This window comes from Tissierella praeacuta DSM 18095 (genome assembly GCF_900128955.1).
GTDB classification, from domain to species: domain Bacteria; phylum Bacillota; class Clostridia; order Tissierellales; family Tissierellaceae; genus Tissierella; species Tissierella praeacuta.
Genome location: NZ_FQTY01000004.1, coordinates 173,014 through 224,001 on the forward strand (window position 1 = coordinate 173,014; position 50,988 = coordinate 224,001).

A 50,988-nucleotide genomic window follows, 5' to 3' on the forward strand; every position below is an offset into this window, starting at 1 on the left:
CTAAGTACCTCTACAGATTCTCTAAGTGCTTTTAAATTTTCCTTTGCTGTTTTAGGGTCAACGACACAACCAGGTCCTAAAATAAATCCTTTTCCATCTATTTCTTCAATAGCTTCTTTAGCATGCTCTAATATTTGTTCTTTAGTGCTTCTTGCCATTATACTATCATAATTTAATACTCCATCAACAAAGTATGGAACTTCTTGTATTCCACCTAAGAAACATTTGTCTGTTTTCTTTCTTGCTTCTGATAGGCTTGGGAATGTATGTCTGTCATGCCAGTTAATGCAATTTACTGGATAATTTTCAGCTATTGTATCGAACATTATATTATCACCATGGATATGTATAATATTAAAATATGTCTGATCTGCATAAGACTTTATTAATTCTAAGTCATATTTCATTCCAAATTCTTTAAATTCTTCATCATTCATTAAATCGTAATTAGCATTTTGAGTAGCTAAAAAGAATCCACTTACTCCAGCATTTATATTCTCTTTAACAAAATTAATTGTTGTTGCAGTTATAACCTCTAATGCTTTGTGTACTTCTGCTGGATTTTCCTTAATATCTTTAAATAGTCTATCTCCTGCTAATTTTTTCAATGTAGAAATTGGGCTAAATATTGTTTGTACATAAGGTGTGTGTTTTGGAATAATTTTAGATATTTGTTGAGATAATTGTAGCTGTTTTCCCCAAGTACCGTAATAAGCAGGTAATACTTCTAATTTTGAATAATCACTTACTTCCTTTATTCCAGGTGCTATTATAATAGGTTCATGATATTTATGACAATATATCTTTAATTGTGCACCCCAATCTTGAATTGAATATGTTCCAAAAGGCATTAGCTTTATAAAATCAAAGTCATACTCCTCATTAAAGGCAACTTGTGTTTGAGCTAATGATATTGGGTCTTGATCTACTTCTGAAAAATGCATCCATGCACTAACAGGTACTCTGTCTACTTCTTGATTACGTAATGCTGCCATAATCCTCTGTTCTCTGTTCATATAACCTTCCTCCTAACCCTTAAATTTAATCTTGATACATTTGACATAATAATTGCATAAAAGTATAATAATTAATATAATTGTTTTGTTATTATACTTTTACACTGGTTTATAAATGAATTACTGAATAATAAATTCATCTAAAATGATATCATATTTAATTAATTTCATTATGGGTTAGATTAATCTCATGTACAGTTTATTTTAAGGTGGTATGAATTATGGAAAATAATATTAAATGTAGCAATGGTTGTAATATTTTGTATAATAACTTTTCAATATCTGAAAAAGCATATTTAGATGAACTTTTTGATAATTTCAAAAATAGTTCTGAAACATATTGTGCTTTTATATTAACAAACATTTCACTTGACCTAGGAGATAACTTTCCTTACACTAAAGTTATTTATGTAACAAATGGCAGCCTAAATGTTCATGTTAATGATTTGTCAGCAATATTGTCTAAGGATCATTTTCTTTTTGTGAATGCACACTCTAGACTAAAAATCAGTCCAAATACAGAGGATACTGTATTTTTTAATTTCTATTTTAAAAGAACATTTTTTCATCCTAGTTTTATGAAAAAACTCTCAGAATATGAAATTTTTTATAATTTCATCAATTTTTGCCTAATGGGAAGGGAAAACAACAAAGCTCATACTTTGTTTAAATGCAATAATTTTACAGTAAGACAGCTATTATATATTATGCTGTCTTTAGTTAAAAACAAAAACACGGATTTATTGGAGGCAGCTTTACTATTTCTTTTTGAATATCTATATAAATCTGAAGATAGTGAAGTCCTCACTTCTCTATCAACATTTATAAATGCCTCCATAGTGAATTCAATGATTAAGTATATATCCATTAACTATAATGATGTAACTTTGCATAGCTTATCCAAACATTTTAATTACCATCCAAATTATATATCTAATTTAATTAAAAAAGAAACAAATATGACATTCCAGCAACATGTTCAAAATGCAAAGTTAAAAAAGGCAGCATATTTATTAATAAATACTGATTTATATATTAAAGATATCGCTCTGGACTTAGGTTATGTGGATACTTCTTATTTCAATAAAATATTCAAAGAAACTTACAACTGTACTCCAACAGACTACAGAGTAAAAAACAAATCTATATAGCACATATTATACTGCTATAATCAGAAAGAGAGATAAAGTTATTCTTTATCTCTCTTTCTCTATTCTCAAATATAGCCTATTTTCCCCTTAACCATGGTATTGGGTCTACATAAGCCCCATTTTTTCTTACTTCAAAGTGACAATGAGGACCAGTAGATATTCCAGTACTACCAGCTTTTGCAATTGTATCTCCACGTTTTACCTCTTGACCTACTGATACAACTAAGGATGAATTATGCCCATAAAGTGTAACTATTCCTCCACCATGGTCAATCATTACTGCCTTACCATAACCACCTAATGTTCCCGAATATATTACAGTCCCCGCTGAAGCAGCCTTAATGCTTGTCCCAGTAGGTGCTGGTATATCTATTCCTGTATGCAATTTCTTAGTCTTAAAAACAGGATGAACTCTATATCCAAATGGCGAACTAATTCTTGAGTAACCAGGTACAGGCCATGACATAGTACCTCCCGAATAAGGTCCAGTAACTCGCTGTAATTTAACTATTTGTGACTCTATTTCCTTAGCAAAATTATTTAATTTATCATATTCCTTTTCGTATGCTTGTTTATCCTTTGCAAGTCTTCCCATTAAGTCTTCTTTTTCTCTAGTAGCTTTTGCTAAATCTCTTCTCCTTGCTTCTAATTTATTCCTTGATATTTCCATAGATTTTTTTTGTGTTTGTAGTTGGGTTTTCTTTGTATCAATTATATCTCTTTGTTCCTTCATATACTCTATTAACTCTGTATCATGTTTTGCTATTGCCTTTACCATATCTTGCCTAGATAAAAAGTCTTTAATATCTGCAGAAGATAAAAGAACCTCTAAGTACCCTACATTGCCATTTTTATACATTACTCTCAATCTCTTTCCAAATACTTCCTTTTTATCACTTATGTTTTCCTCGGCTTCTTTTAATTCTGCAGTGGTTTTTTCAATACTTAAAGTTAAATCTTGTAATTCTTTCTCCACTTTATTTAAATCATTACTGGCACTTGACATCTTTGCATCCAAAGTTTCAATTTCCTTTGATACATCTTTTGTCCTTTTTTCAATTGCCTTTATTTCCTTTTTAGTATCTCTTATTTTCTTATCAATTGTTGTTTGTTTTTTCTTTAAATCTTCCACTGTATCCGCAGCATATACTTGGATAAAATTAAATGTAAATATTAAAGCCAATACTAGATATATAATTTTTTTCTTTTTCATATTGTCCCCCCTATACATTAAGAAAACGTTTTAAAGATAATATACTGCCTAATGCTCCTATACCAACACCTATTGCAGTAAACATTATTGTTATGTCCTTCACCAATAAAGCCGGTGATACTAAATATACTGTTAAAAGCACATAAAGCTTATCACTTACTGATTTAAAGAAATATTCATAACCATAGTTTATAACTACTATAGATAATGCTGCACCTATAAGACCAAATAAAACCCCTTCTATAATGAAAGGCCCTCTTATATATCCATTGGTTGCACCTACATATTTCATTATATTTATCTCTCGCCTTCTTGAGGCTACTGTAATTTTTACAGTATTGGAAATAATAAATACAGAAACTAATACCAAAACTCCTATTACAACAATACCACCAACTCTAATATAATTAGCAATTATCATAAGCTTGTCTATTATATCCTTATAATATTTTACATCCTCTATGCCTTTTATAGTTTTAAGCTCTTTAACTACTGAATCTGCATACTTTATATCCTGTAATTGAATTATATAAGAGTTCTGAAGCGGGTTTTCTTCCAACCCATCCAATAAATAAGAATCTCCCTCCCATTCTTCTTTCATAATTTCTAGCCCTTGTTCTTTAGAACGAAATACTACTGATAATACGCCTTCCTTTGATTTTATAGCTTCCTCTATAATCCCTATATCTTTATCTTCTAAATCTAATTCTAAAAACACTTGTATCTCATCAAACTTAGTTTTTACCTCTAGGACTAAATTATTTATACTTAAAATCAAAATTAAAACTATACCTAATATAATAAGTACAGCTGATATAGAACCAACAGAAGCTAATCCCATACCTCGATTTCTCCACATACCCTGAAATCCCTGCTTTACTATATTCTTAAACACCCGAAATCGCATCACCGTATCCACCCTTCTGTTCGTCCCTAATTAACTTGCCATCATGGATTTCTATTACTCTTTTCTTCATCTTATTTACTATATCCTTTGCATGAGTTGCCATAAGTATAGTAGTGCCTCTGCCATTAATTTCAGATAAAACCTTCATTATTTCCCATGCAGTTTCTGGATCTAAATTTCCAGTAGGTTCGTCTGCGATTAAAACTGGCGGACTATTAACAATGGCTCTGGCAATAGATACCCTTTGACGCTCACCACCAGATAATTGGTCTGGAAAACTAGAAGCTTTCCTACTTAAATCTACCATACTTAATACCATTGGTACACTTCTTCTTATTTCCTTAGGGTGAGCCCCTATTATCTCCATGGCAAAAGCTACATTCTCATATACTGTCTTATTAGGCAATAATCTAAAATCTTGAAAAACCACACCTATATTTCTTCTAATATATGGTACTCTTCTATTTCTAACCTTTGTTATATCCATATCCTTCAACATTATTTTACCATCTGTAGGCTCCTCTTCCTTCAATAAGAGTTTAATCAGTGTAGATTTCCCAGCACCTGATGATCCTACCAAAAAAACAAACTCACCCTTATGTATTTCTAAATCTATATTTGAAAGTGCTTTAACATTATTATCGTATTCTTTGCTTACATTCACAAGTTTTATCAATCTTACCACCCCGTTTTTCTATAATATAATATATTAAAACTTGAGTAAAGTCCCATTAATTTCCAAACCCCTTTTTACTTTCCCTTAATTGTATATTATAATATAAAATGTAAGATAAATAAACCATAAGAGGTGATTATTTTGGATAAAAAAATTTTAAGAAAGAAAATTTTGCAAAAAAGAGCTGAATTATCTACAGAAAATATTGTAAACTATAGTAATATTATCGAAAATAAACTATATAAAATGGATTATTATAAAAATGCTAAAACTATTATGTCTTTTATTAGCTTTGGAGATGAAATAATTACACATGAAATAATTAAAAACTCTATAAAAAATGGTAAATCAGTCGTTGTTCCTATTACTATACCAGAAACTAAAGAATTAAAGGTTTCTAAGATTTTAGATTTTTCTGAGCTTGAAATAGGATATTACAATATCCTTACTCCTAAAAAGGATTTTTTAAGATTTATTGATTTTAATACTATAGATTTAGTTTTAGTTCCTGGTGTTGTTTTCGCTAGGGATGGCTATAGGGTCGGATACGGTGGAGGTTACTACGATAGATTCTTGTCTAAGTTTAAAGAAAAAGTAAATACAATAGGATTAGCATTTGACTTGCAAATCGTAGAGGAAGTTCCCAAAGACTCCTTTGATATCCCTGTTGACTTTATAATAACAGAAAAGGAGACAATAAATTGCTTAGAAAAATAAACTTTATACTAAGCTTTTAATTTCCATTATTAGTGGTATAATATATGAGGTATTTAATTTGTTATTTAGGAGGAATTATAATGGTAAGAAGAATAGGCACTACAGCAAGGGGGATTAGAACTCCCATTGTTAAAGAAGGTGATGATTTAGCTAATATTGTAGTTGATTCTTTACTCCTAGCAGCTAGCTCTGAAGACTTCTCTATTAGAGATAGGGATGTTTTAGGTATTACAGAATCACTATTAGCTAGGGCTCAAGGAAATTATGCTACTTCAGATGCCATAGCTAAGGATATCAAGGTTAAATTCCCTTCAACTGTAGGATTAGTCTTCCCTATTTTAAGTAGAAATAGATTTTCAATTATATTAAAAGGAATAATATCAAGTGGAAGAAAGGTAGTATTGCTACTTTCTTATCCTTCTGATGAAGTAGGAAATCATTTAATGGATATAGATAAAATGGATGAATTGAAAATTAATCCATATACAGATATATTAACAGAATCCGATTATAGAAAGCTTTTTGGTGAAAAAGTTGTACATCCCTTTACAGGTGTAGATTATGTAAGTATGTATAAAGAAATAGGTAAAGATAATATTGAAATAATTTTCTCTAATAATCCAAGAACAATATTAGATTATACTAAAGATATATTGGTGGCAAATATCCATGATAGACACAGAACCAAAAGAATTCTTAAAGAATCCGGTGCTAACATTGTTTATGGTTTAGATGATATTTTAAACTCATCTATAGATAGTTCTGGCTATAATCCAGAATATGGCGTACTTGGCTCAAATCTTGCTTCTGAAAATGAGTTAAAGTTATTTCCTAGAGATTGTCAAAGTTTTGTTGAATCTGTACAAGAAAAAGTAAGAGAAAAAACCGGAAAAAATATTGAAGTTATGATTTATGGAGATGGCGCTTTTAAAGATCCAGTGGGAAAAATTTGGGAACTTGCAGACCCTGTAGTTTCTCCAGGATACACTAAAGGATTAGAAGGCACTCCAAATGAATTGAAGCTGAAATATATTGTAGATACAGAATTAGATGATTTACACGGTGATGAAGTTATGGAAGCTGTTAAACAAAAAATAAATAATAAAGATAGCAGTTTATCTAAAAAAGAAGAATCTTTAGGGACAACCCCTAGAAGATTAACAGATTTATTAGGCAGCCTTTGTGATTTAACCAGTGGTAGCGGAGATAAGGGTACTCCTATAGTATATATTCAAGGATATTTTGATAATTATGCAACAGAATAATTTTATAATTTATAAAACAAGTAATGCGACAGGAGAACCGTCCCCTGTCGCATATTACTCTTCAAACTCTTTATCTAACATAGCATAATATATTAATTTTTCTTGAACATAATAATTAATGGTGTTTTCCTCATATTCCCCATTCTCATTTAATTCTCCTGCTTTTATCCCCGTTAATATTTCCATTCCTTCATCTATTGTATTTATAGCATAAATCGTAAATATCCCTTTCCTTACTGCGTCTATTACTTCTTCATTTAACATTAAATTGTCTATGTTTTTACTTGGAATTATAACTCCCTCTCCACCTCTTAATCCTTTGAGCTTACATACATTATAAAAACCCTCTATTTTCTCATTTACTCCACCTATAGGTTGAATTATTCCTTTTTGATTTACAGAGCCTGTAACTGCAATTCCTTGTTTTATTGGTATATCTCCTAAACTTGACAATATGGCATATAGCTCTGTACTAGAAGCACTATCACCATCTATACCATCATAGGATTGCTCGAAAGTAATACTAGCTGTCATAGATAGTTGAATATTTTGAGCATATTTTTCCCCTAAATACCCACTCATGATTAAAACTCCTTTATCATGAATATTTCCACTTTGGTCTGTTTCCTTCTCAATATTTATTATTCCATCTTTACCAAAATAAGTATTTGCAGTTATCTTAGTAGGTCTTCCAAAGGAATATTGCCCCAAATCAATGACAGAAAGTCCATTTATTTCTCCAATCTTTTCTCCCTCAGTATCTATTAAAATAGTTCCATTGTCTATCAATTCTAAAAGTCTTTCCTCATATGAATTATTTCTATATTGTCTCTTAGATATGGTTATTTCCACATCTTCCTTCGTAACTATATTCTTCCCTTTACTAAATGCCCATCCATCAGCTTCATATATTACTTCTACTAAGTTATTGAAACTTGCAGTAAGTTTATCCTTTTCATCTGCTATTCTGCTGCTTAAATCTATTATTGCCCCTAAGGCATCTCTATTAAATGGTAATAGATTTTCCTTTTTACATTGATAAGCTACAAATGAACCAATTTTTAATATATTTTCCTTGTTTCTCTCCATTTCAGTATCAAAATCAGCTCTTATTCTAAAAAGTTTTTTAAACTCTTCATCATAAGTATATAAAAGATGATATGTCATATAATCTCCTATGATTATTATTTTAATATCTAATGGTATTGCTTCAGGATTTAAGGTTTCAGATGTTAAATTAGAACTATAAATATTTTCAATTTTTAACTCTTCAGTAGCTATTGCCCTTTTTAGTCCATCCCAAGAAAATTTGTCTTGCAGAACATCTTTTGCCTGAATTAATATATATCCTCCATTAGCCTCATGCATAGATCCTGGTTTAATCCTAGTATGATCAGTTTTTGCCACACCCATTTCATTAGCATATTCTATTTTACCAAATAAGTTATAATAATTTGGATTCATCTCTTTTATTACTGGTGCTCCTTCTTTATAACTATTATCTATAAAAAGATTGACAAAATATCTTTTTAAAAATTCTTCTTTCTTATTTCCTTGAAGAAATATTTTTTCCATATAGTTTTCTTCTTCATCATCTAAAAACATTTCATAGTTTTTGACAATATCTTCTTTCATATCTAAAAGAAAATTGGTTATTCCCTCATTTTTTCTATATTTTACTTGAATTGGTCCTATAAATGTAGTTGCCACTAATGCAACTTGTTCTTCCTTTAGCTTCTTTATTTCATTTTTTAATTTAATTTCTATATTCTTTATTCGCTTAATGTAATCATAAGATTTCTGAGTTAATTCTATTGATATATCCCCAAGTCTATCCATATCTTCATCTGACAGTCTATCAAGTTCTTCATCTGTCATAGGTCTATTATCAACTAAGGGAATACTCAATATGCCCCTTTCTGTTTGCTTAAATACAAAATTATATTCTTTAGCAAAATTATTTAATTCTATTAATATATTTTCAGCCATTTTTTTATTTTCATTAAATATGGAGTTTTTATTGTCTTCATAGCTCTTTGAACTTAATGCCTTAGGTATTTCAATATCTATATTTTTTATAGCAGTTTCTATTTCCTTCTTAAAACTCATGCCTTTGCCAGCCTCTAAATTTATTGCCTTTGGACAATTTGGTCTTTTAAAATTATATACATAACACCAATCATATGGTGTGGATCTTTTCTTAGCAAATTCCTCTGCAACTAAATATGAATAAGAGCTTCTTCCTGTACCTGCAAAACCTGATACATATATATTGTATCCTTTTCTCCTCATAGAAAGCCCATACTTTAAAGCTTCCATAGCTCTATCCTGCCCTATTAGCTCTCTATCTATCACCCAATCTTTAGTAGTAGCATGGGGAAATATATTTGGATCACATTGATTTCTTAGTTTTTCAACTAAAACTTTATATTTTTCTAACATTGGAATCACCTCCATAAATAACTCCTTTAATTATACACTATTTCATAGTTCAATGTATTCTAAATTTTATATTTGTTTACAAAAAGATTAAATTATAAAAAACTTATGTCTAAGCATTAGTGATATATTAAAATAGGGTTTCCCTATTATTTATAAAATAAATGCAATGGGGAAACCCCATTGCATTTATTTTATTCCTGCTGCTATTTTTATCATTTTTTGATGTTCATTATCTTGTTTTCCATCCATATGTCTTGTACTGCCTGCAAAATGTATATCAAAATGTCCGTCTATTCCATTACCCTTTATATAATCAAAGTTAATCCCTCTACCATATCCACCTGACCTATTATTCGTCACTACTCCTCCTGCTACGCTATCTAATCCTGCATGGGGCATAAAAGTTACACTGGCTGCTATCTTTCTCCCATTATATTCTACAATAGCAGGTCTTCTTGTCCAACTAAAATCTCCCCATATAGATTTCATAATATCAGTATCTTCTTTAGTTAATGTCTCACAGTCTGCATGATTTGAACCCACTGATCTTTGAACCATATAAGATTTACCAGTGTAAAAATCTATTACTTTAAACTCTGCTCCCCTTGGAACTATTTTATCCACTTCATTAAACCAATTAAGATACTCTCCATATGTAGTTTCCTTAACTGATGTTTCTTGTATTATTTCCTCTTTTTGTACTTCAATAATATTATTTATTGTTCTTGTATCTACAGTTCCTCTATTTACAGAATTCTTTTTTATTTGCCTTCCTGGAATCTTTATAACTTGTCCAGGATAAATTATTGTTTTTTTATTAGCTTTATTTTCTTTTAATATACTTTCTATTGAAACTCCATATTTTTGAGAAATTTTCCAAAACGTATCTCCTTTTTTTACTATATGATTTGCTGCAAAACTAGTGGTACTAATACAAAGAGTTAATGCAACAGTTCCTATTGCTGTTTTTGTGATTTTCTTCATATAATTTCTCCCTTCAATTTACATTTTCTTTTGTAACCTTTTTGTTACCTATTACATTATTTCGACATAAATCATTAAAACCCTTTATGTAATATTTTCCAGCACAATAGATTAAAGCAGTAAAACCTCTTTAACCTACTAATTTATATATTCGACATTTACAGGTCAAAACCCTTTTTAAAAACAAAAAAACTGCTGATAAATTTTACTTTATCAACAGTCTGACAATAAGGATTAGTTCTCTATTCATAGATATTTATTATAAGTATTTAATTTTATTCATTATACTCAATATCTAAATGTACTTCCTCTGGCATACTTTTTAAATTAGTCTTTACTACAATATATGGATAGTCATATTCTTGTTCAACTATTTCATTGGGATCTGGATCTGTAAATTTTGCATAGACTATTAAATCATATACATCTTTATTATATTTTTCTTTTGCAATTTGGACTATTTCTACTAAATATCCCTTTGAATTTTTTTCCCCTCTTGTAACTACAACATAAATATCATCTTCGTATTTACATGTTAAAGCTCTTTCTTCTGTTAAATATTTAGGCAGCATTTCAGAAATCTTTTCTGGTATTTCATCTTCTTGTACCACTTTAAATTTAACTTGACTGTCACTACCTTTTAATAATCTAGGTATAAATAGAATTCCCATAACTAAAATAATTGCCAAGGCAATAATTTGATTTCTTTTCAATCTTATCCCCCCAATATTAATCTTATATAATTAATATTCTTTACGGGACTATATTATGTATATTTTATAAAAAAGGCTTTTTTGAAACTAATTGACGAAAAATCCTTATTTCTTATAAAAAACCTCTGATTTATACATAATCAGAGGTTTACATACTATAATAATTCTTTTGCTTTATTTACAATATTATCTATATTAAGTCCATATTTATCCAGTAATTCAAATCCATCTCCTGATTCTCCAAAGGTATCCATAGTCCCAATCCTAATAACACGAGTTGGTTGCTTTTCAGATACTACCTCTGCTACTGCACTACCTAACCCTCCTATTATACTATGTTCCTCAACAGTAACTATTCCTTTTGTTTCTTTAGCTGCTTTTATTATAATATCTTCATCTATAGGTTTAATACTAGCCATATTTATAACCCTTGCTGATATACCTTCTTCGGCCAATTTTTCTGATGCAGATAATGCCTTTGCAACCATAACTCCTGTGGCTATAAGAGTTATATCTTTTCCTTCTTTTAACTCCACAGCTTTACCTATTTCAAATTTATAATCTTCATCAAATATTACAGGAACTTTTGCCCTTCCAAGTCTTATATATACTGGTCCATTATGTTCTGCGGCTTTAAATATACATTGCTTTGTTTCTATAGCATCTGCAGGACTTAATACTACCATGTTAGGTAAAGATCTCATTAGACTAATATCCTCTAATGCTTGGTGAGTTGCTCCATCTTCTCCTACAGTTAAACCTGCATGAGTTGCTGCAATTTTTACATTTAATTTTGGATAGCATACTGAGTTTCTTATAATTTCAAAAGCACGACCTGTAGCAAACATTGCAAAACTACTTGCAAAAGGAATCTTGCCTGCAGTAGCTAATCCTGCTGCTGTACCTACTAAATTTTGTTCTGCTATACCTACATTAAAAAATCTTTCTGGATAAGCTTTAGCAAAAACAGATGTCTTAGTAGAACCTGAAAGGTCTGCATCTAATACCACTATATTTTCATTATTCCCGCCTAATTCTTTTAATGCCTCTCCATAAGCATCCCTTGTTGCAATCATATTAGCCATTTAATCCACCTCCCAATTCTTCTAAAGCCTTAGAAGCTTCTTCAGCTGACGGAGCCTTCCCATGCCAACCTACCTTATCTTCCATAAATGATATACCTTTACCCTTGTGAGTATGAGCAATTATCATAGTAGGTTTGTTTTTAATATTTTTTGCTTCATCTATTGCATTTAATATTTCATCAAAGGAATGTCCATTAATAGTTAATACATGCCAACCAAATGCTCTAAATTTATCATCAATTGGATCGATATTCATTATTTCATTATTTGGTCCATCGATTTGAAGTCCATTATAGTCTAAAAATACAGTTAGATTATCTAATTTATAATGTGCAGCTAACATGGCTGCTTCCCAAATTAATCCTTCTTGAGACTCTCCATCTCCTATTAATGCATATACCCTATAATCTTTATTATCTAATTTGCCTGCTAATGCCATGCCATTTGCAGCTGCCAATCCTTGTCCTAAAGAACCTGTTGTCATATCAACACCAGGAATATCCTTCATATCTGGATGTCCTTGTAATATTGAGCCTAACTTTCTAAAATTATTCAATTCTTCTTTAGAAAAAAATCCTTTTTCAGCTAAAGTAGAATATAAAACTGGAGAAGCATGCCCTTTTGATAATACAAATCTATCCCTGCCTTCCCATCTAGGGTTTTTAATATCTACTTTCATCTCTTTAAAATATAGAGTTGTTAATATTTCCACTGCTGATAAAGAGCCCCCAGGGTGTCCTGATTGAGATTTTTCTAACATATTGATTATATCTACTCTAATATTTCGAGCTATTTCTTTTAAATCCATTATATCCCTCCTAATGTTTTTTATCATAGGTAAATCCCTCACCTAATACTTCATACATTTCAGATACCATAACAAAAGCATAGGGGTCAGTTTCCTTTACTATATCTTTTACATTAGCAAATTGTGACCTAGATACTACACATAAAAGAACATCTTTATCTTCCTTTGAATACATACCTTTACCTTTTAATAAAGTCACCCCTCTACCTATTTCCATCATAAGTTTTTCACTTATTTTATCGGGATTATCAGAAATAATAAAAAATCCCTTTTGATATCCTATTCCTTCTAAAATCATATCTATTACCTTCATTATAACAAACATAGCAATAATTGAGTATAGAGAAATCTCAATGTTTCTTCCTACTACGCCTGCAAAGACAACTACAAATAAATCAATCATTGTCATAAATGTAGTTACACTTAGACTTGGTATTTTATTATTCAGTATAGCACCTGCTAAGTCAGTTCCTCCAGTAGTTCCACCGAATTTAAAGACCAATCCTAACCCTATACCACATAATACCCCTCCAAATATGGCAGATAATAATAAATCATGTGTTAAAACTATTGGTGGTAAAACTTTTAAAAAGAAAGATAATAATATAGTTGCATATAAAGTCTTTATAGCTGTTCCTCTTCCTAAAATTTTTGCACCAAAAATAAATAACGGAATATTTATTGCTAAGTTTGTAATATATATAGGAACTTTGACTATTTTTTCTATAACTACAGCAAATCCTGTAACTCCACCAGGAGCTATGGTATTTGGTGCTAAAAAATAATCCAAGGCTATAGACATCAAGAATACACCAATACTTATTAGAACATAGCTATATACAGTCTTATACCATCTTTCATTATTTGCCATAAAATTCCCCTTCCTTACTTTACTACATCCTTAGAAAATAATACTTTAAACATAAATTTAGGCAATACTACTTGTCTTTTAATTCTAGAAGGCTCTTTGATTAATCTATAGAACCATTCTAACCCCAGTTTTTCAAATATCTTAGGTGCACTCTTAGTATTTCCTGATAAAATGTCCATCACACCACCATTGCCTATTATAACCTTTGATTTTATATTCTCTTTATTTGCATCTATCCAAGTTTCTTGTTTAGGAAAACCTAATCCAACAAATATTATATCTGGATTTGAAGAATTTATATCTTTAATAATTTGAACCTCTTCTTCATGATTTTTATGGCCATTGTGACTGCCTTTAAAATATCCATGATGGTAACCTGCTATTTTAATATTAGGATAAGTCTTTTCTATATTTTCTGCCGCTAATTTAGCAACTCCATCCTTTCCTCCTAATAAGTATAAACTATAATTGTTTTCATTGGCTATATCAAGGAGCTTAAGGGATATATAATATCCTGTGACTCTTTCCTTTAAAGGTTTTTTCTTAATTCTAGAAGCATATATAAGCCCTATGCCATCGGCTGTTATTAAATCCCCCTTATTTATCAGTTCCTTGAATTTTTTATCATCTTTAGCCCCCATAACTATCTCAGTATTTGGAGTATAAATAGCTTTTAATTCATTACCCTTTAGATAATTTTCTACTTGTTTAGCAACCTCATCAAATGTTAAGTTATGTATTTTTACCCCAAATATTTCTACGGTATCCATTTAACAATCTACTCCTTTAATAAATCTAATGCCATAGTTACATTAGATAAAGCCTTATTTTTTAACTCCTTATCTTGCTTTCGCAACTGCTCTTTAATCTCCACCCTATTATTCCATACATTATTTATTTTTTCCAATAAATCCTTATATACTAAGTAATTTACATTGCAAATATAATCCATTCCAATAGAACGTAATATTCCATCTACTTTAGGATCATAGGATAAACCTACCATAGGAACTTCTTGAGTAGCTGCATAAATTAAGGAATGAAGTCTCATTGCTACAATAATTTCCATTTCTTTTATTATACCCATTATTTCTTCAACATTATATTTCCCTGATATTACATAGCAGCCTTCTTCTCTTACCATTTGACTAATCTCAAGACTTATTTCTAAATCTTCTGGATAGTGCATTGGTATCATAACTACATTTACATTATACTCTTTTATTATATGTCTTACAGTATCAGATATAATTTTATTTAAATTATCTGCATTTTTCCATCGCCTAATTGAAATACCTATAAACTTTTTATTTGTAGGTATTTTTTCACTGTTAAATATTTCTACTACCCTAGTTTTTGATGATGGCTCTAAAGTAAATACAGGATCTGCTGTTACTATTATATTTTTATTTTTAACTCCTAAATCATATATAAACTCTTTTGAGTCTTCATCCCTAAGGGTAATTAAATCTACTTTATTTAATATCTTTCTTGTCAAAAATCTATTTAATTTCTTTTTAATAGGACCAATGCCATTAGCATATATCATTACAGGTTTCTTATATAGTTTTGCTATTTTCATTAAAGCTAGATAGTATAATAAGGAACGAGTGCTTGTTACATCTTGCAGCAAGGATCCACCACCAGAAATAAATAAAGATGAATTTTTCATAGCTATAAACACTTCTCTAAATTTAAATCTATTTATAGCATTTACAGAATACATTTTCTCAGTCTTTAAAGGGTTTTTGGAAAGCACAGTTATATTTATTTCTTTATTATATTCTTTAATATCTTTTACTATGGCCTTTAAAATAGCATCATCTCCGCTATTATCAAATCCATAATATCCTGATATAAGAATTGATTTTTTAAATCCCATAGAAATTCTCCTTTTCCCAAAAACTATCTTTTCCAAATAAAAGCATTATATGATTCATTTTATCCTACCTATTATTTCTTGATAAATTTCTACATGCTTTCTAGCCATTGCATTAGATGAGTAATTTTCTTCAACCTTTTTATATAATTTTTCACCCATGTTTTCAATTTTAGACTTATCTGATGCCAAGATATCTATTTTATTCGATAAAGTTTTACTATCTCCTACTTCAATCAAATATCCGTTTTCCCCATCTTCAATTAATTTATTCAATCCACCTACATTGGTAGATATAATAGGTTTTTTCATTATAGCCCCCTCTAATATGGCATAGGGAAAACTTTCACTTATGGAAGTTAAAGTGTTTATATCTATTGCATTAAAAAATGAATATGGATCATTCACATATCCTAAAAAATGAATATATTCTTTTAATTTTAATTCTTCAACTAAAGCCTCCAATTTCTTCATTTCATTTCCCTCTCCCGCTATGAGGAATATTACATCCTTTCGTTGGTTTAATATAATCTCTGCTGCTCTTATAAATGTTTCATGATTTTTTACTTGATCTAGTCTGGCAATAATTCCAACTATAACTTTCCCTTCATAGTCAATTCCATATCTCTTGAAAAACTCATCTTTAGATACATACTTTAATTCCTGTTCCATATCAATTCCATTATATACAGTAAATATTTTATCTCTTCTAAATCCCCTATCTACTAACATTTCCTTAAAGGTATCTGAAATAGCTATATAATATTCAAACTGTTTTAATGCAAGTATATTCAATGTTGTAAATACCAATCTCTTATAAAAATTATCTTTAAAGTCTAATTTATAATCACTATGAACAGTGGTAATAAAAGGCTTATTTACTTTATTCTTTAAAAACATAGCAATAAAATTAGCCCTAGCACCATGACAATGGACTAAATCATATTCTCCCTTTTCAATTTCATCTGTAAGTCTGCGGACTACTGACATATCAGATCTATTTTTTTGCTTAAACACTTCAATATCTATGCCCGAAGCTTTGGCATCATAATAAAATGTATCTTCAATAAAACATATGATTTTAGCATCTATTAATTTGTTGATACCCCTTATAAGTGAAATTATATGGGTTTTAGCTCCACCTGTATCTCCACCACTTATTAGATGAAGTACCTTCATTTGAGAGCCCCCTTTCCATTAATTATATGCTGTGGTGCGAAAGTATTTATCAATGCAACAGCAATCCAAAAGTATATAATCATAGCTGGTACTTCAAATATATTTTCAACAAAATTTTGTGCTAATACCCCCGTAGCTCCTGAAAATAATCCGATGGCAACTATTCTATTTTTAGTATCATTTTGATATTTTATTATTTTTATAGAAGAAATAATAAAACATATAATAACAAATGCCAATCCAACTATACCATATACACCCATTTCCGTTAATGTTTTTAAATAGTAATTATCTAAGTAAAAAGGTGCCAATTGATTATTAATTGCCACAGCCCCACCAAATCTTCCTAACCCAACACCAAACAATCTATTCCTATGCCACATTTTAATCCCTATATCCCATCTATATAATCTACCTCCAGCAGCAGATTTTACTAGATATACAGGTGAAAGCATAAACAATAATCTTTGACTTAATGAGCCGCCAAATAAAATAAATATACCTACAAATGCCATAAATGGAACTATCAATCTGGGATTTAATGCAATAATAAAAATAAACATAGCCAGAGCAAAGGCTAACCATGCACCTCTTGAAAGTGTAAGAAGTAATCCTAATGTCATAAACCCAGTTGTACAAAAGTAAAATATTTTCATATATTTATTTTTATGAGTTAAAAACATTGAGATTGCAATAGGTATAAATAAAACAAAAATAACACCCAATATATTTGGACTACCAACTATAGAAAAAGCCCTAGTTCTAATATTTTCAGTGGTATCTACCCAGTTCCCTGGCATAGGAACTCTAGCAATATACTGATAAACAGCATGAATTCCCATAAATAATCCTATGGAAAGCATTAAATTAATAACTCTTTCTGAATCTTCAATACTTCGAATAAATTGTGTAGCAATGAAATACCAAAGAATATGTTGAAAGACTGCTCTAAAACCTTCTATTGCTATGCCCAAATTAGGAGCAATTATAAGTACGTGGCAAATTCCCATAACTATATAGATAATTGCTGGTAGATCCATTGGAGTAAAATTATGTTTGATTTTTCCACCAGATAATAATCTCTTTGCAATTATATATAAAGTTAAAACAATCAATGCTAATTCGTCCCATACAGAACCTAAAACTGCTAACCCTCTAGTTCTTCTAATTACAAAGTCTATCACAAAATAAGAAGCAGGAATAAATATTAATAAATCTAGCCAAGAACCTTTCCCCTTTATCTTCCTAATTATTTTATATAAATAACTATTATCCCTAATGGGAGTTTGTACATCTATTCTTTCTCTTTTAAACTTCATAAATGGACTTAAAATTCTGCTAGTCATTAAAGATTCAAATATAAACTCTTCCATCCTCATGAGTCTATTATCTAGATTCATAAAAAACATATATATAAAACTAATATCCATCCAAGTCTTGTACTCTTCTGGTTTATGCTTTCTTTTATTATCAGTTTTACTTTGCAACCTAAATAAAAAACTATTATCTGATAGTTTTTTAAGCCCAATTATAAGATTGAAAAGAAAACTTCCTTTAATAGCTTTTCTTATATCCATATTAATCAACTACCTTTAAACTTACTATTTGAGCCTTTAATCTATACAAGTCAGATTCTATAAAAATTGTTTTTCCCTGTCTTAACTCCTGCTTACCAAATTTGTAACTATAATTCTTATATGGAGTAGTTGCTTTAAATTTAATTCTAGCTTTTTCCATCATTGGATCAATTGACATAACCACATTACCATCTTTATCTAAATTTGTTACCTCTACTGGTAATATCTCAACATCTTCCACATAAGCATCTAAATAATGCTTCATTTCCCCTAATTGATCTCCAACTTTTATTACATCAAGATAACCCTTATCTATTACAATAGTAGCCTCTACTTCTACATTAACTATTTCATCTTTTACTGATAAATCTGTAAGATCTTTATTTAATACCTTTAGACCAGATAAAAATATTAAAAATACTGCTAAAACCATAGCTATAAAATCTAAAATGTTTATTTTACCAAAAATTCTACCTTTTTCATCTATTAATTTCATTATTTCACCTCTATATACTTTATAGTCCCAGGAAATTCAACTGTAGTTGTTTTTAATATTATAGGAAGCCCTACCTTTATCTCTTGACCACCTAAATCCATATAAGGCCCAGATGAAGCAACTTCAGCTTTAATTTTTACTGTTACTGTTATTTCTTCTGCATCTTCATAGGTAACAATCTTCCCATCTTCTCCTACAACTGATTGTATCTTAGGATTAATATCTATCTCTTCTACAAACCCTTTTTGAAGGTTATTTTGGGAAAACATTTGATCTCCCACCTTTAAATCCGTTATCATTTCCTTAGTCAATTCACTAGCTTCTGCAGTTATAATTATATTTTTACCACCTGCAGTTACCACTTCTTTAGATTTGTTTATTATCTTTCCCCTATTTAAGAATGCTACAACGGCTAATATTATTATAATCGTTATAGTTGTATCTATCCAATTCCATCTTTTTTTCACAAATTTCACCTTCCTAAAATTATTACTAAATATTATTTGCTAATTTTAATATCTCAGATAATTGTTTGGCTTGAGATTCTCTACTATAAATCTTAATTTTATCCCATTTTGGTTCGTGAGTTAATTTTCCTTCTATCCAACTATTATAATATTTTTCTAAAGCAATACTAACACCATTTATATCTTCTGGATCTACTACAGTTCCTGTGTTTGTTTCATTTATTACTTGTGCAGCCGCCCCATCCTCGGGAACAATTGCTAAAATAGGTCTATTTACTTTAATGTATTCAAATATCTTTCCAGTATAAAAATTCTTAGAACCTTTTCCTTTGCCAATTACCAATAGCAAGATATCTGAATTGTATAGCATTTGTATGCTTTCTCTATGTGGTAAATATCCAAATGATTTCATATTTTCTACTAAATCATATTTTTTAGCATATTCCTCTAAAACTTCTTGATATATATTGCCAACAATCCTTATTTCAAGTTTATTTTTATCAATTTTATTATTGTCTATTGCTATTTTTAAGCCCTCTAAAAATTCAATTAAATTTCGTCTACCATAAAGAGAGCCAGTATAAGTTATTACAAACTTATCTTTACCATCTCTTGAATCACTAAGCCCAACAAAATCTTCTTCGTCATACCCATTAGGTATATAAGTAGAACGTCCTATTAAAGCTGGATTATCTTTAACAAAATTCTCTAACATAAAAGGAGTATTAGTAATTAGAAAATCACATTCATTAGTAACCTCCAATTCCTTTTTCTTTTCAAACTTTAATTTTACTCTTTTATGCCAACTATCTAGGTGATAAGGGTTATTTGTCCATTCATCTCTAAAATCAGTTACCCATCTGACACTTGGAAATAATCTTTTTATATATAACCCCATTAAATGAGAACTATAGGGAAATGAAGTAGTATATATTATATTTATATTTTCTTTTTTAATTATTTCAGCTACCTTGTCCTTGTTAAAATAATACCAAAAATATTCTGAATCTGGTGATAATAATCTAGTGCCTATAAACTTAAAAGGCAATCTAAGAAATCCTTTTCTATTTACAGTATCATAAGGTTTAAGTCTATATATTTTCAATTCCTTAGGTAAATCTTCCAAAAGAGTACTATCTGTTAAATCTGAAACATGTTCTTTTGTTATAACTATTGGCTCATATCCAAACTTAGGTAAATATTTAACAAATTTTGTAGTCCTCTGAACACCAGCCCCACCCATTGGTGGAAATTCATTGGCAACAATCAAAACTTTTTCCATCTTTAATCCCTACCTAGCAATGTAATTTTAAAACCTAGACCTTTAAGAAAGCCTTCATCTAAGAAATTTCTAGTATCATAGATATGCTTGTCTTTCATCAATGTAGAAACTTTCTCAAAATCTATATCTTTATATTCATTATGATTTACTGCAAGAATCATTAAATCCGAATCTTTAACTGCATCATATAGTGAATCTACCATAAGATTACCTATTTCAAGACTATCCTTACAAGCATGAGGATCATGTAATGATAAAGTAAATCTAGTATTCTCTCTTAATAAACTTACTAAATTTACAATTGGACTTTCTCTCATATCATCTATATTTGGCTTATATGTAAGACCTAATATAGCTATTTTTGCATTTTCATCTGGAAAAATTTCCTTTAACTTATTTAATATATGTTTTGGCATACCATCATTAGTTTCTCTTGCAAGTCTAATAATATTTCCTTTACTCTGCCTTTCTACAATAAACCAAGGATCTACTGCCAAACAATGTCCCCCTACGCCTGGCCCTGGTTGGTGAAGATTAACTCTTGGATGTCTATTGGCTAATTCTATAACATCCCATGCATTTATTCCCATTTCTTCACAGGTTATAGCAAGCTCATTTGCTAATGCAATATTAACATCTCTATAAGTATTCTCCATAAGTTTACACATTTCTGCTGTTTTAGAATCTGTTGTAAATATTTGTCCCTTAACAAAAACACTGTATAACTCTTTAACTAACTTAGCAGATTTTTCATTTATTCCACCAATAATTCTATCACTTTCAATCAACTCTTGAATTATTTTACCTGGTAACACTCTTTCTGGTGAATGGGCTACAAAAACTTCTTCACCTATATTAAGTCCCGATTTTTTAAGTATAGGAACTATTATTTTCTCCGTAGATTCTGGTGGAGAAGTTGATTCTAATACCACAATATTTCCTTTACTAAGTATTGGTACTATGGACTCAACTGCCTTTTTAACATAATCCATATTAGCAGTTTTATCCTTGTTAATTGGCGTTGGAACAGAAATAATAAAGGCATCGGACTTCTCTAATTTAGTAATGCCTTTTAAACTTCCTTTATCTACAACTTCTTTAACTAAATCCTCAAGTCCTGGTTCTTCAATTATAATCTTTCCTTGGTTTAAAGCATTTATTACTCTTTCATTAATATCATAGCCTAATACTTCCATACCTGATTTAGCAAATATAGCAGCAGTAGGCAACCCGATATATCCTAATCCTATTATAGTTATTTTCTTTGCATTCATTAGTTCCATAAAATTTCCTCCATTTCGACTTATATTCCATTTTAGCCTTTATATCTTATTTTATCAACTGCTATATTTATCTATCGTATTTCATAGTCTCCTTTTACAAGAAAAAAGCTATTTGTCAAAGCTCTAGCACCTCTGCCGTCATCTCTTGGTACTATAATTAAGTGGTTTGCCTTTATATTTTCTTCCATCACTAGATCCTTACCAGCAGTAACATCAGTTAATCCATTCATTATTCCATTAGTTACTACTGCTATAGCTCTAGCATTTCCTGATCTTAATATTATTTCTGTACCATCTTTACAAATTAAAGACTTTCCACTTGGAAGTTCAACCACTGCCCATGAGCCTATATCATTATTTCCATTACCCTTTGTCCCTAATTTTTCATCAACATAATACTTTAACTGCTCTATTTTTTTCTCCACATAACTAAGGGTAACCAATGGATCTGACTCAGAACCTGGCTCTGAAAATACTGTTGTTGCTCCTAATAATATAACCAATGCACCTAATCCAATTCCTATTCTTTTAACTTTATTCTTCATATGTATTAACCTCCTTTTTTATCAATGGACAATGTAGAATTGACAATGGACTATAATCTTTATATATTTCTTAGCCTTCTTGTTATATTGTTTTTATGGTTTTCATTGTCAATTGATATAATTATACTACAAAATCAATAAAAAAATAAGCATTAAACAATGCTTATTTTTTAATATGTATGTATTTATTATAATTCTATTAACCCTAGACTTATTCTTAAACATTCATCTACATTGACCATCATTTCATCACTAAATCTCCCTATTCGTTCACGAAGTCTTTTTTTATCTATGGTTCTTATTTGCTCCAGAAGGACTACTGAATCCTTAGGTAGTCCGTATTCTGGAGCATTTATCTCCACATGTGTAGGCAACTTCGCCTTATTTATCTGGGAAGTGATTGCAGCAATAATAATGGTAGGACTATATTTGTTCCCAATGTCATTCTGAATAACAAGTACAGGTCTTACTCCCCCCTGTTCAGATCCTATAACAGGACTTAAATCAGCATAATATATATCTCCTCGTTTAACTATCATAACATCGCCTGCCTCTTAAGACTTGCCTCATATATTGCTAGATCAACAATGTCTTGTTCTAACCCCATTTCAGCAAGAACTAAATTAATTTGACTCATTTCTTTGTATCCTTCCCTTAATTGCTCAATAATATCTAATTTCTTTTTTTCATTAATAAAGAGTTTCATGGCCTCTGCTATAAAATCAGAACGGTTTTTATACTCCATTGGTACCATTACATCTACTTCTTCAAGGAGGCTATTAGGTAAACTAACAGTTATCCTTCTAGTCTCAGCCATAAAGACACCTCCCATACAAACGTCTTAGATAAAATATATAAAAATAGTCTGAGTTAATTATATATGTTTTCTATTGTCCATGTCAACCTATCTAAAAATTTATTCCCTTTAATTTTATTCTAATAAATAATCCTTTATTTTAACAATCTTTTCACCTGACATATATACCCTAGGAACTCTTCTCCCTACCATACATACAATTTCATAGTTTATTGTACCAAGCTTTGATGCTAACTCATCTGCTGAAGGGCAATCTAATCCATAACCGAATATTACTACCTCATCCCCTAATTTTACATCATCTATATTTGTAACATCTATCATACATTGATCCATACATATTTTCCCAACTATTTTTGCCCTTTTCCCCCTTACAGCTACTTCTGCCTTCCCAGTTAACATTCTAGTAAATCCATCTGCATACCCTATTGGAATAGTAGCTATTTTAGATTCTTTTTCTGTAACAAAAATTTGTCCATAACTAATCCCCGTTCCTTTAGGTACTACCTTTAAATGAGATATCTTAGCCTTTAAAGCCATTGCTGGCTTCAATTTCATATTTTTTTCAACTTCTTCAGATGGATAGAAACCATAAATCATTATACCTGCCCTTACCATATTTAAATTAAACTTTGGTATATCTATAATTCCAGCACTATTTGAAACATGCTTTAGGGGTATACTTAATCCATGTTTTTCTAAATTATTAACAACTTTCATATATTTTTCAAATTGTTCCATTGCATGAGATTTATCTATTTCATCTGCCTTTGCAAGATGAGTGAATATTCCTTCTACATATATATTAGGAAGTTTAGATATATTTATTATATCCTTTATAGAATCTTCTATAGGAAGAAATCCGATTCTGCCCATTCCACTATCAATCTTAATATGAATAGTGGCTTTTTTACCTAATTCTACTGCTTTATTAGATAATATTTTAGCATCCTCATAATTATATATAGTCTGAATAATATTATATTCTAATAGTTTCTCATACTGGGTTGGAGGAGTATAGCCTAATATTAAAATAGGTTCAGTTATATTTCCTTTTCTTAACTCTATGGCTTCTGTTAAAAGAGCTACGGCTAATCTATCAGCACCGTTATCTAAAAATGTCCTTGAAATCTCCACAGAACCATGTCCATAGCCATTTGCCTTAACCACAGCAGTAACTAATGCATCCTTATCTGTATGTTTTCTTACCTCCCTAATATTATGAGCCAAATTATCTAAATTAATTTCTGCCCATACTGGTCTTATTTCTTCTAAAGTATACATTTTTAAACCCCCTTATAGTTTTTTCTTTAGCCTTTTAGTAAATTTAAAGTTTTCATAAGTAATCTCCACATGCAATCCTCCACTTTCATCAAAAATGCTTAGCCTATATGGAGTGAAACCTTTCTTTTTTATCAAAACTTTTGCAGAGTCCCTATATTTATTTCTTTCTTCAAGCTTGAATTCAAAGGTAAGATATTCTTCTCCATTTATTTTCTCAGTATTTATTTTATTAGCATTAGATAACTTTTCATAAAACCCTCCCATTAACATCTGTTTATTTAATGATTTTATAGTTATTAATGATATAGACTGCTTGATGGAGGGATGCTCAACAAAAATCTTATCATCTGTATTTAAAATTATTATACCTTTACTTTCCTTTGGTTTTAAAATCTCCAATCTATATTTATTAGGCTTGGTATATGTTTCTTCTATTAAATATATTGACTCTGTTTCCTCAGAAATAATTTTAACATTAGCTTTACATTTATACCCATTACAGTTTTCATAGGTTTTTTCAATTCTCGACAAGACTCTTTTATCTTTGTATGGTAGTTTGTTATTGTATGAAAATTTACATGATGTCAATAAAACCATAGTAATCAATATAAATAATAGGAGTCTTTTCAATATCACCCCAACCTTTACTTAGAAATTTTTTTGATGCTATCTGGAATACACTCCAAAATATCTGTGGCAATAACTCCATATTCCCCTTTATAGGCAGTTGCTAAATCTCCTGCTAATCCATGGCAAAACACACCTAACTTCGCTGCATCAAATGGTCTTATTCCCTGACCTATAAAAGAAGCTATAATTCCTGTAAGCAAATCCCCAGATCCTGCAGTAGCCATTCCTGGATTTCCAGTTGCATTTACATATATCTCTCCACTAGGTTCAGCAACTATAGTATTACATCCTTTTAGAACTACTATTATATTATATTTATGAGAAGTATATTTAGAATAATAAATTCTATTTTCTTGAATTTCTTTTGTATCTTTGCCAAGAAACCTAGCTAATTCTCCAGGATGAGGAGTAATAATAATTGATTGATTTCGACTATATAAAACACTAGGATTAAAAGATAAACAATTTATACCATCTGCATCTAAAACTATTGGAATATTACAATTCTGTATAATTCTTTCTATTAAATAAATCCTCTCTTCATCTACTCCTATACCAGGACCTATAGCTAATGCATTCATATTTTCCATTTCTTTAAGAATATCAATTAGTGAATCTTTTGTAAAATATCCCTTATTATTATCTTCTGCCGATTTTACTATGCACTCCGTAAGTTTTATAGACATTATAGTTTCTAAAGATTTAGGTATTATGGTATATACAAGACCTGAACCAGTCCTTAATGCTGCTATGGAAGTTAAGTAAGGTGCCCCTATCATCCCCTTACTTCCACCTACAATGGCTAATCTACCATAAGTTCCCTTGTGACTATCTTTTTCCCTCTTAGGTAATAATCTTTGTATTGAATTATCTATTTTAATATTTACATCATTACTTTTATATCCCATTGCAAAGGCTATAGCATAATGTTCTTCATGTGATATGGATATTTTTATTCCATCAAGCCCTAATTCTTTAAGTTTCAAACTTCCATTTCCAATGAGATTTACATATGGTTTCCCATTATCATAATGAAGTATCTCTATTTCTTTCCATTTTACCATACCAATTCCAGTACCTAGAACTTTACTTATAGCTTCTTTAGCAGCAAAAATACCTGCAACTGTTGTAACTTTATCATTACCTTTTGCAATATATTCTATTTCCTTTAGTGTGAATATCTTGTGATAAAATCTATCTTTTTTTTCTAAAATTATATTTTTTATTCTATTTATATTTATAATATCTATTCCGATATCTATCATATTTTCATAAAACATATTATTTAAATCTCTCTCTATCAATTTTTTCAATAACCTCTGAACCTAAAAGTCCATGAAGAAATGTATATGTTTCATTTACCCACTCTTCATAATCATGTTTTGTTTTCATTAGCTCTTTTAATCTTTCTCTTAGAATTTCTATTTCTCCTACTGACTGGTTAACAACCTTTTCTCTAGCTTTAAGCTCACTATATCCATATTGAATAGTTGCATTTAAAAGTTTAAGATTAGCCTCTCTTATTTCCTTTGGTATAGTTTCAAGCTGAAAAGCAATTTCCTCCAATTCTTCATTTATATCAATCATTCGACTTTTATAATCATCTAAAAGCTTTATATTTTCAACTTTATTATCATTATTTATGGAATCAGATACTCCTAGAATCATCTTCATACATTTCATCTTTTCTTTTTGTAATTCTTTATTTTTTGTTTCTATTTCCTTCTCCCTATTTACAAGTTGAGTAAGCTCTTCTTTCGCATTTTGAATATTCTTATCATTAGCATCTCCAAATAACTTATTCCAAGAATCATCATTATGCAATAAGGATATTTTATTTTTGAGCAATATACTTTCATCTAAATTAATAGGTTTGCTAAACATTAAATCACTCCTTAAATATAATTTTACTCTTTTATTTGAATTTTTCAAACATTATAATTTATTTTGTTTACAGAAAAAGTTGATATGGAGGATTTTTTATAAAGATTTCTACTAACATTATAAGTTATATTCCTTTTTTTTGCATTAATATAAATAGTTCTATAGTCAATACTATTATCATAACTGGAGGTGACAATATGGAGGATAAAGAAAAGCTCAATCAGCCCTATTATACTGATGATGTTAGTAAAAAACAATCTAATTTATCTAATAAAAAAAGTGCTATGGATGATCTTGGATTTTATTCAAATAGTGAAGTTTTTCCTCCCAGAGGAAGCTTTATCAATATACCAGAAGATATTTTGTTTAACTCTAAAGGTAATTCATTAAATAATATAACTGAAGATAAAAATAGGACTATTGGCTCAGACTTATATAAAGAAACAAAGAAATAAAATAATGATTGCCAAGAAGCAAATCCTCTTGGCAATCATTATTTTATTTTATAATTGTTAATTATTATTTTATTTTCCTACTTCCTGGTTTTACTATTGGTAGTCCTTCTTTACATAATGGACATCCTTCTATATCATAAGTTTTTATTTCTAATTTAGTACCACCATAGACAGGATATTTAATATCTCCTTTGGATCTATCGACTATACATGCTATTCCAACCACTACTCCACCATATTCCTCCACAACTCTAATAGCCTCATATGCGGATTTCCCAGTGGTTACAACATCTTCAGTGATGAGTACCTTTTGTCCCTTTTCAATATTAAACCCTCTTTTTAATTTCATTTCACCTTCTTCTCGTTCAGTGAATATGGCAGGTTTACCTAGCTGACGTCCTAGCTCATAAGCTACAATAATTCCTCCCATAGCTGGCCCCACTACTATATCAATATCCAAGTCTTTAACTTTTTCTACTATAAAGGATATGGCTTCTGCTGCTCTGTCTGGATATTGTAATAGTTTTGCACATTGTACATATCTATCACTATGTTTTCCTGATGATAATAAAAAATGTCCTTCAAGCAATGCATTTGATTCCTTTAATAAATCAATTATCATTTTAAAACCCCTTTCTTCAGTTTGCAATTAAGGATTAACAGTTAACAATTGAAAACTAAAAAACTAATTAATAAATTAATGTTTTAATTGTTTTCTGTTAATTGTCTTAAATTATTCCTCTGATTTCTTTTAAGGATTTAACTCCTTGCTTTTCCATAAACTCTTCAATGCCTTTAATAATATCCATACTAATATTTGGTTTGATAAAATTAGAACTTCCAACTTGAATAGCTGTAGCTCCTGCCATAATAAATTCTATGGCATCTTCAGCTGTCATTATTCCTCCTATGCCTATTATGGGCACATCTACAACCTGATTTACTTCATATACCATTCTTAAAGCAATGGGCTTAATACATGGTCCTGATAAACCTGCAGTTATATTGTTAAATATAGGTCTTCTTTTATAAATGTCTATTGCTAAGGCATTAAAAGTATTTACAAGAGAAAGTCCATCTGCCCCAGCTTCTACGCAAGTATAAGCCATTTCCTTTATATTTTCCGCATTTGGAGATAGCTTTACTATCATTGGTTTTTTAGACACTTTCTTAGTTTCTTTTACTACTTCTAATGCAGTATTACATTTTATACCAAAGGCCATACCACCTTCTTTTACATTGGGACAAGATATATTTAATTCAATGAAATCTACTGAAGTATTATTTAATAACTCTATTCCCTGTAAATAATCATCTAAAGTACTTCCCCCTAAATTAGCTAATATTACTGTATCTTTTTTCTCCAAAAATGGTAGTTCTTCATCAATAAACCCCCTTACCCCAGGATTTTGTAAGCCTATACTATTCATAATCCCTGATGGAGTTTCATATATTCGTATTCCCCTATTTCCATCTCTTTTATTTAGGGTAAGTCCTTTAGTACATATACCTCCTATTTTTTCTATTGGAAAATATTCTTCAAACTCCCTTCCAAAACCAAAGGTTCCCGAGGCAGCTATGACTGGATTCTTAAATTCTATACCGCATATATTTACCCTAGTCATGTAATACAACCTCCTCCCCTTTGAATACTGGACCTTCTTTGCATACCCTTTCCATTCCTCTGATAGTTTCTATTGTACATCCAAGACAAGCACCTATACCACATGCCATACGAGATTCCATTGAAACATATACTGGTACTTGCCCTTCACACATTTTTATAACTACTTCCATCATAGGAGTTGGTCCACAGGTTAAAACTAAGTCGTATTTACTTGGGTCAAATAACTCAGTTACAAATCCCTTATGTCCATTAGAGCCATCTTCTGTAGCAATAAAAATATTCTTTACGTAGGGTTTTATTTGGTCTAAAAAGTAAGCATTATTTCTAAAACCACTATATATAGTAACTTCTCCTGAAAGATTTTTAGCTAAATATAACATAGGCGCAATACCTATCCCACCAGATAGCAATGCAATTTTTCCTTGGACTTCTAGATTAAATCCATTGCCCAATGGTCCTAGTACACTTAATCTGTCACCTTTTTTTAATCTTGATATGATATGAGTACCTCTACCCCTAACTTCATATAGAAATTTAATTTTTCCATTGTCTAAATCGGCAATACTAATTGGTCTAGGTAAAAATGGGTCTAATCCATTCCATCCCCTAATCATATAAAATTGTCCAGGTAAACCCTTAAATTCTCCTTCAAGAACTATTTCATATATATTTGGACTTATTTCAGTATTTGAATAGATTATTCCGTCTTTATAACTATCCTTCATAGCCAATGTCCTCCCTCATGGAAAGCACTGCTTCTCTAGTATATTTTTCAAGGTTAAGTAATCCATCTTCATGCTTCTTATAAGCTGTAATTATACCTCTTGAAGAATTTACCACTCCACCATTTCTTTCTTTAAGATAAAGACTTACATCTTTACCCTTAGCCCCTTGAGCACCATATCCAGGTATTAGGAAATACATATCTCTATATCTTTTTCTAATTTCAATTGCTTCATCTATATGAGTGCCACCGACTACAGCACCAATTAAGCTATAGCCTGACTTCCCAATATATTTTGAACCCATTTCTTCTAGTTTATCACCTACATGGTAATAAAGACTCTTACCTGCCACATCTAGATACTCTATATCTTTTGCACCTGGATTAGAAGTTCTTAGAAGTACGAACACACCCTTATTACCATTATCTAAATATTTTAAATATGGAGTAATACTATCAAAGCCCATATATGGGTTAAGGGTAATAAAATCAGTTTCAAAATCTCCTTCAAAATGTGCTTTAGCATACATATCTGCTGTAGAAGCAATATCTCCACGTTTTACATCTCCTATGGACAGCGCATTAATACTCCTTAAATATTCTAGGGTTTTCATATAACCAAATAATCCACGAATTCCATAGGACTCATAATATGCGATTTGCAGCTTATAAATTGCAGTTATATCCTCTGTACAATCAATTATTTTTTTATTAAATTGAAAAATAATCTCATCTATATCTTTATACTTCTTCTTCATTTTCTCAGGAATATAATCTAAGCTCGTATCCAATCCAACACAGACATTGCCTTTTCTCTCCACCTCATTATATAATCTATCAATTATCACATCTTCACCCCTAAATTTCTTATTCCTTATTTATATATTTAACTACTCCATTTTTGAATGTCATTACTACTTCCCCATAAAACTTCATTCCATTAAATGGGGTATTTTTTCCCTTAGATATAAATTTTTCTCCATCTACTATAATTTCTTTATTCAAATCCAATAAAACTATATCTCCATCATAGCCCTTTTCTATCTTACCTTTCTTAACATTAATTATTCTTCCTGCATTTGCTGACATAATCTTAGATAATTTCATTAAATCTATTTTACCAGATCTAACTAGGGTAGTATAGGAAACAGGAAATGCTGTTTCTATTCCTGCTAATCCCGGAGCACCCTTTTCTTTATCCTCTTTAGTATGTGGTGCATGGTCTGTAGCTATGGTGTCTACAGTTCCATCTATTATACCTTGAATAAGTGCTTCTACATCTTCCTTTGCCCTTATAGGAGGATTAACTTTAAAATTATTATCCCAAAGGGCTATATGATGAGGTGTTACTTCACATGTAACATAAACCCCTTCTCTTTTTGCCCTTCTTACTTCCTCTATAGCTTCTATTGTACTTACATGGCATAAATGTAACCTTGCCCCAGTTACCTTTGATAAATAAATATCTCTTATTGTAATAATATTTTCTGATATTCTATAGTCGATTGGAGTTAAATCATCATCTTCTGCATGGGTCATGATAGTTAGTCCTTTTTCCTTAGCTTTAATCATAGCCTTGTACATAACTATATTTGATTTAACTCCCTTTCCATCATCTGATATGAATCTTACTCTATTATCTAAAGTATCTAGATGTTCAAGGGTATGCCCATCAAAGTTCCTTGTTATAGAAACTGTTTGGTGAACATCTGCTAAATTTAGTTCCTCTGCTTTATTTAATACATATTCTACTGTATCTATGGAAGAGCAAATGGGATTAGTATTTCCCATTAAGTTAACTAATGTATACCCACCCTTTAGTGCAGCCAGTCCTCCAGTAAGTAAATCCTCTTTATAAGTGAATCCTGGCTCTCTAAAATGAACATGTAGGTCAATGAAAGAAGGCATTAAAATTAAGCCTTCTCCATTTATTGTTTTACAATTATAGTTTAAGTTTGTACCAAAGTCCTTTATTTTTCCATCTCTAATATATAAATCTCCAATAAAATCTTTAGACTCATCCACTATTCTTGCTTTCTTTATAAGAACTTGCATTTTATCCCTCCCAAGAATATATTTGGTCGCAATATTCACACTTATACGTTCCTTTTTCCTCGTTTATTAAAACAAATTTATGGACTATTCCCCTTTCGTTAGATGTGATACATCTTGGGTTTTTACATTCAATAATTCCTTCTACTTTATCTGGCAATGATAAAGTAATTTTTTCTGTAATTTTTTCATCTTCAATAATATTTACAGTAATATTTGGATCAATAAATCCTAACATTGCCAAATCTATATCTATAACATTTTCAATCTTAATCATATCTTTACGTCCATGTTTCTTACTGGTAGCATTCATTATAAGAGCTACAGTAAAATTAGCCTCATCCAGCTTTAAATGTTTAAATATAAAAAATCCATATCCTGGTTTAATATGATCTATTACTATACCTTTTGATATACTATTAATATTTAACATTATTTCACCCCCAATAATTTAGCAATTAATGCCATTCTAACAAACATACCGTATTTTGCTTGTCTAAAATACCAAGCCCTAGGATCACTATCTACCTCCATGCTTATTTCATTTACTCTTGGAAGTGGATGAAGGATTATTAAATCTGACTTAGCTAACTTTAGCTTAGCATTATCTAAGATATAGCTGTCTTTTAACCTTATATAATCTGCCTCATTAAAAAAACGCTCTTTTTGTACTCTAGTCATATATAGTATATCTAACCTATCTATAACTTCCTCAAGCCTTTCCACTTCTACATAATCAAGTAATTTCTTATCTAAAATTTCAGTTTTAATATATTGTGGTGTTTGTAATTCATTAGGGGATATTAATATAAATCTAATATTATCATATCTTGACATTGCTTTTATTAAAGAATGGACTGTACGACCAAATTTAAGGTCTCCACATAATCCTATGGTTAAATTAGAAAAGTTACCTTTAGCTATTTTAATAGTCAAAAGGTCTGTAAGTGTTTGAGTTGGATGTTGATGGCCGCCATCACCTGCATTGATTAAAGGAATATCACAAAACTGAGAGCCATATCTTGGTGCACCTTCCTTTGGATGACGCATAGCAATAATATCTGCATATGATGCAACTGTTCTTATGGTATCAGGTAAATTTTCTCCTTTAGTTACAGAACTTGAACCTGGCTCTGAAAATCCTATTACCCTTCCTCCTAGTCTATTCATAGCTGCTTCAAAACTCAATCTAGTTCTAGTACTAGGTTCGAAAAATAAAGACCCCAATACTTTCCCATCACATAAATGGGTGAATTCTTCTGGGCTTCCTATAATTTCTTCTGCCAATTGAAATATTTCTTCTAGCTCCTCCACTGTAAAATCTTGTGGATCTATTAAATGTCTTCCTTTTAACATTTTAAAACCTCCTTTAGTCTTATAGACCTTTAAAGGATTAGCGTTCAAAAAAACCTTCCATTAAAGGAAGGCACAAATATACTGCAATTATTTATCTACGCTCTCCTTCCTAACCTCACGGGATTAGATTAAAGGTATTTATATTTATATTATAATAACATAATATAAATAAAATGTCTATAATTTTTATCCTACATTCATTTTGCTTAATATATAAAAATGGAGAATTCCAAATAAAGGAATCCCCCACTTTTATTATTTCATTTGTTGACTTGTACTTGTTGTATTTGTACTATTTGCAGCAGATGTTAAAGTAGTTTTTATTTGATTTACATCATTTTGATTAGCTGGTGGTGCTGGAGTATAATATCCTTTTTGTTGCGCCATTTGATATATTTGATATTGCATTTGTTCTGCTTCATTTCTCAATGTTTGTAAAGTTGTTCTCAATTGTTGATTTGAACATTCCATTATAGCTGTTGTATAACTGTTTATACTAGCTTTACTTCCTGCCAAAATATCGTTTACAATATCTCTTTCTTGCATCATTTACAATCCCTCCTCTTATAGTGAATTAATTAAATTAGTAGCAGTAGTTTTCGCATCTGTACTAGCTTGTTGAAGCATTTGCTTTAGTTGTGGATCTTGAACTTGACTTGCATAAGTTCCAAATTTAGTACTCATAGTTAAATGTCCGCCTGCTATTTCTTTTACACAGTTTAATTCTTGTTGAGTTACATTATTTAAATTCACAGTATTTTTAAGTGCCATAATTACACTCCTTTCAATTTTCTATTTCCATTTTATTATTTACTAAAATGATTTTTTTATTCTGCCAAAAGATTCTTAAATATAATTAAAAAGATAGGAAAAACTAAATTCAGGAGGTGTATAAAATGAAAAGAATTCCTAATATAAAAAATAATTCTGAGTTTAATATATATTATCAAAACGAGAATCTTCAAAATACAGATTTTGTAAACTATGATACTTTAGATGCTAGACGACCAGATGCTTATATAGGTTTATCTAATGATATATTTTTGTATCCACAAACTTTTTTTGTGAATTCTGATGATTCAGCATGGTATGATGAATTGTAAAAAATGTAAATTTATAGTTGACAAAGTTTTAAAAACACATTATAATAGATTTTAAAATTAACTGAATATAAACTCTTATCGAGAGAGGCGGAGGGAATGGCCCTATGAAGCCCGGCAACCTGTATTATTACAAGGTGCTAAATCCAACGGTATTTATACCGACAGATGAGAGAGGAACTTAAACCTCTTTCTTCTAAAGAGGTTTTTTATTTAAACCTCTTTTTAAAGAGGTTTTTGTTTTAAGAATTTAAGGGGTGAATACATTAAATGATTAAAATCCATAATTTATCTAAGGTCTTTACCAACGATAAAGAACAATTAATAGCAGTGCAAGATGTAAATCTAAATATAAAGAAAGGTGAAATTTTTGGAATTATTGGATTAAGTGGTGCTGGAAAATCCACTTTAATTAGATGCTTAAATAGGCTTGAAGAACCAACTGAAGGAAAGATATTTATAAATGGTATAGATTTAATAAATCTTGATAAAGAAGAACTAAGAAAAGAAAGAAAAGAAATAGGTATGATTTTTCAACATTTTAACTTATTATCTCAAAAAACCGTATATGAAAATATAGCTTTTCCTTTACGTTTGGAAAAAATGGATAATGAAAAAATCCACAATAGAGTTAATGAACTTTTAGAATATGTAGATTTAAGAGATAAAAAAGATAATTATCCTAGCCAATTAAGTGGAGGACAAAAACAAAGAGTAGCCATAGCCAGAGCTATTGCCAACAATCCTAAAATACTACTTAGCGATGAAGGAACCTCGGCATTAGATCCAAAGACTACAAAATCTATATTGGAACTATTAAGAAAAATAAGAAATGAACTAAATATAACCATAGTGATGATAACACACCAAATGGAAGTGGTAAAAGAAATTTGTGATAGAGTTGCTATTATGGAAAATGGAAAAGTTGTAGAAGAAAATACTGTAGAAAATCTCTTTAGAGAACCTAAAACAAAAATCGCACAGACATTTATAAACTCTTTACAAGGTAATATAGAAGAAGAAATTATAAATCCAAGTGATTTTAAGGGAAAAATTATTAGATTGAGTTTTTTAGGTGATAGTGCTAAAAAGCCAATTGTATCTAAGGTTATTAGAAAGTTTAATATTGATGTAAATATATTATCTGGGAACATCAATGAATTACAATCCACCAGTGTAGGCCATCTAATATTAGAGTTAATTGGAGAAGAGGAAGAAGTAAACCAAGCTCTTTTATTTCTAAGAAATGAAAATGTTTATGTGGAGGTGATATAATGGCTGAATTAGTTATACCTTCTTTATTTGAAACTCTATATATGGTGTTTTTTTCAACAGTCTTTTCCTTGTTAATAGGATTTCCCTTAGGAATTTTATTAGTAATTACAGAAAAAGATAACATCTGGGAAAAACCTATATTTAATAAAATTTTGGGAAGTATTATCAATATATTAAGATCATTACCCTTCATTATTTTAATGATTTTAGTCTTTCCAATTTCAAAACTCATTGTTGGAAAAACCATAGGAACAACAGCTACTATAGTACCCTTATCCATAGCAGCGGCTCCTTTTGTAGCTAGAGTTATGGAAGGAAGTCTAAAGGAAATCGACAAAGGTGTAATAGAATCTAGCCTTGCTATGGGTGCTACAGTTCCACAGATTGTTGGGAAAGTTCTTATTCCAGAATCTCTTCCTTCTATAGTATCTGGAATAACCTTAACTATAATTAATCTAATTGGATATTCAGCAATGGCTGGTGCCATAGGAGGTGGTGGATTAGGTAATTTAGCTATTCGTTTTGGACTATATAGATTCCAAACAGATGTTATGGTTGTATCCCTTATAGCCATTATAGTCTTAGTTCAAGGAGTACAACTTTTAGGTAATTATATTTCTTTAAAAATAAATAAAAAATAAATGGGGGAATTAAATTGAAAAAATTATTATCACTTACATTAGTTGTTGTATTAGCATTATCAGTAGTAGGCTGTAGTAAAAAAACTTCAGATGAAAATGTAATAAAAATAGGTGTATCTCCTGACCCACATGCGAAACTGGTCAGCCTAGTTGTAGATGACTTAGAAAAAGAAGGAATTAAAATTGAAATAATTGAATTTACAGATTATGTAAAACCAAACTTAGCTGTTAATGATGGAGAAATAGATGCTAATTTCTTCCAACACGAGCCTTATCTAAATGATTTTAAAGCAAAAGAAAAATTAAATATAGTATCTTTAGGAAAAATTCATGTAGAGCCAATGGCATTATATTCATCTAAATATAAAACTATAGAAGAAATACCTGATGGTGCTGAAATAGCTATACCAAATGATACAGTAAATGGAGGGAGAGCCTTACTATTACTTGAGGCTAATGGATTAATTAAGCTAAAAGATGGAGTTGGATATGAAGCTACTGAAAATGATGTAACTGAAAATCTTAAAAATCTTAAATTTACTCCTCTAGAAGCAGCTTTTCTTCCAAAGTCCTTAGACGGTGTTGATGCTGCTATAATCAATGGTAACTATGCCCTTGAAGGAGGTCTAAACCCTGTAAAAGATGGTCTTTTAATTGAAGGGGGAGAATCTCCTTATGCTAATCTTATCGCTGTAAGAGCTGGAGAAGAAACTCAAGATAGGTTTGTTAAATTATTAAAGGTATTACAATCTGAAAAAGTTAAAAAATATATTGAAGAAAATTATGATGGTGCTGTAGTTCCAGCATTTTAAAAGACAGAGGCAAGTTTATCTTGCCTCTGTTAATAAATACATAAAACTTATTTGCTTGATTTATATTTTCCCTGTATCTCTATATCCTTCATATTTATTATAAACTGCTTATCATGATTATACATTGGATTATATCTATGGATTGAAATATAGCCTTCCCTTGATTCAACAGAATTATTTATATTATCTTTTTCTAAAGCAGTATTCTCATATAAGAATATCACCTGCACCAACTTTTTTCGATTCTTAGGATTTTCTGCTATAAAGGTTCCAGTAACATTTTCATTTTTAATAGTTAATCCATCTATATTAATAGTATCGCCATCTATTTTTATAGGTAATTCGGAACTTATTTCCTTAATCATACCATTCTTATTTGGATATCCAATTAAAATTAAATTTCCTTGTTTATCTGATTCTATTAAATCTTTTTCTTCTTTAATCTTAATATTTGAATTATTATCTTCTTCAACATTAATTTCTCCCATGCTATCCCTTACTAACATCTGAGTAAATTCTTTAAATTTCATTGAATCTTCTTTACTTAAATACTCTGGCTTTACTATTATTACATCTTCTCCTTCTAAGGCTCTGAGAGCTATACTACCTATTATCAATCCATTTCTCTTTTCTGATTCCTTTAAATAACGTTTTTCTTGGTTTCTATATACAGCTTCTCGTTCCTCTCGAGTTAATTTAATATCCTCAGGAAAATAATTAGGTTTTGTAACTGAATCTTCCATAGAATTTCTAATATCTTTTCCAGCAACTTTTTCTATTATATCTAATAAATTTTCTATAGTTGCATTTTTAAATTTATACTCTTCAAAATATGTTTTTAATATTTTAATAAATTTTTCTTCCCCTACCTTCTGTTTTAAAGATTCAAAAAAAGCAGGTCCCCTCCTATATATAGTTTCACTATAATCTCCCCATTCTTGAAACTCATCTACACTACTATTTAATGGTAATATATTTAATGGATATATGGAATTTCTTATAGTATAATCAATTCCATTTTGATGTTCTTTTCCATATTCTTTTTCAAAATAGTATGCAGTAGTAAATACAGTTAAAGATTCATCAAGAAAAGGTTCTTCGAATTCATTATTTCCTACTGCTACATACCACCATTGGTGAATAGCTTCATGAACTGCTGCTTCTATTATAAATGGAGCATTTTCTTCTATGTCAATATCTTCTAAATCCCAATATCCTCCCATTTGTAATACTTGAGGGTATTCCATTGCTCCCCCTCCTAGATATGTTTCCACGATTTTAAGCTCATCATAAGGATATTTTCCTATAATTTTGTTCATAAATTTTACAGTTTTAGCTACTTCATCTAATACCATAATAGCTGTATTCTCTTTTTTCCCTTCTTCCATAATATAATAGTTGCTGATTTTAATACCATCTACTTCTTTAGTTTTCACTTTATATCTATCACTCATAAATATAACAAAATCTCTAACATTTTCAGCTTTTATAACTATAGTCTTATTTTTATCATTTTCTTTTTCCTCTATTATGGTTCCTGTTGGTGCTACTACCATTTTCTTCGGTACGGTAAATACTACATTATAGTTTGAAACATCACTATAATTAGACTCTCCTATAGGATGGTATGGATTTTCATCCCATTTCTTATCCTTCTCATTATAGATGGATAGGATTGGATACCAATTGGTTAGAGAATAAATTCCTTGTAGATGATGGAAGCGATGATATCCTTCGGGAATCTTTATGGTAAACTCAATTTTTATCTCTGCATTTTCACCCTTCTTTAAGGGTTCTTCCATATTTATCTTTAGTATCTGATTATCATCTGTGTATTTAACTTCTTCATTATTAATCCTTACACCTTGTACCTTAATATAACCTTTTTGTTCCTCTGTTAATCTTGGTATTTCTTCTCCTTCATGTAAATACATACCACCTATGGCTGGCAATGTTTCGTAGGACTCATAGGCATTCGGATAAAGATGAAACACTAAACTATTTAAGTCCGTATTATAAGTATTAGTAAAAGTAACCTTTTGCTCTCCTTTTACAGTATGATTTTCAGTATCTAAGGTAATATTCATTTCATACTGAGTCAGATTATCTAAATCTGCTGTAAATCCTAATTGAAAACTACTTAATAGAATTACTAAAATTAACGTTATTGATAAAAATCTTTTCTTATTCATGATATCCCCCCTATTTTTTTACATATACATTATAATCTTATCATAAATCTTCCTAAGATTTCCAACTAAATATGAGAAAATACTGATAATTTTATCAAATTTTTACTTTTTTTTATTTTTGAAATTAATAGCCATAGAAAACTTCTATTTTGTTTTTAGAATTCTGACTATTCCTTAACTCCTTTAATAATTGCTCAGTAAAACCACCCAACTCATAATTATCAATCTCATTTAAGTCTACCCAATCATATTCTTCAGCTTCATCATTTAAAATAACTTCCCATGAATTTGTTTTACATTTATAATCAATAAATATAAAATGCTTTCCTTCATGAAAAGTATCACTAAATATACTTTCCTTTACACTTATTAATTCAATATCATATATTTCTAATCCAGTTTCCTCAAGTATTTCTCTTTGTAAAGCTTCTTCCATTTTTTCACCTAGTTCAATATGTCCCCCAGGAATCACATATTTATTATTCCATTTATGTGATTTGCAAAGAAGTATTTTATTATCAGGATTAAAAATTATAGCTCCAACAGTAGGTTCAGGGTATTTCATATATGCTTCACTCCTTATATCTATTAATCCGATTTTATCATAATTCCAAAATATATATTTAAACATTATTCAAATAAATCATTTATAATTGGAACTATATTAAATAATGGTTCTTCATATGGATGAATTTTTCTAATAGCTTCAATTGCCTTTTTAACATATTCTATTTTACATCTTGCTTCAACCTTACATTCCTCCCCTTCACAAATCTCCCCTACTTGTCCATTATAGGGATTAGCCCCTTCTAATGGTCTCCAATATCCTCTAACATTAGTTACAGATATACAATTGTCATAATCTCCTACTTTACAAGCATTTGCTTTATTCAGCTCATCTCTTAACTCTATAACATATTCCTCTGGAATATAGATTTCAATTTTTACCTCTTTAATTTCCATAGTTTTATTTACTCCTTTTTTTATTTAACTTTTATTTTTGCTATGAATTATTTAAATTTCATTTTATATATTAAGTATTTCTTCAACGTTATAACATGCATTGGATAAAAACCTTTATAATTATTTTCCAATAATTCTTCCAATTCATCCAATGATATCTATTACAATAGGAAAGCATTATATATTAAATATAATATTTTTTGAAAAATTTAATATGATATAGAAAAGTAGATGGTCTTTTCCATCTACTTATTTATAAATTTTGAAATTTTAAAATGTCCTTCATCCTAATCTATAGACTATTAAGATATAATTGTTAGTTCTTTTCCTATTTCTTTAAGATTATCTAATCTCTCAGATAATGTTTTAATGGATTTTGCCTGGTCTTGAGTTATTACATTACAGAATCTTTAAATTCCTTAAGCATATTATCTATTTTTTTATTAATCTTTTAGACAAATGTTAATAATCTATATCTCTAATTTATGATAAATTTAGAAAATATAACCTTATTTATATCATAATTATATCATTTTTCTACAAAAGTTCTAGTAGACTTATAAATAATTCGTGTAATATGATAAAACAATAAAAAGTTTATTAAAACATTTATAAATTCCCTAAATATCCTCACTCAAAAGTAATCTGTTCTAAAATTTCATTTGCTTGATTATAATCAGACTTTTCTACTAGGATATCAGTTCTATATGATGAATCACCACTAATTATCCTCATATATCCTCCAGCCCCATAATCCTTTACAATATAAGGAATATTGTTATCATCTAATATACTTTTTATTATCCCCAATTCAAAATTATTGTTAGTTGTTCTTAATAGAACTAAATCAATTTCACTGGATTGTTTATTTTTCTTAGTCTTCTTTCTTTTAAACATAATCTCTCCTCCCAATAATTATTAATTTAAATATTAAACTTCATATTAGTATCCTTATATTATTTATTTATTTCATTTTAAAAGCTTTTAATATTAGAATACCTATTATGCTATAGAAATTTATATTATAAATTTTCTAATAAGTTTAAATCCTATGTATTGCAAATCCTCAAAAAACTACTAATAAAGCTTCACAACTGATTATCCGAATTAAAATTAATATAATTAGGAAAACTATTGCAATTGAAATATAAGTATAATATTGGGTTTAGATTCATAAAAGATAAATTAAAAGAAGAATCTTTCTTAAAAGATATAAGTTTATTAAATATAATATACCCTTTAATTAATGTTTTAATAATTATCTTTTTCATGACGTTCTATATTGCTTTCCAAAATCCTTCTTTTCCAAAATAATTTTTCTATAATGTTCTATTAAATAACTCCTAATTAAATAGGTTATAGCAATCTTTTAACTAATATAACTTTCATTAAATATTTTAAAATCTTAACTAGCAGCCCTATATTTATTAATATAAGAAATCTGAATAATAAAATATCAATAATGATATACTGATTATCTTCAATTATTAGATATACATTAACATCATATATATAGGAATCACTATTAACATTAAACTAATACAACATGCTATTGTATATTTTTCAGTCTGTCGCCCTTCTTTAATAGCTTTTATTGCCCCAATTAAATTAACCACAAATATAATTGGGGTAACCCAAATTGTATAGAATCCAATTACTGCTATAAATTGCATTTCTTCCCCTCCTATTCTTCTGTTTATAATTTTATAAATATTATTTTTCACATATAATATAAATGATATCTTAGCTGATTCTATTAAGGAAAATATAGGTCATCAAAGCCCTCTATCATATTCATTTTCAATGTATTCAATTAGTTCAAATACATTTATCTCTTTCCAATATATTCTAAGTTTCTATTACAGACTAATCTTTACAATAAAATATATTATTCAAAAAACCAAAAAATTATATATCTATACTATTCTACATTTTCCTTAGAATTCCTTCTCATTTCAAAATATTTTTATAGTTGAGCCTATATAAGCTAAATATAAAAAACCATCATAATTAAATAATTATGATGGTCTTTTATTCTCCTTGTTTAATTCTATAATTCTTTAATATTTGTCAAGGTATTTGTAATTGGTGGAACTACTTGTTTTTTTCTTGAAAGTACTCCTGGTGCATAAAATGAGTTGTTAACAAGGCTTTTTCCAAATGCCTTTGCCACTAATTCTTTGTTATGCCCCACCACTACCATTTCCGAAGCCTCTTTGAATATATCTGTTAACATCAATATAAATATAGAATATCCTCTTTCTTCTGCTCTTTCTTCCATTAATGATATTAAGTCACATTTCATATCCTTTAGGCTATCTGGATCCATAGTATATACTTGAGCAATCCCTATCTTATCTTCATCTATAGTAAAAGTTTTGAAATCTTCACTAAGTAATTCCTGAGGTGTTTTTCCAACTAAGGAAGTACCTGCTTTAAACATCTCCATTGCAAATTTCTCTACGTCTAAATCTGCTATTCTTGCCAATCTTTCCAATATCATTCTATCAACATTAGTTGATGTAGGAGATCTAAATAATAAAGTATCGGATATTATAGCTGCCGAAAGTATTCCTGCTATTTTTTTTGAAGGTCTTCTTCCATTTTCAAATAATATGGAGGCTATTATAGTAGATGTACTTCCTACAGGTTCATTTCTAAAATATATAGGATTCCCCGTAAATACATCTGCAACTCTATGGTGGTCAATAATCTCTAGTATTTCACATTCTTCTAAGCCATCTACTGATTGACTGCGTTCATTGTGATCAACTAAGATTACTTTCTTCTTCATACTAGATATTAAATGATATCTAGATATTAAGCCAACTACTTTATTGTTATTATCATCATCTATTACTGGGTAAGATCTATATCTTGTTTGTGACATCTTTTCCTTTACATTGTCCACTAAATCATCAAGAGTGAATAACTCTAAATTATCCTTTGACATTACATGGCTAACAGGAATAGATTGAGTTATTAACCTAGAAGTAGTAAATGTATCATAGGGAGTAGCTATTATAGTTATACCTTTTTCCCTTCCTAAAGTTATTATATCTTCATCTACCTTGATATTCCCAGTTACAATCATTAAAGAGATACTGCTACTTACTGCTAGTTCCTGTGCATCCTTTCTATTTCCGCATATAACTATATCATTTTCTTCTATATATTCTCCTGCAGATTTAGGTTCCATAGCTAGAACCAAAATCTTACCTGTAAGGGGTTTTACTTCATTTGGAATTGTAATTATCTTAGCAGACAAAGTATCTACAATATTATCTATAGAAGTGCCTGATTTCCCTAAAATGCCGTTATCCCATACATCTATATATGATCCTATTATATCTGATATTGTTACAATACCTGCTAGTTGCTCATTTTCATCTATTACAGGAAGACTGTTCAAATTGTTTTTCTTCATCAATTCTAAAGCCATACGTAATGATATATCTGGACTAATGGGAGCAATTTTATCAAAATCTAAGTCTTCAACACTTAATCTCACAGTTTCTAGAAGGATGGGCATTTGAACTCCAAAATATTCTAAAACAAACTGTGTTTCTCTATTTATTTCTCCAAGCCTAACAGGAATAGCGTTGATATCTCCATTGGCATTTTTATATTCCGCATAAGCTAAAGCCGCACATATTGAGTCTGAATCAGGATTTTTATGACCTGTTATATATACTGTTTCTTTCATATTTTCCTCCACTATCGTTTATCTTTAGTTCATATTATACCACTAAAATATTAATATTAAATTATAAAAAGCTGATGTAAGACATCAACCTTTTATATATCTAACTCATTATAATCAAAAATAATTCTTTCTCCATCATTTATAACTATACAAGGTAATCCTACTCTTCCAGATTCCTTAACCTCTTTAAATTCTTCATAATTGTCCCTATACTTCAAAAACCTTTTTAAATTTAGCATACCTTCTGAAATATCTAAATATAAAAACTTAATATCATGACTTGAAAGATACTCTTTCGCAGGCTCACAATCTGGTCAATATTTACTTCCAAATACAATTACTTTTTTCATTTGCATCTCTCCTTACTTAAATTATTAATTCTATCTATGACCTGTATTTTAACATTATTATACCTTATAGTTTTATATTTTTGAACCCTCCATCTTCTTTTTATTCTTCTAAATAAAATAACTATCATTTTAGTGTAAAACACCAAAATGATAGTTATTAAATCTATTTAGCTGCATTTTGTCCAGCAATTCTACCGAATACTGTGATATCGGCAAGTGCATTGCTACCTAATCTATTTGCCCCTTGAACTCCTCCTGTTACTTCTCCTGCTGCATATAACCCTTCTATTACATTTCCTTCTTTATTTAATACTTGGGCCTTTGTATTGATTTTTATACCACCCATTGTATGATGAACAGCTGGAGTTGCCTTTAATATATAAAATGGTCCAACTTCTATAGTTGAAGGTAAACTTCTTTTATTAAATTCTGGATCCTTTCCATCTGCTACATATCCATTATATTTATCAACAGTTTTTTGCAATTCTACTGCATCTATTCCAAAGAATTCAGCAGCTTCTTTTATAGTATCTGCTTTTACTAATAAATCATTTTTATATAAGTAATCAAGTTCTGGTTCATGGTTTTCTTGTAATTTACTTGCTTCAAATCCCTTTTGGTCAATTAATTCGTAACATACATGTCCTGTCTGAGCTTTAATAGCCATAGACATTACATCACGTCTTCCTAATTCCTCTACAAATCTTTTACCTTCCTTATTGACAATAACAGTATGTCCATATAACCTTGCATCATCATAATAAAGCAATGTACCTGTTAATGGATCGCATATTGGATATGTCTGAATATATTCCATACCTACTAAATCTGCACCCACTTTTTCAGCCATTGTAATACCATCTCCTGTACTGCCTGTTGAGTTGGTAGATAAAATTGTTTCATCTATATCAGGATTGTATTTCTTTCTCATTTCAATATTGGAGCCAAATCCTCCTGATGCTATGATTACTGCCTTATTAGTATTGAAAGTATAATTTGTTTTTTCATCTTCTGCTTTTACTCCAACAACTTTCCCATTTTCATCTACAATTAAATCAGTTGCTTTAGTGTTTAAAAGAACAGAAATCCCCATACTTTCAGCCTTAGCTAATTGTTTAGTTATTATTTCCTTGCCGCTAGCACCTGCTGGGACTAAACTCCTTTTAACTGAATGTCCTCCAAAGAACATTAATTCATCTTCCCAAACAACTCCAACTTCATCTCTTAACCATTCAGCACCAGCTAAAGCATTCTCTGCTAATACCCTGACTAATTCTTCATTTCCCTTATTATCCCCACCTTTTAGGGTATCTTGAATATGAAGTTCTATACTATCTTCAATGCCTTCTTTTTTCTGTAACCAGTTATTTGAACAGGCATATTCTGCACCTGATATCAAAGTGTTTCCACCAGCCATAGGCATTTTCTCTAAAACTATTACATCAGCTCCTGCTGCTTTAGCTTCTATGGCAGCAGAAAGTCCTGCTCCACCAGCACCAATTACTACAACATCATGAGTTTTTATAACTTCTTCTTTACTTACACTACTAGCTGCAACATCTATCTTTTTCAACATATCTGGTGTTGCACCTGCTGCTTTCAGTGCTGAATTTACTGCCTCTAAAAATCCATTGGAAGTAAAAGTACATCCTGAAACTCCATCTACTTCAAGACTGTTTTGTGATATTATACTTTCTGTTAATGTTTCCATAGCAGTATCAAATCCTGGTGTTTCATTATGGTTTAATACTTTAATATCCGTAATTGTATCATCTGCAATTGTTACCTCGACTTTTATCTCTCCACCTTTACCTGTACCAACACCCTCATATACACCATCCTTTATAGATGTTGCAGTGTTGCCATTATTTACCTTTTCACTCTTATTACAACCTACCAAACCTATTACCATAGTAGCTACTAATAAAAATACTAAAAACTTTTTCAACTTTTGTCCCTCCTATTTATGTTAACTTATTGTTTATATTGTTATTAGTTTAACACAGATATTCTTTTTAGTATTTACACTGATATGTCTATTTTTGCACTTTAAAATACAGTATTTAAAAATATGAAAAAATCTTATATAATAATTATTAAGTTTAAATGTCTAAATTAAAGGTGGAAATCATGTCTTTACGTTTAAAAATTATCTTAGTTTTTGTTTTATGTATAATACTTACCTTTTCTCCTCTATTATTTATATTGGAAACAAAAGTTAAAACTTTAAATATGGAACAACTTGAACATCAAACTTTACAATTAATCGATTCAAAGTCAATTGAAATTGGCTCTTGGTTAAATCAACGAATAAGCGAAATAAGAATTATACATGAATATGTTTCAACTAATGAATTTAATTTAATGGCTTCAAGACTTTATTTGACTCGCTTAAATAAAGTTTTAAGTAAGCAATATGGAAATTTAAATGAAACATTTGCAATAGGTGCATTAGATGGATATGGATGGATAAATGATAATATTACTATTCATGTATCTAATAGAGATTACTTCAATAAAGTAATGTCTTCAGATGTAGAATATGTTATATCTAAACCATTAGTTTCTAAATCTGATAATACTCCTATTTTTATTATTTGTTATCCTATTATAAATGATAAAAATAAAAAAATAGGATTTATTAATGGTGCTGTTAATTTAGAAAAAATTTCTGAAATAGCAAGTAGTATTGATGTCTATAATGGATTTTCTTGGATTATGAATAAGGATATGGATATTTATTCTATTTCAAAGGATATTTTGACTAATAAATATATTTCTACAGAAGAATTAAATAAAATAGTTAAGAAATCTAAAGAAATAAACTCTGGAAGAATTTCCTTGAAAAATATATATAATAAAGATGCAACATTGTTCTTTTCCTCCATTCCTTATACAGAAGATTGGATATTATGTACTATAATAGAAAATAATTATATTCATGCTCAAACTAACAATATAATTAACTTAGTCATTATTCTAGGAATAATCTTGCTATTCTTTTCTATTTTACTGGCAATTATTATTTCTGGTACTCTTGTAAAGCCAATATATAAATTAAAAAATCACATGGTAGAAGTGTCCAACGGAAACTTAGATTCCTATTATGAAACTAAAAATAATGATGAAATTTCTATTTTAGGTAAAGTTTTTAATCAAATGCTTATGGATATAAAAAAATTAATAAATCAAGTATATAAAGTCCAAACCCAAAAAAGAAATGCTGAGTTAAGAGTATTACAATCTCAAATAAATCCCCATTTTTTATATAATACACTAGATACAATTCAGTGGAAAGCTTTAGAGTATAAGGCCTTTGACGTTGCCGATATGATTAATTCTTTATCAATATTTTTTAGAATATCCTTAAGTGATGGAAAAGAATTCATTACAATATCAGATGAAATAGAACATGTACGCAATTATTTGGAAATTCAAAAAACACGTTATAAAGATAAAATTAGTTATAGCATTAACCTAAAGGAATCAATTTCTCAAAATTTAGTACCTAAAATGATTATACAACCTTTAGTAGAAAACTCTATTTATCATGGACTAAAGCTTAAAAAGCAAAAAGGAATTATTAATATAAATGTATTATCTGAAAATGATTATATTATTATAGAAGTTATAGATAATGGTATAGGTATGAATCATAAAATGCTTGCTACAACTAAAGATAATTTATATAATTCTATTGAATCTGAGCATTATGGATTGTATAATATCAACGAACGTTTAAAGCTTACTTTCAAAGATAAATATAATATTGATATTGACAGTGAATTTGGAAAAGGAACTAAAGTATTGTTAAAGATACCAAAAATAAGTGAGGGGTTTCAATGTTTAGAATAGTCATAGCCGATGATGAAGAAATAATACGCAACGGTTTAAAAAATTTAATTGAATCTTATGATTTGGATTTATCAGTTGTTGGTACAGCTCAAGATGGAGAAGAAGCTCTACAGTTAGTGAATATATACCAACCTGAAATTATTTTAATGGACATCAATATGCCTTTTATCAATGGTCTTGAAGTGATAGAAAAAGTTAAAGAAATTGTTCCTAATTCCAAGATAATTATTATATCAGGATATGATCAATTTGAATATGCACAGAAAGCATTAGAACTTGGAGTATTTAGTTACTTACTTAAACCTATACAATATAGAAACTTTAAAAATATTATTGTTAAAGCCATGGACTCCTATTGTGAAAGAATGTGGGAAATAAATAAATTGAAGGAAATAGATGGTGATAATATTAGTCAAAAATGTGTTGGAAATCAAGCAATTAATTATATAAAGGAAAATTTTACTAGAAATGATCTAACATTAAATCTTATAGCTGAAAATTTGCATATAAGTCAGTCCTATCTTACTAGATTAATAAAACAAAAAACAGGAGCCAACTTCACTGATTACCTTAATAAACTAAGAATTAATATGTCTATAAATCTTCTATTGGATAAAGATAAAGACTATACCATACATGACATTTCAAATATGGTTGGTTACAGCACCCAGCATTATTTTAGTAGAGCCTTTAAAAATTATATGGGACTTTCACCTAATCAATATAGAAATAAAAATTCTATCAAGAATTAAATTCTCGGAAATACTTCAGCTTTCATTATTTTTTCAATAACAGCTGATTTATTTCCAATTCATATCTATTACCACAATTCAAATAAAATTTTCTAAGCTTCTTTAAATTTTGTAGTAGTAATCTTACCATCTACTTTGCTTAAAGTTTTAACTTTCAACGTTGGATTGATTACGTCAAATTGTGCTATAATATCTTCAAATATTTTAAATTCTTTTCTTTTAATTACAACTTCTATTTGATATCTCTTTTTCTCATCGTTTCCTCCAACAAGAAAGTTATTAACTGTATATCCTGTTTCTCTAAGTTTCTTTGCTATTTCCATAACCTTGTCTTTATCACTTAAAAATAAATCTACTTCTAAAATTCCCAAAGCTAATCTATCTTCAATTTTACCACCTATAAAAACTCCCGCCGTTCTTCCTAAAGCATATGCTACAGTAAATTGAATACCATCTGAGCTAGTAACTTTACTAACAATAGTTGCAAAAATCATGGCATCTGCAAAAACTAATAAATAAACTGGATTCATAATTTTTTTAGACATTAATATTGTCTTTAGTGTTGCTAAAATATTTGTAAAAGCAGTCACTAAAAACAAACCTACAAGTGCAAATATAACATTTATTCCCATTTAAACACCTCCTTTTTAATTTTTATATCACAAAAACTAATATACAAATTGTATATTAGTTAGCAATTAATTAGTCGTATTCCTATTTAATAATCCAAATGGAAAATTCAAGATTGAATAAATCTGATACCCTTTCGGGACATATAGGGATAAAGCAAATGGTTCATAGCTAAAAATCACCATTATAACTTTAAAATAAAGATAAGATTGATGTAAAAATTATTTTAAATACTTTAACTAAGTTCCAACCATTAATCTAACTATATTAGTATACTACATATCTTAATTATTTGCAAATTACAATTTGTTTTTACATCTCATTATTTTATATCAAATATATATTGTATAGAATTATCATACTTTATATAGAAAAACACTTAAAAAAACTGTTGACATTATCATATTAAAGTGTTATCATTTTTTTTAATATTAAAAATGCTTTGATGGAGAGAAAGATATCTAAACTTATTTACAGAGAGTTGGAAAAGGTGAAAACCAACATTAAGAAGATATGTAATATTCACTCCTAAGCTGATTCGTTAAACCCATTCTGCAAGTAGACGAATCCGAAAACCCATCGTTATAGGGGATAGGACTGTTAGGTCTGATTGAGTGATGACTTTTTGTCATAATTAGGGTGGTACCACGGAGATAAAATCTTTCGTCCCTATAAATATATAAAATTATATTTATAGGGATTGAAAGATTTTTTTTTATGACCTAACACAACAAAGGTTGTAAGTTAATGTAGGTCAGCACCAACCTTAATGTAGAATTTATCATGGTAGTCCCAGTTAGGGTCAAATCTATAGGAGCTTAGCCAGTGAATAGATTTGAGTTGCGAAACTACGTGAGGTTACTTAAGAAAATTCTAATTATCTAATTGCATTCAATCTATGCCAATTATCCTATAAATCCTATTAATTACATTACAAGGAGGATAAAAAAATGAAAAAAAGTAAGATTAGTAAATTAGTATCTTTGGCAGTAAGTGGTATAGTATTTTTATCAGGTTGTAATTCAAATGTAAATAATCCAAATAGTGTATCTGAAGAAAAAATATTTAAAATTGGTATCAGCCAATTAGCAGACCATCCAGCACTGGATGATGCTAGATTAGGTTTTGAAGATGGATTAAAAGAACTTGGAATAAATGCAGAAATAGACTACCAAAATGCACAAGGAGATATTCCTACTACCATGAGCATATCTCAAAAATTTATAAAAGATAAAGTTGATTTGATTTATGCTATAGCAACACCAGCAGCCCAATCTGCAAAACAATCTACTAATGATATTCCTATACTATTTAGTGCAGTAACTGA

Annotated in this window: 54 protein-coding genes, 1 riboswitch and 1 other annotated feature (1 of these 56 only partly in view); of the genes, 11 read left to right on the forward strand and 43 right to left on the reverse strand. The window is 29.4% G+C overall.

The genetic code is table 11. The annotated features are described in order from the left end of the window. Positions 1 to 1,016: the 5' portion of a uroporphyrinogen decarboxylase family protein gene (locus tag BUB33_RS06770; protein WP_072974649.1), read on the reverse strand. It extends 22 nt beyond the left edge of the window; 1,016 of the gene's 1,038 nt are visible here — the first part of the coding sequence; it begins with the start codon at positions 1,014 to 1,016; its stop codon lies off the left edge, out of view. A gap of 221 nt (positions 1,017 to 1,237) precedes the next feature. Between BUB33_RS06770 and BUB33_RS06775 the strand changes: the two genes are divergently transcribed. Continuing rightward, entirely contained in the window at positions 1,238 to 2,167 is a 930-nt protein-coding gene (locus BUB33_RS06775; protein WP_072974652.1) for a helix-turn-helix transcriptional regulator, read from the forward strand. Between the two features lie 76 nt (positions 2,168 to 2,243). Here the strand turns inward: BUB33_RS06775 and BUB33_RS06780 are convergent, their stop codons facing one another. The 3 genes from BUB33_RS06780 to ftsE are packed head-to-tail and all read right to left on the reverse strand — an operon-like array spanning position 2,244 to position 4,963. Then, on the reverse strand, positions 2,244 to 3,380 hold the full coding sequence (locus BUB33_RS06780; protein WP_072974655.1) for a murein hydrolase activator EnvC family protein: 1,137 nt from the start codon (positions 3,378 to 3,380) through the stop codon (positions 2,244 to 2,246). A gap of 10 nt (positions 3,381 to 3,390) precedes the next feature. Next, entirely contained in the window at positions 3,391 to 4,239 is an 849-nt protein-coding gene (ftsX, locus tag BUB33_RS06785; RefSeq protein WP_234950003.1) for a permease-like cell division protein FtsX, read from the reverse strand. Between the two features lie 28 nt (positions 4,240 to 4,267). Then, on the reverse strand, positions 4,268 to 4,963 hold the full coding sequence (gene ftsE, locus BUB33_RS06790) for a cell division ATP-binding protein FtsE (RefSeq protein WP_072974659.1): 696 nt from the start codon (positions 4,961 to 4,963) through the stop codon (positions 4,268 to 4,270). Between the two features lie 141 nt (positions 4,964 to 5,104). Between ftsE and BUB33_RS06795 the strand changes: the two genes are divergently transcribed. Both BUB33_RS06795 and BUB33_RS06800 read left to right on the forward strand, forming a co-directional pair. Further along, entirely contained in the window at positions 5,105 to 5,680 is a 576-nt protein-coding gene (locus BUB33_RS06795) for a 5-formyltetrahydrofolate cyclo-ligase (protein ID WP_072974662.1), read from the forward strand. Positions 5,681 to 5,760: 80 nt separating this feature from the next. Beyond that, complete coding sequence (locus BUB33_RS06800) at positions 5,761 to 6,945, forward strand: coenzyme F420-0:L-glutamate ligase (protein ID WP_072974664.1); 1,185 nt, start codon at positions 5,761 to 5,763, stop codon at positions 6,943 to 6,945. 54 nt (positions 6,946 to 6,999) lie between these two features. Here BUB33_RS06800 and BUB33_RS06805 read toward each other — a convergent pair whose 3' ends face one another. The 21 genes from BUB33_RS06805 to BUB33_RS06905 form a co-directional block, all read right to left on the reverse strand. After that, positions 7,000 to 9,387: a Lon protease family protein gene (locus tag BUB33_RS06805; RefSeq protein WP_072974667.1), complete on the reverse strand. Its 2,388-nt coding sequence runs from the start codon at positions 9,385 to 9,387 to the stop codon at positions 7,000 to 7,002. 186 nt (positions 9,388 to 9,573) lie between these two features. Further along, a complete protein-coding gene (locus tag BUB33_RS06810; protein WP_072974670.1) occupies positions 9,574 to 10,371 on the reverse strand; it encodes a muramidase family protein in 798 nt (265 codons plus the stop codon). 275 nt (positions 10,372 to 10,646) lie between these two features. After that, positions 10,647 to 11,084, reverse strand: coding sequence for a protease complex subunit PrcB family protein (locus tag BUB33_RS06815; RefSeq protein ID WP_072974672.1), 438 nt, complete (start codon positions 11,082 to 11,084; stop codon positions 10,647 to 10,649). Positions 11,085 to 11,239: 155 nt separating this feature from the next. Further along, positions 11,240 to 12,169 carry a transketolase family protein gene (locus tag BUB33_RS06820; RefSeq protein ID WP_072974674.1) on the reverse strand — a complete coding sequence of 310 codons (930 nt, stop codon included), beginning with the start codon at positions 12,167 to 12,169 and terminating at the stop codon, positions 11,240 to 11,242. Continuing rightward, positions 12,162 to 12,977, reverse strand: coding sequence for a transketolase (locus tag BUB33_RS06825; protein WP_072974677.1), 816 nt, complete (start codon positions 12,975 to 12,977; stop codon positions 12,162 to 12,164). Before BUB33_RS06825 ends, BUB33_RS06820 begins: the two co-directional genes overlap by 8 nt. A gap of 10 nt (positions 12,978 to 12,987) precedes the next feature. Next, positions 12,988 to 13,848, reverse strand: coding sequence for a YitT family protein (locus tag BUB33_RS06830; protein WP_072974679.1), 861 nt, complete (start codon positions 13,846 to 13,848; stop codon positions 12,988 to 12,990). 14 nt (positions 13,849 to 13,862) lie between these two features. Continuing rightward, on the reverse strand, positions 13,863 to 14,618 hold the full coding sequence (locus BUB33_RS06835; RefSeq protein WP_072974681.1) for a WecB/TagA/CpsF family glycosyltransferase: 756 nt from the start codon (positions 14,616 to 14,618) through the stop codon (positions 13,863 to 13,865). An 8-nt stretch (positions 14,619 to 14,626) separates the two neighbouring features. After that, positions 14,627 to 15,730, reverse strand: a complete 1,104-nt coding sequence (csaB, locus tag BUB33_RS06840; RefSeq protein ID WP_072974684.1) for a polysaccharide pyruvyl transferase CsaB — start codon at positions 15,728 to 15,730, stop codon at positions 14,627 to 14,629. A gap of 54 nt (positions 15,731 to 15,784) precedes the next feature. Next, positions 15,785 to 16,906 (reverse strand): glycosyltransferase family 4 protein, encoded by a 1,122-nt coding sequence (locus tag BUB33_RS06845; RefSeq protein WP_072974686.1) that lies wholly within the window; start codon positions 16,904 to 16,906, stop codon positions 15,785 to 15,787. Then, positions 16,903 to 18,483 (reverse strand): O-antigen ligase family protein, encoded by a 1,581-nt coding sequence (locus BUB33_RS06850; RefSeq protein WP_072974689.1) that lies wholly within the window; start codon positions 18,481 to 18,483, stop codon positions 16,903 to 16,905. Before BUB33_RS06850 ends, BUB33_RS06845 begins: the two co-directional genes overlap by 4 nt. A gap of 1 nt (position 18,484) precedes the next feature. Continuing rightward, positions 18,485 to 18,979, reverse strand: coding sequence for a DUF4330 domain-containing protein (locus BUB33_RS06855; RefSeq protein ID WP_072974691.1), 495 nt, complete (start codon positions 18,977 to 18,979; stop codon positions 18,485 to 18,487). Then, positions 18,979 to 19,446 (reverse strand): DUF4330 family protein, encoded by a 468-nt coding sequence (locus tag BUB33_RS06860; protein ID WP_072974693.1) that lies wholly within the window; start codon positions 19,444 to 19,446, stop codon positions 18,979 to 18,981. The genes BUB33_RS06855 and BUB33_RS06860 overlap by 1 nt, the downstream gene beginning before the upstream one ends. 25 nt (positions 19,447 to 19,471) lie before the next feature. Continuing rightward, a complete protein-coding gene (locus BUB33_RS06865) occupies positions 19,472 to 20,728 on the reverse strand; it encodes a glycosyltransferase (RefSeq protein WP_072974695.1) in 1,257 nt (418 codons plus the stop codon). 2 nt (positions 20,729 to 20,730) lie between these two features. After that, the gene (locus BUB33_RS06870; protein WP_072974698.1) at positions 20,731 to 22,011 is read right to left on the reverse strand and encodes a nucleotide sugar dehydrogenase; all 1,281 of its coding nucleotides are present in this window, start codon (positions 22,009 to 22,011) and stop codon (positions 20,731 to 20,733) included. A 71-nt stretch (positions 22,012 to 22,082) separates the two neighbouring features. Then, entirely contained in the window at positions 22,083 to 22,556 is a 474-nt protein-coding gene (locus BUB33_RS06875; protein ID WP_072974700.1) for a hypothetical protein, read from the reverse strand. 188 nt (positions 22,557 to 22,744) lie between these two features. Then, a complete protein-coding gene (locus BUB33_RS06880; RefSeq protein ID WP_072974702.1) occupies positions 22,745 to 23,095 on the reverse strand; it encodes a type II toxin-antitoxin system PemK/MazF family toxin in 351 nt (116 codons plus the stop codon). Further along, a complete protein-coding gene (locus BUB33_RS06885; protein WP_072974705.1) occupies positions 23,092 to 23,373 on the reverse strand; it encodes a CopG family ribbon-helix-helix protein in 282 nt (93 codons plus the stop codon). Before BUB33_RS06885 ends, BUB33_RS06880 begins: the two co-directional genes overlap by 4 nt. A 114-nt stretch (positions 23,374 to 23,487) precedes the next feature. Beyond that, positions 23,488 to 24,657: an alanine racemase gene (gene alr / locus BUB33_RS06890; protein WP_072974708.1), complete on the reverse strand. Its 1,170-nt coding sequence runs from the start codon at positions 24,655 to 24,657 to the stop codon at positions 23,488 to 23,490. 12 nt (positions 24,658 to 24,669) lie between these two features. Continuing rightward, positions 24,670 to 25,287: a LolA family protein gene (locus BUB33_RS06895; RefSeq protein WP_115322191.1), complete on the reverse strand. Its 618-nt coding sequence runs from the start codon at positions 25,285 to 25,287 to the stop codon at positions 24,670 to 24,672. A gap of 14 nt (positions 25,288 to 25,301) precedes the next feature. Then, positions 25,302 to 26,600 carry an NAD(P)H-hydrate dehydratase gene (locus BUB33_RS06900; RefSeq protein WP_234950004.1) on the reverse strand — a complete coding sequence of 433 codons (1,299 nt, stop codon included), beginning with the start codon at positions 26,598 to 26,600 and terminating at the stop codon, positions 25,302 to 25,304. Further along, the gene (locus BUB33_RS06905; protein WP_072974713.1) at positions 26,569 to 27,171 is read right to left on the reverse strand and encodes a hypothetical protein; all 603 of its coding nucleotides are present in this window, start codon (positions 27,169 to 27,171) and stop codon (positions 26,569 to 26,571) included. Before BUB33_RS06905 ends, BUB33_RS06900 begins: the two co-directional genes overlap by 32 nt. A gap of 197 nt (positions 27,172 to 27,368) precedes the next feature. Here BUB33_RS06905 and BUB33_RS06910 point away from each other — a divergent pair, with 197 nt between their 5' ends. Further along, positions 27,369 to 27,626: a hypothetical protein gene (locus BUB33_RS06910; protein ID WP_072974716.1), complete on the forward strand. Its 258-nt coding sequence runs from the start codon at positions 27,369 to 27,371 to the stop codon at positions 27,624 to 27,626. A gap of 64 nt (positions 27,627 to 27,690) precedes the next feature. Here the strand turns inward: BUB33_RS06910 and pyrE are convergent, their stop codons facing one another. The 9 genes from pyrE to BUB33_RS06955 form a co-directional block, all read right to left on the reverse strand. Continuing rightward, positions 27,691 to 28,248, reverse strand: a complete 558-nt coding sequence (pyrE, locus tag BUB33_RS06915) for an orotate phosphoribosyltransferase (protein ID WP_072974718.1) — start codon at positions 28,246 to 28,248, stop codon at positions 27,691 to 27,693. Between the two features lie 106 nt (positions 28,249 to 28,354). Further along, entirely contained in the window at positions 28,355 to 29,251 is an 897-nt protein-coding gene (locus tag BUB33_RS06920) for a dihydroorotate dehydrogenase (RefSeq protein ID WP_072974720.1), read from the reverse strand. Next, complete coding sequence (locus BUB33_RS06925; protein WP_072974722.1) at positions 29,244 to 29,978, reverse strand: dihydroorotate dehydrogenase electron transfer subunit; 735 nt, start codon at positions 29,976 to 29,978, stop codon at positions 29,244 to 29,246. The genes BUB33_RS06920 and BUB33_RS06925 overlap by 8 nt, the downstream gene beginning before the upstream one ends. Beyond that, entirely contained in the window at positions 29,968 to 30,825 is an 858-nt protein-coding gene (gene pyrF / locus BUB33_RS06930) for an orotidine-5'-phosphate decarboxylase (RefSeq protein WP_072974725.1), read from the reverse strand. The genes BUB33_RS06925 and pyrF overlap by 11 nt, the downstream gene beginning before the upstream one ends. Before the next feature lie 19 nt (positions 30,826 to 30,844). Then, positions 30,845 to 32,032, reverse strand: a complete 1,188-nt coding sequence (locus tag BUB33_RS06935) for a dihydroorotase (RefSeq protein ID WP_072974727.1) — start codon at positions 32,030 to 32,032, stop codon at positions 30,845 to 30,847. Between the two features lies 1 nt (position 32,033). Then, positions 32,034 to 32,462: an aspartate carbamoyltransferase regulatory subunit gene (locus tag BUB33_RS06940; protein WP_072974730.1), complete on the reverse strand. Its 429-nt coding sequence runs from the start codon at positions 32,460 to 32,462 to the stop codon at positions 32,034 to 32,036. After that, entirely contained in the window at positions 32,462 to 33,385 is a 924-nt protein-coding gene (pyrB, locus tag BUB33_RS06945; RefSeq protein ID WP_072974732.1) for an aspartate carbamoyltransferase, read from the reverse strand. The genes BUB33_RS06940 and pyrB overlap by 1 nt, the downstream gene beginning before the upstream one ends. A gap of 255 nt (positions 33,386 to 33,640) precedes the next feature. Beyond that, complete coding sequence (locus BUB33_RS06950; protein ID WP_234950005.1) at positions 33,641 to 33,934, reverse strand: spore coat protein; 294 nt, start codon at positions 33,932 to 33,934, stop codon at positions 33,641 to 33,643. Positions 33,935 to 33,949: 15 nt separating this feature from the next. Then, positions 33,950 to 34,156: a hypothetical protein gene (locus BUB33_RS06955; protein WP_072974734.1), complete on the reverse strand. Its 207-nt coding sequence runs from the start codon at positions 34,154 to 34,156 to the stop codon at positions 33,950 to 33,952. A 125-nt stretch (positions 34,157 to 34,281) separates the two neighbouring features. On the opposite strand from BUB33_RS06955, the gene BUB33_RS06960 reads away from it, so the two are divergent. The 4 genes from BUB33_RS06960 (at position 34,282) to BUB33_RS06975 (ending at position 37,213) form a co-directional block, all read left to right on the forward strand. Further along, entirely contained in the window at positions 34,282 to 34,488 is a 207-nt protein-coding gene (locus BUB33_RS06960; RefSeq protein WP_072974736.1) for a hypothetical protein, read from the forward strand. A gap of 72 nt (positions 34,489 to 34,560) precedes the next feature. Next, positions 34,561 to 34,660, forward strand: a riboswitch (SAM riboswitch). 95 nt (positions 34,661 to 34,755) lie between these two features. After that, positions 34,756 to 35,760 (forward strand): methionine ABC transporter ATP-binding protein, encoded by a 1,005-nt coding sequence (locus BUB33_RS06965; RefSeq protein ID WP_072974738.1) that lies wholly within the window; start codon positions 34,756 to 34,758, stop codon positions 35,758 to 35,760. Further along, complete coding sequence (locus BUB33_RS06970) at positions 35,760 to 36,401, forward strand: methionine ABC transporter permease (protein WP_115322192.1); 642 nt, start codon at positions 35,760 to 35,762, stop codon at positions 36,399 to 36,401. The genes BUB33_RS06965 and BUB33_RS06970 overlap by 1 nt, the downstream gene beginning before the upstream one ends. Positions 36,402 to 36,415: 14 nt before the next feature. Next, positions 36,416 to 37,213, forward strand: a complete 798-nt coding sequence (locus tag BUB33_RS06975; protein ID WP_200778152.1) for a MetQ/NlpA family ABC transporter substrate-binding protein — start codon at positions 36,416 to 36,418, stop codon at positions 37,211 to 37,213. Between the two features lie 47 nt (positions 37,214 to 37,260). Here the strand turns inward: BUB33_RS06975 and BUB33_RS06980 are convergent, their stop codons facing one another. From BUB33_RS06980 to BUB33_RS07015, 8 genes are all read right to left on the reverse strand, one after another. Then, on the reverse strand, positions 37,261 to 39,405 hold the full coding sequence (locus BUB33_RS06980) for a M1 family metallopeptidase (protein ID WP_072974746.1): 2,145 nt from the start codon (positions 39,403 to 39,405) through the stop codon (positions 37,261 to 37,263). Between the two features lie 124 nt (positions 39,406 to 39,529). Continuing rightward, positions 39,530 to 39,970 (reverse strand): NUDIX domain-containing protein, encoded by a 441-nt coding sequence (locus BUB33_RS06985; protein ID WP_072974748.1) that lies wholly within the window; start codon positions 39,968 to 39,970, stop codon positions 39,530 to 39,532. A gap of 65 nt (positions 39,971 to 40,035) precedes the next feature. Then, positions 40,036 to 40,368, reverse strand: coding sequence for a YqfO family protein (locus tag BUB33_RS06990; protein ID WP_072974751.1), 333 nt, complete (start codon positions 40,366 to 40,368; stop codon positions 40,036 to 40,038). 630 nt (positions 40,369 to 40,998) lie between these two features. Next, positions 40,999 to 41,265 carry a putative signal transducing protein gene (locus BUB33_RS06995; protein ID WP_072974754.1) on the reverse strand — a complete coding sequence of 89 codons (267 nt, stop codon included), beginning with the start codon at positions 41,263 to 41,265 and terminating at the stop codon, positions 40,999 to 41,001. A gap of 590 nt (positions 41,266 to 41,855) precedes the next feature. Further along, positions 41,856 to 42,041 (reverse strand): hypothetical protein, encoded by a 186-nt coding sequence (locus BUB33_RS07000; protein ID WP_072974757.1) that lies wholly within the window; start codon positions 42,039 to 42,041, stop codon positions 41,856 to 41,858. Between the two features lie 377 nt (positions 42,042 to 42,418). Continuing rightward, positions 42,419 to 44,074, reverse strand: a complete 1,656-nt coding sequence (locus BUB33_RS07005) for a putative manganese-dependent inorganic diphosphatase (protein WP_072974760.1) — start codon at positions 44,072 to 44,074, stop codon at positions 42,419 to 42,421. 92 nt (positions 44,075 to 44,166) lie between these two features. Further along, positions 44,167 to 44,313: a hypothetical protein gene (locus BUB33_RS16575; RefSeq protein WP_234950006.1), complete on the reverse strand. Its 147-nt coding sequence runs from the start codon at positions 44,311 to 44,313 to the stop codon at positions 44,167 to 44,169. A gap of 274 nt (positions 44,314 to 44,587) precedes the next feature. After that, positions 44,588 to 46,372, reverse strand: a complete 1,785-nt coding sequence (locus BUB33_RS07015) for a flavocytochrome c (RefSeq protein ID WP_234950007.1) — start codon at positions 46,370 to 46,372, stop codon at positions 44,588 to 44,590. 284 nt (positions 46,373 to 46,656) lie between these two features. Between BUB33_RS07015 and BUB33_RS07020 the strand changes: the two genes are divergently transcribed. Further along, positions 46,657 to 48,279 carry a sensor histidine kinase gene (locus BUB33_RS07020; protein ID WP_159429170.1) on the forward strand — a complete coding sequence of 541 codons (1,623 nt, stop codon included), beginning with the start codon at positions 46,657 to 46,659 and terminating at the stop codon, positions 48,277 to 48,279. Beyond that, a complete protein-coding gene (locus tag BUB33_RS07025) occupies positions 48,267 to 49,031 on the forward strand; it encodes a response regulator transcription factor (RefSeq protein WP_072974766.1) in 765 nt (254 codons plus the stop codon). Before BUB33_RS07020 ends, BUB33_RS07025 begins: the two co-directional genes overlap by 13 nt. Positions 49,032 to 49,123: 92 nt before the next feature. Here BUB33_RS07025 and BUB33_RS07030 read toward each other — a convergent pair whose 3' ends face one another. After that, entirely contained in the window at positions 49,124 to 49,663 is a 540-nt protein-coding gene (locus BUB33_RS07030; protein ID WP_072974769.1) for a DUF5698 domain-containing protein, read from the reverse strand. Between the two features lie 431 nt (positions 49,664 to 50,094). Beyond that, positions 50,095 to 50,335 (forward strand) — a binding site (T-box leader). Positions 50,336 to 50,611: 276 nt separating this feature from the next. On the opposite strand from BUB33_RS07030, the gene BUB33_RS07035 reads away from it, so the two are divergent. Continuing rightward, positions 50,612 to 50,988 (forward strand): ABC transporter substrate binding protein (locus BUB33_RS07035; RefSeq protein WP_268807667.1); only part of this gene is annotated, 377 nt, incomplete at its 3' end.

Coding starts and splice junctions, on each gene's coding strand:
- BUB33_RS06960 (WP_072974736.1), top strand. CDS start 34,282: ATGAAAAGAATTCCTAATATAAAAAATAATTCTGAGTTTAATATATAT.
- BUB33_RS06875 (WP_072974700.1), bottom strand. CDS start 22,556: ATGAAGAATAAAGTTAAAAGAATAGGAATTGGATTAGGTGCATTGGTT.
- BUB33_RS06830 (WP_072974679.1), bottom strand. CDS start 13,848: ATGGCAAATAATGAAAGATGGTATAAGACTGTATATAGCTATGTTCTA.
- BUB33_RS06820 (WP_072974674.1), bottom strand. CDS start 12,169: ATGGCTAATATGATTGCAACAAGGGATGCTTATGGAGAGGCATTAAAA.
- BUB33_RS06845 (WP_072974686.1), bottom strand. CDS start 16,906: ATGAAGGTACTTCATCTAATAAGTGGTGGAGATACAGGTGGAGCTAAA.
- BUB33_RS16575 (WP_234950006.1), bottom strand. CDS start 44,313: ATGCTAAATTTAAAAAGGTTTTTGAAGTATAGGGACAATTATGAAGAA.
- BUB33_RS06835 (WP_072974681.1), bottom strand. CDS start 14,618: ATGGATACCGTAGAAATATTTGGGGTAAAAATACATAACTTAACATTT.
- BUB33_RS06985 (WP_072974748.1), bottom strand. CDS start 39,970: ATGAAATACCCTGAACCTACTGTTGGAGCTATAATTTTTAATCCTGAT.
- BUB33_RS06885 (WP_072974705.1), bottom strand. CDS start 23,373: ATGGCTGAGACTAGAAGGATAACTGTTAGTTTACCTAATAGCCTCCTT.
- BUB33_RS06825 (WP_072974677.1), bottom strand. CDS start 12,977: ATGGATTTAAAAGAAATAGCTCGAAATATTAGAGTAGATATAATCAAT.
- BUB33_RS07025 (WP_072974766.1), top strand. CDS start 48,267: ATGTTTAGAATAGTCATAGCCGATGATGAAGAAATAATACGCAACGGT.
- BUB33_RS06870 (WP_072974698.1), bottom strand. CDS start 22,011: ATGGAACTAATGAATGCAAAGAAAATAACTATAATAGGATTAGGATAT.
- BUB33_RS06980 (WP_072974746.1), bottom strand. CDS start 39,405: ATGAATAAGAAAAGATTTTTATCAATAACGTTAATTTTAGTAATTCTA.
- BUB33_RS06805 (WP_072974667.1), bottom strand. CDS start 9,387: ATGTTAGAAAAATATAAAGTTTTAGTTGAAAAACTAAGAAATCAATGT.
- BUB33_RS06910 (WP_072974716.1), top strand. CDS start 27,369: ATGGAGGATAAAGAAAAGCTCAATCAGCCCTATTATACTGATGATGTT.
- BUB33_RS06810 (WP_072974670.1), bottom strand. CDS start 10,371: ATGAAGAAAATCACAAAAACAGCAATAGGAACTGTTGCATTAACTCTT.
- BUB33_RS06925 (WP_072974722.1), bottom strand. CDS start 29,978: ATGAAGGATAGTTATAAAGACGGAATAATCTATTCAAATACTGAAATA.
- ftsX (WP_234950003.1), bottom strand. CDS start 4,239: ATGTGGAGAAATCGAGGTATGGGATTAGCTTCTGTTGGTTCTATATCA.
- BUB33_RS06855 (WP_072974691.1), bottom strand. CDS start 18,979: ATGAAATTAATAGATGAAAAAGGTAGAATTTTTGGTAAAATAAACATT.
- pyrE (WP_072974718.1), bottom strand. CDS start 28,248: ATGATAATTGATTTATTAAAGGAATCAAATGCATTGCTTGAAGGACAT.
- BUB33_RS06935 (WP_072974727.1), bottom strand. CDS start 32,032: ATGCAAGTTCTTATAAAGAAAGCAAGAATAGTGGATGAGTCTAAAGAT.
- BUB33_RS06990 (WP_072974751.1), bottom strand. CDS start 40,368: ATGGAAATTAAAGAGGTAAAAATTGAAATCTATATTCCAGAGGAATAT.
- BUB33_RS06775 (WP_072974652.1), top strand. CDS start 1,238: ATGGAAAATAATATTAAATGTAGCAATGGTTGTAATATTTTGTATAAT.
- BUB33_RS06970 (WP_115322192.1), top strand. CDS start 35,760: ATGGCTGAATTAGTTATACCTTCTTTATTTGAAACTCTATATATGGTG.
- BUB33_RS06780 (WP_072974655.1), bottom strand. CDS start 3,380: ATGAAAAAGAAAAAAATTATATATCTAGTATTGGCTTTAATATTTACA.
- BUB33_RS06920 (WP_072974720.1), bottom strand. CDS start 29,251: ATGACTAGGGTAAATATATGCGGTATAGAATTTAAGAATCCAGTCATA.
- BUB33_RS07030 (WP_072974769.1), bottom strand. CDS start 49,663: ATGGGAATAAATGTTATATTTGCACTTGTAGGTTTGTTTTTAGTGACT.
- BUB33_RS06905 (WP_072974713.1), bottom strand. CDS start 27,171: ATGTTTAGCAAACCTATTAATTTAGATGAAAGTATATTGCTCAAAAAT.
- BUB33_RS06950 (WP_234950005.1), bottom strand. CDS start 33,934: ATGATGCAAGAAAGAGATATTGTAAACGATATTTTGGCAGGAAGTAAA.
- BUB33_RS06800 (WP_072974664.1), top strand. CDS start 5,761: ATGGTAAGAAGAATAGGCACTACAGCAAGGGGGATTAGAACTCCCATT.
- BUB33_RS07000 (WP_072974757.1), bottom strand. CDS start 42,041: ATGCAATTTATAGCAGTAATTGGATTCTATACAATTTGGGTTACCCCA.
- BUB33_RS06955 (WP_072974734.1), bottom strand. CDS start 34,156: ATGGCACTTAAAAATACTGTGAATTTAAATAATGTAACTCAACAAGAA.
- BUB33_RS06865 (WP_072974695.1), bottom strand. CDS start 20,728: ATGGAAAAAGTTTTGATTGTTGCCAATGAATTTCCACCAATGGGTGGG.
- BUB33_RS06995 (WP_072974754.1), bottom strand. CDS start 41,265: ATGTTTAAAAGAAAGAAGACTAAGAAAAATAAACAATCCAGTGAAATT.
- BUB33_RS06940 (WP_072974730.1), bottom strand. CDS start 32,462: ATGTTAAATATTAATAGTATATCAAAAGGTATAGTAATAGATCATATT.
- BUB33_RS07020 (WP_159429170.1), top strand. CDS start 46,657: ATGGAACAACTTGAACATCAAACTTTACAATTAATCGATTCAAAGTCA.
- BUB33_RS06965 (WP_072974738.1), top strand. CDS start 34,756: ATGATTAAAATCCATAATTTATCTAAGGTCTTTACCAACGATAAAGAA.
- BUB33_RS06880 (WP_072974702.1), bottom strand. CDS start 23,095: ATGATAGTTAAACGAGGAGATATATATTATGCTGATTTAAGTCCTGTT.
- BUB33_RS07005 (WP_072974760.1), bottom strand. CDS start 44,074: ATGAAAGAAACAGTATATATAACAGGTCATAAAAATCCTGATTCAGAC.
- pyrB (WP_072974732.1), bottom strand. CDS start 33,385: ATGTTAAAAGGAAGACATTTAATAGATCCACAAGATTTTACAGTGGAG.
- alr (WP_072974708.1), bottom strand. CDS start 24,657: ATGTATACTTTAGAAGAAATAAGACCAGTATGGGCAGAAATTAATTTA.
- BUB33_RS06850 (WP_072974689.1), bottom strand. CDS start 18,483: ATGGATATAAGAAAAGCTATTAAAGGAAGTTTTCTTTTCAATCTTATA.
- csaB (WP_072974684.1), bottom strand. CDS start 15,730: ATGGGATTTAAAAAATCAATTCTTATATCAGGATATTATGGATTTGAT.